51 protein-coding genes (2 of these 51 cut by a window edge) are annotated in these 57,524 nt (G+C 69.7%); 32 read left to right on the top strand and 19 right to left on the bottom strand.

Annotated features, from left to right (window positions below; translation table 11 throughout):
- The 3 genes in view from ABZX02_RS09195 to ABZX02_RS09185 are tightly spaced (at most 28 nt apart) and all read left to right on the top strand, a layout consistent with a single transcriptional unit that may run on beyond the window.
- Positions 1 to 532, top strand: partial view of a YafY family protein gene (locus tag ABZX02_RS09195; RefSeq protein ID WP_355296394.1) — the 3' portion only. Its footprint begins 458 nt before the window's first position; 532 of the gene's 990 nt are visible here — the last part of the coding sequence; its start codon lies off the left edge, out of view; the stop codon is at positions 530 to 532.
- A 28-nt stretch (positions 533 to 560) separates the two neighbouring features.
- Entirely contained in the window at positions 561 to 1,475 is a 915-nt protein-coding gene (locus tag ABZX02_RS09190) for a hypothetical protein (RefSeq protein WP_355296392.1), read from the top strand.
- Positions 1,476 to 1,480: 5 nt separating this feature from the next.
- Positions 1,481 to 2,215, top strand: a complete 735-nt coding sequence (locus tag ABZX02_RS09185; RefSeq protein WP_355296390.1) for a M15 family metallopeptidase — start codon at positions 1,481 to 1,483, stop codon at positions 2,213 to 2,215.
- Positions 2,216 to 2,219: 4 nt separating this feature from the next.
- Here ABZX02_RS09185 and ABZX02_RS09180 read toward each other — a convergent pair whose 3' ends face one another.
- On the bottom strand, positions 2,220 to 3,395 hold the full coding sequence (locus tag ABZX02_RS09180; RefSeq protein WP_355296388.1) for an FAD-dependent oxidoreductase: 1,176 nt from the start codon (positions 3,393 to 3,395) through the stop codon (positions 2,220 to 2,222).
- Positions 3,396 to 3,455: 60 nt separating this feature from the next.
- On the opposite strand from ABZX02_RS09180, the gene ABZX02_RS09175 reads away from it, so the two are divergent.
- Positions 3,456 to 3,944: a MarR family transcriptional regulator gene (locus tag ABZX02_RS09175; protein WP_355296386.1), complete on the top strand. Its 489-nt coding sequence runs from the start codon at positions 3,456 to 3,458 to the stop codon at positions 3,942 to 3,944.
- Here ABZX02_RS09175 and ABZX02_RS09170 read toward each other — a convergent pair.
- Complete coding sequence (locus ABZX02_RS09170; protein WP_355296384.1) at positions 3,941 to 4,378, bottom strand: Lrp/AsnC family transcriptional regulator; 438 nt, start codon at positions 4,376 to 4,378, stop codon at positions 3,941 to 3,943. The genes ABZX02_RS09175 and ABZX02_RS09170 overlap by 4 nt on opposite strands.
- A gap of 103 nt (positions 4,379 to 4,481) precedes the next feature.
- Between ABZX02_RS09170 and ABZX02_RS09165 the strand changes: the two genes are divergently transcribed.
- Positions 4,482 to 5,735, top strand: coding sequence for an ArgE/DapE family deacylase (locus tag ABZX02_RS09165; protein ID WP_355296382.1), 1,254 nt, complete (start codon positions 4,482 to 4,484; stop codon positions 5,733 to 5,735).
- A 237-nt stretch (positions 5,736 to 5,972) separates the two neighbouring features.
- Complete coding sequence (locus ABZX02_RS09160; RefSeq protein ID WP_355296381.1) at positions 5,973 to 7,043, top strand: HNH endonuclease signature motif containing protein; 1,071 nt, start codon at positions 5,973 to 5,975, stop codon at positions 7,041 to 7,043.
- Between the two features lie 98 nt (positions 7,044 to 7,141).
- Here the strand turns inward: ABZX02_RS09160 and ABZX02_RS09155 are convergent, their stop codons facing one another.
- Complete coding sequence (locus ABZX02_RS09155; RefSeq protein WP_355296379.1) at positions 7,142 to 8,449, bottom strand: ATP-binding protein; 1,308 nt, start codon at positions 8,447 to 8,449, stop codon at positions 7,142 to 7,144.
- Between the two features lie 710 nt (positions 8,450 to 9,159).
- Here ABZX02_RS09155 and ABZX02_RS09150 point away from each other — a divergent pair.
- The 4 genes from ABZX02_RS09150 to ABZX02_RS09135 all read left to right on the top strand — a co-directional run bounded on the left by ABZX02_RS09150 (position 9,160) and on the right by ABZX02_RS09135 (position 13,805).
- Positions 9,160 to 10,761, top strand: a complete 1,602-nt coding sequence (locus ABZX02_RS09150) for a transposase family protein (protein WP_355296378.1) — start codon at positions 9,160 to 9,162, stop codon at positions 10,759 to 10,761.
- A complete protein-coding gene (locus ABZX02_RS09145; RefSeq protein WP_355296376.1) occupies positions 10,754 to 11,533 on the top strand; it encodes an ATP-binding protein in 780 nt (259 codons plus the stop codon). Before ABZX02_RS09150 ends, ABZX02_RS09145 begins: the two co-directional genes overlap by 8 nt.
- Positions 11,534 to 11,622: 89 nt before the next feature.
- The gene (locus ABZX02_RS09140; RefSeq protein ID WP_355296375.1) at positions 11,623 to 12,969 is read left to right on the top strand and encodes a hypothetical protein; all 1,347 of its coding nucleotides are present in this window, start codon (positions 11,623 to 11,625) and stop codon (positions 12,967 to 12,969) included.
- Between the two features lie 89 nt (positions 12,970 to 13,058).
- The gene (locus tag ABZX02_RS09135; protein WP_355296374.1) at positions 13,059 to 13,805 is read left to right on the top strand and encodes a hypothetical protein; all 747 of its coding nucleotides are present in this window, start codon (positions 13,059 to 13,061) and stop codon (positions 13,803 to 13,805) included.
- A 199-nt stretch (positions 13,806 to 14,004) separates the two neighbouring features.
- Here the strand turns inward: ABZX02_RS09135 and ABZX02_RS09130 are convergent, their stop codons facing one another.
- Complete coding sequence (locus tag ABZX02_RS09130) at positions 14,005 to 14,955, bottom strand: tyrosine-type recombinase/integrase (protein WP_355296372.1); 951 nt, start codon at positions 14,953 to 14,955, stop codon at positions 14,005 to 14,007.
- Between the two features lie 165 nt (positions 14,956 to 15,120).
- Positions 15,121 to 18,741, bottom strand: a complete 3,621-nt coding sequence (locus ABZX02_RS09125) for a hypothetical protein (protein ID WP_355296371.1) — start codon at positions 18,739 to 18,741, stop codon at positions 15,121 to 15,123.
- A gap of 508 nt (positions 18,742 to 19,249) precedes the next feature.
- Between ABZX02_RS09125 and ABZX02_RS09120 the strand changes: the two genes are divergently transcribed.
- From ABZX02_RS09120 to ABZX02_RS09110, 3 genes are all read left to right on the top strand, one after another.
- Entirely contained in the window at positions 19,250 to 20,008 is a 759-nt protein-coding gene (locus tag ABZX02_RS09120; protein WP_355296369.1) for a YfbU family protein, read from the top strand.
- A gap of 111 nt (positions 20,009 to 20,119) precedes the next feature.
- Positions 20,120 to 20,707, top strand: coding sequence for a hypothetical protein (locus tag ABZX02_RS09115; protein ID WP_355296367.1), 588 nt, complete (start codon positions 20,120 to 20,122; stop codon positions 20,705 to 20,707).
- Positions 20,708 to 21,682: 975 nt separating this feature from the next.
- Positions 21,683 to 22,825 carry a hypothetical protein gene (locus tag ABZX02_RS09110; RefSeq protein WP_355296366.1) on the top strand — a complete coding sequence of 381 codons (1,143 nt, stop codon included), beginning with the start codon at positions 21,683 to 21,685 and terminating at the stop codon, positions 22,823 to 22,825.
- Here ABZX02_RS09110 and def read toward each other — a convergent pair.
- On the bottom strand, positions 22,765 to 23,337 hold the full coding sequence (gene def / locus ABZX02_RS09105; protein WP_355296365.1) for a peptide deformylase: 573 nt from the start codon (positions 23,335 to 23,337) through the stop codon (positions 22,765 to 22,767). The genes ABZX02_RS09110 and def overlap by 61 nt on opposite strands.
- Before the next feature lie 47 nt (positions 23,338 to 23,384).
- Here def and ABZX02_RS09100 point away from each other — a divergent pair, with 47 nt between their 5' ends.
- The 4 genes from ABZX02_RS09100 to ABZX02_RS09085 all read left to right on the top strand — a co-directional run bounded on the left by ABZX02_RS09100 (position 23,385) and on the right by ABZX02_RS09085 (position 26,307).
- A complete protein-coding gene (locus tag ABZX02_RS09100; protein WP_355296363.1) occupies positions 23,385 to 23,789 on the top strand; it encodes a helix-turn-helix domain-containing protein in 405 nt (134 codons plus the stop codon).
- Between the two features lie 6 nt (positions 23,790 to 23,795).
- Positions 23,796 to 24,584, top strand: a complete 789-nt coding sequence (locus tag ABZX02_RS09095) for a pentapeptide repeat-containing protein (RefSeq protein ID WP_355296361.1) — start codon at positions 23,796 to 23,798, stop codon at positions 24,582 to 24,584.
- 80 nt (positions 24,585 to 24,664) lie between these two features.
- Complete coding sequence (locus tag ABZX02_RS09090; RefSeq protein ID WP_355296359.1) at positions 24,665 to 25,756, top strand: agmatine deiminase family protein; 1,092 nt, start codon at positions 24,665 to 24,667, stop codon at positions 25,754 to 25,756.
- Positions 25,753 to 26,307 (top strand): TetR family transcriptional regulator C-terminal domain-containing protein, encoded by a 555-nt coding sequence (locus tag ABZX02_RS09085; RefSeq protein ID WP_355296358.1) that lies wholly within the window; start codon positions 25,753 to 25,755, stop codon positions 26,305 to 26,307. The genes ABZX02_RS09090 and ABZX02_RS09085 overlap by 4 nt, the downstream gene beginning before the upstream one ends.
- Here the strand turns inward: ABZX02_RS09085 and ABZX02_RS09080 are convergent.
- Both ABZX02_RS09080 and ABZX02_RS09075 read right to left on the bottom strand, forming a co-directional pair.
- A complete protein-coding gene (locus ABZX02_RS09080) occupies positions 26,304 to 27,068 on the bottom strand; it encodes an alpha/beta hydrolase (RefSeq protein WP_355296356.1) in 765 nt (254 codons plus the stop codon). The two genes, ABZX02_RS09085 and ABZX02_RS09080, sit on opposite strands and share 4 nt — an antisense overlap.
- Before the next feature lie 246 nt (positions 27,069 to 27,314).
- Positions 27,315 to 27,857, bottom strand: a complete 543-nt coding sequence (locus ABZX02_RS09075) for a helix-turn-helix domain-containing protein (RefSeq protein WP_355296354.1) — start codon at positions 27,855 to 27,857, stop codon at positions 27,315 to 27,317.
- An 85-nt stretch (positions 27,858 to 27,942) separates the two neighbouring features.
- Between ABZX02_RS09075 and ABZX02_RS09070 the strand changes: the two genes are divergently transcribed.
- A complete protein-coding gene (locus ABZX02_RS09070; RefSeq protein ID WP_355296352.1) occupies positions 27,943 to 29,154 on the top strand; it encodes an FAD-dependent monooxygenase in 1,212 nt (403 codons plus the stop codon).
- A gap of 12 nt (positions 29,155 to 29,166) precedes the next feature.
- Here the strand turns inward: ABZX02_RS09070 and ABZX02_RS09065 are convergent, their stop codons facing one another.
- Positions 29,167 to 30,822, bottom strand: coding sequence for a M14 family metallopeptidase (locus ABZX02_RS09065; RefSeq protein WP_355296350.1), 1,656 nt, complete (start codon positions 30,820 to 30,822; stop codon positions 29,167 to 29,169).
- Positions 30,823 to 30,926: 104 nt separating this feature from the next.
- On the opposite strand from ABZX02_RS09065, the gene ABZX02_RS09060 reads away from it, so the two are divergent.
- From ABZX02_RS09060 to ABZX02_RS09040, 5 genes are all read left to right on the top strand, one after another.
- Positions 30,927 to 31,649 (top strand): methyltransferase domain-containing protein, encoded by a 723-nt coding sequence (locus ABZX02_RS09060; protein ID WP_355296348.1) that lies wholly within the window; start codon positions 30,927 to 30,929, stop codon positions 31,647 to 31,649.
- The gene (locus tag ABZX02_RS09055) at positions 31,639 to 32,253 is read left to right on the top strand and encodes a DinB family protein (protein WP_355296346.1); all 615 of its coding nucleotides are present in this window, start codon (positions 31,639 to 31,641) and stop codon (positions 32,251 to 32,253) included. Before ABZX02_RS09060 ends, ABZX02_RS09055 begins: the two co-directional genes overlap by 11 nt.
- Before the next feature lie 5 nt (positions 32,254 to 32,258).
- Positions 32,259 to 32,837, top strand: coding sequence for a DinB family protein (locus ABZX02_RS09050; protein WP_355296345.1), 579 nt, complete (start codon positions 32,259 to 32,261; stop codon positions 32,835 to 32,837).
- 328 nt (positions 32,838 to 33,165) lie between these two features.
- Positions 33,166 to 33,741 (top strand): pyridoxamine 5'-phosphate oxidase family protein, encoded by a 576-nt coding sequence (locus ABZX02_RS09045; RefSeq protein ID WP_355296343.1) that lies wholly within the window; start codon positions 33,166 to 33,168, stop codon positions 33,739 to 33,741.
- Between the two features lie 61 nt (positions 33,742 to 33,802).
- Positions 33,803 to 34,303 (top strand): pyridoxamine 5'-phosphate oxidase family protein, encoded by a 501-nt coding sequence (locus tag ABZX02_RS09040; RefSeq protein WP_355296734.1) that lies wholly within the window; start codon positions 33,803 to 33,805, stop codon positions 34,301 to 34,303.
- Here ABZX02_RS09040 and ABZX02_RS09035 read toward each other — a convergent pair.
- A complete protein-coding gene (locus tag ABZX02_RS09035) occupies positions 34,280 to 35,566 on the bottom strand; it encodes a M20/M25/M40 family metallo-hydrolase (protein ID WP_355296341.1) in 1,287 nt (428 codons plus the stop codon). The genes ABZX02_RS09040 and ABZX02_RS09035 overlap by 24 nt on opposite strands.
- Before the next feature lie 70 nt (positions 35,567 to 35,636).
- Here ABZX02_RS09035 and ABZX02_RS09030 point away from each other — a divergent pair, with 70 nt between their 5' ends.
- Complete coding sequence (locus ABZX02_RS09030; protein ID WP_355296339.1) at positions 35,637 to 37,076, top strand: hypothetical protein; 1,440 nt, start codon at positions 35,637 to 35,639, stop codon at positions 37,074 to 37,076.
- A 1-nt stretch (position 37,077) separates the two neighbouring features.
- Here the strand turns inward: ABZX02_RS09030 and ABZX02_RS09025 are convergent, their stop codons facing one another.
- Positions 37,078 to 37,905 carry a M55 family metallopeptidase gene (locus ABZX02_RS09025; protein ID WP_355296337.1) on the bottom strand — a complete coding sequence of 276 codons (828 nt, stop codon included), beginning with the start codon at positions 37,903 to 37,905 and terminating at the stop codon, positions 37,078 to 37,080.
- Between the two features lie 44 nt (positions 37,906 to 37,949).
- Between ABZX02_RS09025 and ABZX02_RS09020 the strand changes: the two genes are divergently transcribed.
- Genes ABZX02_RS09020 through ABZX02_RS09005 form a run of 4 tightly spaced genes read left to right on the top strand, consistent with a single transcriptional unit; the run spans position 37,950 to position 43,038 of the window.
- Positions 37,950 to 39,704 (top strand): ABC transporter substrate-binding protein, encoded by a 1,755-nt coding sequence (locus ABZX02_RS09020; RefSeq protein ID WP_355296335.1) that lies wholly within the window; start codon positions 37,950 to 37,952, stop codon positions 39,702 to 39,704.
- A complete protein-coding gene (locus ABZX02_RS09015) occupies positions 39,705 to 40,655 on the top strand; it encodes an ABC transporter permease (protein WP_355296333.1) in 951 nt (316 codons plus the stop codon). It abuts the gene before it with no gap.
- Positions 40,652 to 41,509 carry an ABC transporter permease gene (locus ABZX02_RS09010; protein WP_355296331.1) on the top strand — a complete coding sequence of 286 codons (858 nt, stop codon included), beginning with the start codon at positions 40,652 to 40,654 and terminating at the stop codon, positions 41,507 to 41,509. Before ABZX02_RS09015 ends, ABZX02_RS09010 begins: the two co-directional genes overlap by 4 nt.
- 5 nt (positions 41,510 to 41,514) lie before the next feature.
- Complete coding sequence (locus ABZX02_RS09005; protein WP_355296330.1) at positions 41,515 to 43,038, top strand: ABC transporter ATP-binding protein; 1,524 nt, start codon at positions 41,515 to 41,517, stop codon at positions 43,036 to 43,038.
- Between the two features lie 685 nt (positions 43,039 to 43,723).
- Here the strand turns inward: ABZX02_RS09005 and ABZX02_RS09000 are convergent.
- The gene (locus ABZX02_RS09000) at positions 43,724 to 46,447 is read right to left on the bottom strand and encodes a BTAD domain-containing putative transcriptional regulator (protein ID WP_355296328.1); all 2,724 of its coding nucleotides are present in this window, start codon (positions 46,445 to 46,447) and stop codon (positions 43,724 to 43,726) included.
- A gap of 164 nt (positions 46,448 to 46,611) precedes the next feature.
- Between ABZX02_RS09000 and ABZX02_RS08995 the strand changes: the two genes are divergently transcribed.
- Positions 46,612 to 48,729: a choice-of-anchor P family protein gene (locus ABZX02_RS08995; RefSeq protein ID WP_355296326.1), complete on the top strand. Its 2,118-nt coding sequence runs from the start codon at positions 46,612 to 46,614 to the stop codon at positions 48,727 to 48,729.
- A gap of 49 nt (positions 48,730 to 48,778) precedes the next feature.
- Here the strand turns inward: ABZX02_RS08995 and ABZX02_RS08990 are convergent, their stop codons facing one another.
- The gene (locus ABZX02_RS08990; RefSeq protein ID WP_355296324.1) at positions 48,779 to 49,156 is read right to left on the bottom strand and encodes a cupin domain-containing protein; all 378 of its coding nucleotides are present in this window, start codon (positions 49,154 to 49,156) and stop codon (positions 48,779 to 48,781) included.
- 53 nt (positions 49,157 to 49,209) lie between these two features.
- On the opposite strand from ABZX02_RS08990, the gene ABZX02_RS08985 reads away from it, so the two are divergent.
- On the top strand, positions 49,210 to 50,181 hold the full coding sequence (locus ABZX02_RS08985; protein ID WP_355296323.1) for a helix-turn-helix domain-containing protein: 972 nt from the start codon (positions 49,210 to 49,212) through the stop codon (positions 50,179 to 50,181).
- Here ABZX02_RS08985 and ABZX02_RS08980 read toward each other — a convergent pair.
- The 5 genes from ABZX02_RS08980 to ABZX02_RS08960 all read right to left on the bottom strand — a co-directional run bounded on the left by ABZX02_RS08980 (position 50,159) and on the right by ABZX02_RS08960 (position 55,280).
- Positions 50,159 to 50,998 (bottom strand): GrpB family protein, encoded by an 840-nt coding sequence (locus ABZX02_RS08980; RefSeq protein WP_355296321.1) that lies wholly within the window; start codon positions 50,996 to 50,998, stop codon positions 50,159 to 50,161. The two genes, ABZX02_RS08985 and ABZX02_RS08980, sit on opposite strands and share 23 nt — an antisense overlap.
- Before the next feature lie 33 nt (positions 50,999 to 51,031).
- Entirely contained in the window at positions 51,032 to 51,916 is an 885-nt protein-coding gene (ligD, locus tag ABZX02_RS08975) for a non-homologous end-joining DNA ligase (RefSeq protein WP_355296319.1), read from the bottom strand.
- Complete coding sequence (gene ligD, locus ABZX02_RS08970; protein ID WP_355296317.1) at positions 51,906 to 53,348, bottom strand: non-homologous end-joining DNA ligase; 1,443 nt, start codon at positions 53,346 to 53,348, stop codon at positions 51,906 to 51,908. The genes ligD (ABZX02_RS08975) and ligD (ABZX02_RS08970) overlap by 11 nt, the downstream gene beginning before the upstream one ends.
- On the bottom strand, positions 53,349 to 54,173 hold the full coding sequence (locus ABZX02_RS08965) for a Ku protein (protein WP_355296316.1): 825 nt from the start codon (positions 54,171 to 54,173) through the stop codon (positions 53,349 to 53,351).
- Between the two features lie 129 nt (positions 54,174 to 54,302).
- Positions 54,303 to 55,280: a tyrosine-type recombinase/integrase gene (locus ABZX02_RS08960; protein ID WP_355296314.1), complete on the bottom strand. Its 978-nt coding sequence runs from the start codon at positions 55,278 to 55,280 to the stop codon at positions 54,303 to 54,305.
- A gap of 764 nt (positions 55,281 to 56,044) precedes the next feature.
- On the opposite strand from ABZX02_RS08960, the gene ABZX02_RS08955 reads away from it, so the two are divergent.
- Complete coding sequence (locus ABZX02_RS08955; RefSeq protein ID WP_355296312.1) at positions 56,045 to 56,539, top strand: DinB family protein; 495 nt, start codon at positions 56,045 to 56,047, stop codon at positions 56,537 to 56,539.
- A gap of 67 nt (positions 56,540 to 56,606) precedes the next feature.
- Positions 56,607 to 57,404: an LLM class flavin-dependent oxidoreductase gene (locus ABZX02_RS08950; RefSeq protein ID WP_355296310.1), complete on the top strand. Its 798-nt coding sequence runs from the start codon at positions 56,607 to 56,609 to the stop codon at positions 57,402 to 57,404.
- On the opposite strand, the gene ABZX02_RS08945 is transcribed toward ABZX02_RS08950, so the two are convergent.
- On the bottom strand, positions 57,393 to 57,524 hold the 3' end of the coding sequence (locus tag ABZX02_RS08945; protein ID WP_355296308.1) for a TetR/AcrR family transcriptional regulator. 429 nt of this gene lie beyond the right edge of the window; the window shows 132 of its 561 coding nt (coding positions 430–561); its start codon lies off the right edge, out of view — the gene reads right to left on this strand; it ends in the stop codon at positions 57,393 to 57,395. The genes ABZX02_RS08950 and ABZX02_RS08945 overlap by 12 nt on opposite strands.

Genomic DNA, 57,524 nt, shown 5'->3' with positions numbered 1-57,524 from the left:
CATCCGGTACACCGCCGGTGACGGACGCCGGAGTGAGCGGACGCTGCACCCGTACGGGCTCGTCGCCCACTCCGGGCGCTGGTACGTGACCGGCGTCGATCCCGCGCTCGGCGAGGACCGGACGTTCCGGCTGGACCGGATCGCGGCGGCGCGGACGCTGCCCGGCTCGTTCTCGCCGCCTGCCGACGTTGATGCTGCCGAGCGGGTGCTGGCCGGGCTCGCCACCGCTCCGCACCGGTACGAGGTCGAGCTGCGGATCCGGGGGACGGTGGAGCAGGTCCGGGTTCGGTTGCCGGCAAGTGTCGCCGTGGTGGAGCCGGAGGGTGAGTGGGTGCGGGTGTCGTTGCGGGTGGAGCGGCTCGACTGGCTGCCCGGGGTGCTCGCGTCGCTCGACCTGCCGTTCGTGGTGGAGCGGCCGGACGAGTTGCGGGGGCTGGTGGCGGCGCTGGCCGAGCGGCTGCTGGAGTCGGCGCGGGCCGGGGCGAATTCTGTTGCCGGTGGCGGTGCCGCCGATCTACCGTCACCGCCATGATCGACAGAATCGAGTTCCTCGTCCGCGCATGAGCGGATCGCTGTACGACCACGCCCTCGCGCTGCACGCGCAGTTCCCCGACGGGCCGCTGCCCGGGGGCGGGGCTCCCTACCCGGACCAGGAACGGCACGTCCGGCGGCACGCGCCGAGTGATCGGCGGGTCAGGGGTAGGGAAGTCGCCGCCGCACTCGACGACCACTTCGCGTCCCCGACCTCCCTGGTCGAGGACTTCGCGGACACGCTCGCGACCCTGGACGTCCCGATCCACTACAACGAGCACATCGCCGCGGCTGCTCTGCGTGCGGACAGCGACCGCGTCCGGCGCGTCGGCCGCGAGCTCGTGCGGCACGGCCACGACCGAAGTGCCGTCGTCGTCGGACTTGCGTTGCTCGCGACGGACAACGACGACCGCGACATCCCGCTGATCCGCACGATCGGCCTGCTCTCGTACTACTTCGCGCCGTTGGCGGCCAAGGCTCTGGAGCGCCGCAGTGGCGGTGCCGAGGCGTTGACCTGGCTCGGCGACCGCTGCGCCGGATGGGGTCGCGTCTACGTCGTCGAGGCGTTGTGCGACATGATGTCCGCGCGCTCGTGGTTGCTCAGGCACGCCTGCGACGGCGACTACCTCAACGGCTACTTCGCCTACAGGGTCGCCACAGCCGCACACCTCCACGCGGCCCTGAACTGCGAGGACGTCGACGAACAACTGATCGACCACACCGGACTGCTGCTGAACGTCCTCACCGACTCCGGAGGCATGGCCCTCGGCCTGTGGGACTACCCGGCCGCCGCCCCGGTGGTCGAGGCCTACACCCGGCACGTCACGCGCCTGCCGGCCACCGAAGCCAGGACGCGGCACCGGACCCACCTGGCCGAGGCGTTGCGGAAGCGCCCGCTGCCCGGTGTGGACACTTCAGCCACCGTCACCGCACTGCTTGGATGAACTCCATGCGAGCCCTGCTGCTGTCCGTGCTCCTGACCCTGTCCATCGCCGCCCCCGCCCACGCCACCACCGGCTTCGTCGTGCTGAGCGACGTCGACCCGACGATCCGGCACGACATCCGCTACTACACGGCCCACAACTTCGTCGGCACGAGGATCGACGGCTACCGCGCGCCGCTGTGCATCCTCACCAAGCAGGCCGCGAAGGCGTTGCGGACGGTGCAGCGCGAGATGCTCAAACGTCGCTACACGCTCAAGGTCTACGACTGCTACCGCCCGCAGCGCGCCGTCGACCACTTCGTGCGGTGGGCCCGCGACCTCGCCGACCAGCGGATGAAGCCCGAGTTCTACCCGCGCGTCGACAAGACCCGGCTGTTCGCGGACGGCTACATCGCGGAGAAGTCCGGGCACAGCCGCGGGTCCACGCTCGACGTGACGATCGTGAAGCTGCCGCCGCGCTACCAGCGGCCGTACGTGCCGGGGGAGCCGCTCAAAGACTGCGCCGCGCCCGACCGGTTCCCCGACAACACCGTCGACATGGCCACCGGCTACGACTGCTTCGACACCCTCTCGCACACCGACGACCCGCGTGTGACCGGTGCGGCGCGGGAGAACCGGCAGCTGCTCAAGGCGGCGATGGCGCGGGCCGGGTTCCGCAACCTGCCCGAGGAGTGGTGGCACTTCACGCTCAACGACGAGCCGTACCCGGACACCTACTTCGACTTCCCCGTGGCGCGCTGACAGGTCAGACGTGCGCCTCCACGGGCGGTAGCGGCCTCGTCGTGTCCGCGACCTGTGTGAACCTCGCCGTCAGCGGAGCCAGCGGGCGCGAGGTGATGACCTTGTCCGCCACTTTCCGCAGCGCCAGCCCGAACCGGGTGCGGGGGTAGGCGACCCGCACGATCCAGCTCGGGAGATCCTGCACGTCCTGGACCAGCGGCCGCATCCACTTCTCGTACGCCGCGAGTCCGCCGGCGGTAGGCAGGGACGCGGCCAGGACGTAGCCGCTGACGAGCGCGAGCGAGGCTCCGCCGCCGCCCATCGGGGTCACGCACCAGGCGGCGTCCCCGGCGAGGCACACCCGGCCCCGGTGCCACGACGGCATGCGGATCTGGGTGAGCTGGTCGAGGTAGACGTCGTCGGAGGTGTCGAACCCGTCGAGCACGCGCCGGCTCTCCCACCCCGCGTCGGCGAACTGCTCGCGCAGCTTCGCCAGGGCGTCCGCGCGGTCGAGCCCGGTGAGGTCGGCGGAGTGGGCCTGGGCGAGCATCGCTCGGGTCGTGCCGTGGTTGTCGGGACGGAGGTGGACCTGCCGTCCCCTGGTGGTCGTGTACCAGCGCCAGCGGCTGTCGTCCGACGCCGTGCGCGGGATCGTGCCGAAGGCCATGGCGATGCCGAGGTCGCGTCGGTCGACCTGGTCGCCGAAGAGCAGGTCGCGGGTGGCCGAGCGGACGCCTTCGGCGATGACCAGCAGGTCCGCGTGCAGGACGCGTCCGGACGTGGTGGTGACGGTGACCGCGTCGGCGTCCTCGGCGACGTCGGTGATCGTGTCGCCGTAGGTGATCTCGACGCCGTCCGGCAGGTTCTCGAGGATCGTGCGGGCGAAGTCGCCGCGCAGCACCTCGAACTCGGCGGTGGCGCTGTCCGGTCCGTTCGACGGGAGCTCGGCGCGCACCCGTCCGTCCGACTCGACGAACACGGTGCCCGTCTCGGTGGTGTTCTGCGCCTTCACGGCCTCGGTGAGGCCCATCCGCGCGAGCACCTCCCGCGCTACGCCGCGGACGTCGACGTTCTGCCCGCCGTCGCGGAAGGTCCCGGACCGTTCGAGCACCGTCACCTCCCACCCCGTGCGCCGCAGCCAGAACGCGGCCGAGAGGCCCGCGATGCTTGCACCGGAGATCACCGCGTGTCGTGCAGCCATCTGCAACTCCCCATCAGTGGTAGCTTTGCTGCAAAGCTACTTTGAGGCAAAGGCACCTGCATGACAGACGACCCGCTGACCGCCGAGTGGACATCGACGCAGGTCGCGGTGATGCACCGGCTGCGCGACTGGGTGCTCGACTTCGCCGAGCTCAACCAGCACCTCGCCGCGTGGATGGGGCTGCCCGGCGCCGACGTCAACGCGCTGGGGCAGATCATCTGGGCGGCCGAGGCGGGCACCCCGCTGTCCCCGGCGCGGCTGGCCCGGCAGATCGGCATGACCACCGGCGCGACCACGATCCTGCTGAACCGGCTGGAGGCCGCCGGGCACGTCGAACGCACCCGCGAGAGCACCGACCGCCGTCGCGTCACCCTGCGGCCCACGCCGGCCGCGCGCGATCGCGCCCGCGAGTTCCTCGGCGTCGCCGGCACCGAGATCGCCCACGTCCTGCGCACGACTCCGCCCGCCGAACTCGAGGTCGTCGGCGCGTTCCTGACGAGGATGACCACTGCGGCCGACGAGGCGACCCAGCGCTTGACCCGCGATTAGAGGCGCGGGCGCGTCAGCAGGCGTGACAGCACGATCGCGCTCTCGGTGCGGTCCACCGGCGCGGTCGAGCGCACCCGCTGGATGGCCTGTTCGAGGTGCGGGATGTCGCGGGCCATCATGTAGAGCACGGCGTCGGCGGCGCCGGAGACCGTGCACGCCTCGATGACCTCGGGGATGTCCTCGAGCGCCTTGCTCAGCTGGGCGGGCGTCGGGTTGCCCGTGCAGTAGACCTCGACGAACGCCTCGGTGTGCCACGACAGCGCCTGCGGGTCGACCAGCGCGCTGAAGCCCCGGATCGCGCCCGTTGCGACCAGCCGGTCGAGGCGGCGTTTCGCGGCCGACGGCGACAGTCCCGCCTCCTTGCCGATCTCGGCGTAGGTGGCGCGTGCGTTGCGCAGCACGCACCGGATGATCGCTTCGTCGATGCTGTCCATGCGCAAAGATTCCACACGCGGGCCGGATCTTTGCAAAAGATGCGGGTTTGAACGCCGCTTCTGCGGATTGTTCGCGCGTGAGCCCGTACCTAGTGTCCGGCCTGTGACGATCAACGACGTGGAGGCGGCCGCGCTGGCGGCGGTGGACGAGGCAGCGATCGGCCGGCTGCTGGTGGAGCTGCTCGAGGTCCCGAGCGTGACGGGCAGCGCGGCGGAGTCCGAGCTGCAGCACGTGCTGGCCGAGAAACTGCGGCGGCTGGACCTGGACGTGGACCTGTGGTCGATGGACCTCGACGAGCTGCGGGCGCGGGAGGACTTCCCCGGCGGTGAGGCACCGCGCACGGAGGCGTGGGGCCTGGTCGGCGCCACGAAGCAAACGGACGGGCCGACGCTGGTCCTGCAGGGACACGTCGACGTCGTCCCACCCGGTGACCTGGCCCAATGGCGCGGCGACCCGTTCCGGCCACGGGTCGAGGGCGACGTCGTGCACGGCCGCGGCGCCTGCGACATGAAGGCCGGCGTGGTCGCGATCCTCGCCGCGCTGGCCGCGATCCGCTCGGTCCGGCTGCAAGGGCGGCTGGCCGTGCACTTCGTCGTCAGCGAGGAGGACGGCGGGCTCGGCGCGTTCGGCACCCTGCACCGCGGCCACACCGGTGACGCGTGCATCATCACCGAACCGACCAGCGGCGCGCTCATGGTCGCCAACGCCGGCGCGCTCACGTTCCGCATCGAGGTCCCCGGCCAGGCCACCCACGGCAGCACCCGCTACGCCGGTACCAGCGCCATCGACGCCTACCTGCCGATCCACGCGGCGCTCGCGCGGCTCGAAGCCCGCCGCAACGCCGCGCCCGACCCACTGCTGTCCGGCTACCCGATCCCGTACCCGCTGTCGGTCGGCACCCTGCAGGCAGGCGACTGGGCGAGCAGCGTGCCCGACCTGCTGGTGGCCGAGGGACGGCTCGGCGTGGCGCTGGGGGAGGACCCGGCACACGCCCGTGCCGAACTGGAGGCGTGCGTGGCCGAGGCCTGCGCCGCCGATCCGTGGCTGCGGGCGCACCCCGCCGTCGTGACGTGGTCCGGTGGGCAGTTCGCGAGCGGCCGGTTGCCGGTGGGACATCCGCTCGCGGACCTGGTGGGGCAGGCGCACGCCGACGTCACCGGGTCCGCGCGGCCCGCCGAGCGCGGGGCGCCGTACGGCAGTGATCTCCGGTTGTACGCGGGGGCGGGGATTCCGACGCTGCAGTACGGGCCGGGGGACGTGCGGCTGGCCCACGGTCCTCAGGAGCAGGTTTCCGTCGCCGAGATCGTCACGGTCACCCAGGCCCTTGTTCTGGCCGCCCTCCGCACGGTCGGCTGACCGGTGTGGCGCGCATTCGAAGTGTCACCCCGTGCGCATCGCAGGTGTCAGTGAACGATCCAGCCTGATCGTGACGTCTGAGGGCTAGAAGTCCGCCGCACTGATGACGACGACTGCTTCGAGCCTGTTGAGTGGCGCGAACCCCACGGCAAGGGTTGCTCGTGTCCGACATCACGGTAGCGCTCACTAGCCTCTGGTCCGGCTCCATATGAGGTTGCGTCACGGGGAAGGAACCGCATGACAGACGTCCGATACCGGCCGGGACAGACAAATGACATCCTCCGGCATGCCCTGCTCACGGCCTGGAACTGGAGGTGCTATTGGTGTGCTGAACCTGTCGAACACCGTTCTGCGGAGATCGATCACATCGTACCTAAGGATTCCAGCAAGATACTTCTGGCTGAGGTAAAGAAGCAGTTCGACCTACCTGACAACTACGACGTTCATGCGCCGTACAACCTCGCCCCGATCTGCGGTCGCTGCAACAAAGAGAAGAGTAACCACAACCTGACACATCTGCCGCGTATCGCAACGTTATTGAGGGCGAGCTCAGGTCATGCCCCGAAGATCGAGCATGCTGTACATGTTCTCAAGAGCCGAAGAGGGCTTGCAAGCGCATTGATGAAAGTAGCGGCGGCCGACCTTAGCGACAAGAAGACGCGTGAAGCGTTCGAAGTTGGTGCGCCAGCGATCGTTCAACGACTCGCCGGTTTGGACGCAGGCAAGGCTGACTTCCTCTTATCGCGAACGGTTGAGATCGAGGACGGCGACCGTTGTCACCAGGTCGAACTAACGCTTAATGCGCGTGGCCGCACCTCGATTACCGTATTTGAGGAAGTGGCAGGTGGAGATCTGGAGACTGTACTTCAGGAGCCGGTTAGCGAGTTAGTGGAGATCGTGGACTCGGCAGCAACTGTAGAATTCGAAGCCGCTGACGCAATGTACGGGGCGGACGTTGAACCACTGGCAGCCCACTTCGAACTAATTGTGGACAAGGTCGAGTTTATACAGATGCCGTCGCCGATGCGCCTTGAGTTTACCCTCCATGGGATGCTTACCGCGGATGGTTCGACCACGATCGCCCGCGACTCAGTACATGGAGATGGTATCGAGTATATCCAGGGTGATGCCACCGTCACCGGGCGGTTCAAGATAGTGCTGTCATGGCGGTTTGACGAATCGATAGGCTGCATCGATGTCGACGAGGTCGTGTTGGAAAGCAGGGAAATCAACGTGTCAAACGCAGGATCCCATGCTCAGTACGACCGGGATTTGTTCGGTGTCGACCCGGAGTCAGGAAATTGGTGAAGGTGAAGCCGAATAGAAATCGCGCGGCGATTGGATCGATCTGTGTTGGGAATATCTGGCATCGGCCAACAGTGTCGGGCTCGCCCGTGACTTGCGACTCACTTGGGAATACTCGAACCGCGCATGCCGAACTGCTGGCTGAGATCATCCGCGAGCTGACGGGCCACTCCACGTAGAGCGGTGACGTCGTAGTCGGCGGAGAAGGAGGCCTCCACAGCTTTCGGGTTCCGGACCCCGCGCGCTTCTTGAACGGGGTGGTACAGCGTGCTCAGCGCTCCACCACCCAACTGGTTGTCGATTGCCACCAGCGGAAAGTCCCGTGGAAGGTCGTCCCATAGCAAAGCTGCACGGGTCAGGATCGTCCCGACCCCACCAAGTCCGCGGACATGAGTCGATACCAACGCGATTGCCTCCGCGATCACGGCGTCAACGAGCCTGATGGGCACCGGCCGGATATCGGCGACCCGATCGGAGACGCGTGCACCGCGCAGAAATGCCCACAATCCCATCGCCAGAGCGACAGAGCCGTCGTGATGCAGCTCTACCAGGGCGCAATCGACCAGATCATGGGGGTCGGCCGAGTAGTGATTCGATCGGACAACCCAACGCCGCAGGCCGTTCCTCGGGTTGATGATCGCACCGTTTGGCAGCAGCTCGTTCAGCACCGGCACCCGGCCTTGCGGCTTTCCGAACATCTCGGAGACCAGCTCCAGTGCGTTCAGCATCGTCGCGGTCACCTGCTCGCGTTCTGGATGACTGCTCAACAGGGGCACCGGCGCGACCGGCCGAGCCGCCACCGCCACCCAGACCCCCTTCAGTAGATCGATCTCTGGGGCCAGGTCGTCGATCAACGCGCTCAGCGCCGCCCGATCATCGGCCCGCCGGGAGAAGCGATCACGGTAGGCGCGCTCGAGCTGGTTCTCCGACATCCAGTTCGTGTCTGTTTCATAGCGAAACGGAACGCCCATTGCGTTCGTATCACCGATTACATGGGGCGCGTCCGGACTCGGAGGCACGTACACGGCGATCAAGCCGGGGGCACCGTCCTCGCCGTCGAGCGCCTCGATCAGCAGGCCGTCGACCAATGGCCGCACATACCTGTTGGCGAATGACCGCAGGGTCTGCCGATCCCGCTCACCATTCGACACGCCGGTGAGCTCGACAGCCCGCTCGTTCTCCTCGCGGACCCCATAGACGATCAGGCCGCCACGGGTGTTGGCCATCGCCGCCACGTCCTTGGCGAACTCCAGGCGCTTCTTCTCGACCTCAGGCGGCAGCGCCTGCTTCCAGTCGAGGTCGTCGTACTCTGCCATCCTCGCCTCGATCGCCCGCATCACCATGGCATGAGTCAGCGGGGTTGGTGACAGACCAAGCTCAGCATGGATTCGCGACCACCTGATCGGCATCACGCAATGTTAATCGCCCAAGGACCTCGGCTTTGCACCACACCGGAGAGCGGCTCAGAAGATCTCGTTCTGAGTACTGCCACTGCGTTCGTCGCGGTCAACGGCGGGCGAGGCCCAGCGCTTGGGGAGGCCTGGACTTGTCCCGAACCGGCAGAACTGGCGGTTGGTGCTCGAGTGGCTGTGCACCCGTCGTGTAGATGCTCCGTGTGGGTGGCTTGGGTGCGACGTTGCGGTGATGTCGGTTCGACGCGCCGCGACGCGGGTTGATACTGCGATCGCCACGGTCGAGGCCGCGTTCGGTGGCGACGGCATCTCGCATGTCCGACGTGGACTGTCCGATGTCGGTGGCCGCGCGGTCTGCCGGGATGCCTGTTTGCAAGGGGTGCCCTCGGCCGGATCGAGGGTCAGGAGTGGTGGTGCTGTCTGCCTATGGTCCTGGTGACGGCGCGTCGGTGGTGGTCCGACGCGCCGGGGGCGGCGGTGCGCGGGTGCGTGCGGAGGTCCGGGCGCGGGTGGTGGATCGTCTGACCGCGTTGCGCTCAGTGGGTGCGCTGAGAGTCGGGCATGTCCGGTCGGCCGCGAACGCAGCCGGGGTCAGCGAACGCACTGTTTACAGGTGGCTGGCCTGCGCGGCACCGACCGGGCAGGGTGGTGCCGCTGGAGAGGACACGACCGGGAACACCACGGAGCGAGGTGGTCGACGCTTCCGGTTGAGCCCTGCGGATCTGGAGGCGTTCGAGGACTACAACGGCAATATCAGCGCGGTGTTCCGGGCCCGCCAAGCGGTCGTGGAGGGTCGCGACGAGGTGTTCGGGGTGCCGATCGCCGAGCATCTGCGGCAGGGATGGCGGGATGCGCGCCCGGTGGCGCTGCGTACGTTGCAGGCGGCGTTCAGGGCGCAAATGACCCCCGCGGAGCGGGCCTACTGGCGGGAGGGCAGCGAAGGTCGGCGTCGCATGCGCACTTACAGCCAGCGGCAGGTGGCGTGCCGCAACGCGGTCTGGCAGGTCGACCACACTCAGCTGGATATCGAGGTGCTGCCGCCGCACGGTCCGGTGTGTCGGCCGTGGTTGACCTCGTTCCTGGATCATCGGCACCGCGTGCTGATGGGCTGGGTGATCGCGCTGCATCCGGACCAGGGAGTGGTCGCGGCGGCCCTGCGCTCGGCGATCGTGGCCGACCCGGACGATGGCAGGCACGGCGGGCTGCCATCGGTGATCGAGCATGATCGCGCCTGGGAGTTCGGGGCGCGAGCATTGCGGGCGGCTTGCGGAACGCTGCAGATCGACCTGCGACCACGGCCTCCACGCACACCGCGCTTCGGCGGGGTCGTGGAGCGCTGGCACGGCACGATCGACCGGTTGCTGCTGTGCCAGCTGCCCGGTTATACCGGCGGCGCTCGCGACGGGAAGGGACGGCTGTTCGGGCCGGTGCGTGACGACCGGTCCTGGCGTGAGCATGCCGGCCGCCCCTCACCCGATGGCGAGGATCACGTCCGCGACGACCGGGATGCCGCGGGCACCGTCGGCGACGATCAGCGGGACCGGCGGGCGGTGACGCTGCGGGCGTTCATCGCGTTGTTCGCCCGGTTCGCTGTCGCCTACAACCAGCAGCATCCGCATCCGGAGCTGGATGGGCTTACACCGCTGCAGTCCTGGCAGGCCGATCCGAGCCCTCTGAGCACCGTCGATGAGGCCCTGTTGCGCGACCTGCTGCTGCAGCGGCGCGACAGCGTCATGGTGACCTCGAAGGGGATCCGGTTCGAAAACCTGCACTATCTGGTTCCGGATCTCCAGGTGCAGGGCATGGTGGGGGAGCGGGTACAGATCCGCTACGCCCCGCACGACCGCCGGTTCGTCGAGGTCTACCAGGACGGACGGCATCTGGGCACCGCCTACCCGGCGCAGGCGCTGACCCCGGAGCAGAACGAGCGCCGCCGCCAGGCGTGGAGTGAGGAAGGCCGCCAGCTAGGGGCGCGCCGCCGCAAGGCCAACCAGCGGGCCCGTCGCAGGCTGGAGCCGCTCAACCGGGCCACCGGAGATCCACAGGACACGCTGCCCGCCGCGGTGACTGCTGCGCGGGCTCCGAGTACACCGCTGCGAGGTTCCGCGAGTTTGCTGGACCTCCGCGACCCGCTGACCCTGCTCGACGCAGCCGCCACGACGGACACCCCAGCATCTGGTCCACCGCAGGTTGCACGAACCTCCGGCGGACACCCGATCATGTCGCCCCATCGCGGCCAGGACCGGATCAGTGACTGCGGCGTCCGCGACGCCAGGTCGCCGGAGGAAGGCACGAGATCGGATGCCTGAGCACTTCCTGCGCCTGGCTGGTGCCACCACCATGCCCACCGAGGAGGTGCAGCTGGTCGAGCAGGACGTGCGGGACCTGGTCCGGTACCAGGGACTGGGTGTGGTTCACGGACGTGCTGGGGTGGGCAAGACCTTCGCGGTGCAGTGGTGTCTAGAACGGCTGGACCCAGTCACCACCGACACCGCCCGTGGCGGCCCATTGCGCGTGGTGCAGGTGGTGTTCACCCACGCTCCGACCGCGCTGGAGGTAGCCAAGGAACTGGCCCGCGCGGTCCTGGTCGACCCTCCCCGCAACGCCAACCGCTACCGGCTTCAGAACCTGGTGCTGGAACGGGTCACCGGCCGGCCGCACCTGCTGGTCGTGGACGAGGCCCAACGCCTGACCCGGCACACCATGGAAGTACTGCGCTACTTGTGGGACCACAAACCGAGCCAGCTGGCGGTGCTGCTGGTCGGCGGCGACGGCTGCCGGGAGGTCGTCGCCCGCGAACCGATGATGGAGTCGCGGGTGTTCCGCACCCGCCACCTTCAACCGCTGCCAGGACGTCGTGTGCCGGAGTTGATACGCCGCTACCACTCCCTATACCACCGCGCCGAAGCAGACCTCATCGCGCGAGTCGACGCGGAGTTCGCCCACGGCATCTGGCGCAACTGGGCGTCCTTCACCCTCACCGCGGCCGAACTGGCCGCCGAGCACGACCGCGACACCCTCGACGCCGAACTCGTCGACAACACCTACCTACGGCTCGGAGCCGCGTCCCTGCCCGGATGAACACCTGACCGTCCCGACCACAACCCAAGGCCACGGACAGAAAGCGTAGTGGGCCACCTCCGAGGTGCCCGGTGCGGAAGGAGTCGGTGATGGTGATCCTGACCGACGACCCGGCCGGGGAGGCCGGACTGGCAGTGGAGCCCCGCTGGGTTCACAACCCCGACGACAGCCCCGTGTTGCCCGAGCTGCTGAAGGGCGCTGCCGCCCGCCGCGCAGGTGTGCTGCTCGTGGCGCTGTCGCCGACCACCCGCTCACGAGTTGCTGATCTGGCCCACGACGTACTGCTGGCACTGGGCGCCCAGATTCCGGCCACAGCCGGCAACAGCCGGATGCGCACTTCGGATTTGGAATGCTTTGCACTAGCTCGGTTGTGCGGACATCGACCACGCCATGTGGTCCTAGACCGCGGCCACCGCATCGCACCCCGTCTGGTTGACGCCGTCCGCGCTTGGTGCGCCCACATTGGGGCCGCGCTCTGGCTGCTCACACCCACCCCCGGCGAGGACGCAGTCGACAGTCGACGCCACCGCGACCGACTGCTCGCCCTCGCCGACACCAGCCGCTCCGCCGAACAGCCATCAGGCGGAGCGACGTGGTTACCGGAGTTGGCCATTGCCGCGTTACCGGACACCGACTTCCCGTTGTTCCGCATCGACTGCTACCGCCGGCGACCGGACCTGTTCCTCGCGATCGACGCGGTCTTCACCACCACCTTCACGCAGGTACGCGAACACCCTCTGGTCGTTCGTGCTGGAGCCCTGCGCACCGACCAGGCCTGCCTGGACCTGGTCACCGCGGTTCTAGCCGACCAGCTGACGGTCGACCGGCCGCCAGCCCCGGTACGGCTTATCCGGCTGCGTGCGACACAGGCCGCGTTATGGCGCCACCACAACATGCTGCTGCGCTGGAGCCCCTACTCCTCGCTGCCTAACCCAGCCCGCCACCTTCCTGGGCCGCTGCTGTCGCGCCAGAGCACCGACGCGGTGACCGCGATCGCCGACCCCGCCCGCGCTGCCGTGCACGCCCTGGTCACGTTGCTGGAATCCAGCCCGTACCACCTGGCTGGACTACCGGCGGACACCTTGAGTGTCGACCCCGAACCCCGGCTGCATTTCGGTGAGGCTCATCTACACGTCCCACCGGACACCCACCCGCTGTTCCGGACCTACCACTGTTATCGCCACCACCAACGCCACCGTCATAGCACCGGCCCAGGCACCGACGACGATCGCGCCGCACTGCTCACGCATTGCGGCCGTCGCGCCTCCCCGCAGACCCTGCACGCCCTGCTTCGCGACGCGGGCACGCACTGGCACACAGACGAGGGGCTGCCGGTGACGAGCGAACTGCTCCGCGCCCCTCACGTCCGCTGGCCGGCCCGGTGGCTGGGCGCGCGTTCGCTTTTCCTGCACAGCAACCTGATCGGACGCCCATGAGTCGCCGCAAAGGCAACGACCGAACGAAGTCCGCAGCGCAAGCCCGGAGCACATCGGCACCCGAGCAGCACACCCAGTCGGCGGGCGGCGTGGCGTTGCTGCGCAAACTGGTTGGACGCGTTGCCGGCACCCCTGCTCACGACATGCTCGACCAGCTGCTGGGCCACTCGTGGCTCACATTGACGGACACCGACCTGCGCGAACGGTTGATCGATCTGCCGCTGCGGCACGTGACCCGGCTGGCCACCTGCCTGGACATCGACCACACCGACCTTATGGATCACCTGCTGCGCCAGCCCACTCCCGGACACGACCCCGCTGATACCGATCACGGCGGGCAGCATGAGGAGCAGGCTGCAGAGCACGATGACGCGTGGGAGCTGCACGGGCTGCTGCTGCACGTCGGCTCCGTTGGCGCGCGCCACACCGAGGTAGCCGAGGCACTGGGTTGGTCCCTCCAACGACTGGTTGACGCTGCCCGAGTCCTGAACGGCCTGCTGACCCCGCATCCACGCTACGAACTGGCATACCACTTCGACGGACGACTGCACTTGAGAGCCACAGGCCATCGACTTTCGCACCGGGCACGCGCGCACATCCCTGGCGACCCAGCTCGGCGACTGCCCATCAACGCTGAACACGCGGCACTGCTGCTGGCCACTGATTACCTTCACCCCCTGCCCGACGAACTACCGCGGCACCTGGTGCAGCGGTTGATCGACGCCGGTCATGCGATCGTCCATACCGACTACACCCTCGTCCTGAGCCCCGACGTCGACCTGGCTACCAGCGTCCAACCACTACCGCCTCCTGAGGACGGCGCTGGACGGTCCTGAATCTCCGCCGCGCCGGGTCGATCTCCGACGCGAGCCGAGCTCCGGCAAGGCGGATCGGGTAGGCCTGTTGCACTGCGGCATAGGCCGAGCAGGAAGTCCCCGCGCGACCAGGGGCAGCAGCTCGGGCACACCACTGGTCTGTCCATGGCCGGGTGGTCGTGTCCGTCATGCCAGTCGGATTAGCTTCGATGGCATGGCTTCAATCGTGGACGTCGACCAAGGTGCGGACGATGCGGGTGGTGCGTTGACCGAGTACTGCGCGGCGTTGTTCGCGGCCACTGGCGTCGATGTAGGCCTGGCTCGTGGTCAAGGAGGCGTGGCCGAGCAGCGCGGCGATGTCGGCGGCCGTGGCGCCGTCCTCGGCCAAGCGGGTGGCGAAGGTGTGCCGCAAGGCGTGCACTGCCGCCCCTGCAGGAACCTGGTCGTGCACACCGGCGGCGCGTAGCGCCCGGCCGATGAGGTACTGCAGTCCGCCACGGCGCAGCGGCTCGCCGCGGGTGTCGACGAACAGCGCATCGCCGGGCCTGGTCGGTCCGAATCGTTCCCGCCGGTCGGCGAGATAGTCGGCCAGCAATGTATGCAGGGAGTCATCGAGCGGGATGGTGCGGAAGGTACCGCCCTTGCCCCGGACCCCGATACGGTGGCCGCCGGGACGTCCGGCGATGTCGGACACCGTCAAGGCGAGAAGTTCGCTGCTACGTACCCCTGTGCACAGCAGCAACGCCACCGCCGCCAGGTCACGGCAAGGCCAGCCGGTGCGCGCGCCCACGATCGGCGCCGCCACGGTCGCCAGCAGCCGCTCCGGGGAGTCTTCACCGCGCAACGGCTTGGGGCGTTTCGCACTGCCCTTGGGCCGGCGGATGGCTTGCATCGGGTTGCCTTCAACCACGTTGTGCAGCAACAGGAACGCGAACCAGCCGTTCCAGGTCGACCAAGCACGCGCCACGCTGGCCGCCGAACGGGTCAGCGCGAAGCGCGCGAAGCCCGACCGGACAGCTTCCCTGGTCAGGCTCGACACCACGACCTCCGCTGGTGCGCAATCCAGTGGTGCGGCGATAAGTGTCAGCACTTCGAGCAGGTCGCTGCGGTAGGCCTTCTCCGTGTGGGGCGACAGCTTGCGGGTGCGCAGATCCTGCACGTACTGGTCCACCCAATAGCTCGCTGGTCGGCTCACGAGCCTCACCGTACTGTCCCGTCCGCCGCAGCCAGCATCAACCACGGCGACGTGGGCCGTCCTACGAGCGGATGAACCTCACAGGTGCTGATCACGGCAAACGCACGAACACCCTAATGATCAACCCCCGGAGCGGACCACTTAATCAGGTAGTCCCCGTCGATGTCGTTCTGCTTCGTCGTCCTCGCGGCGGGCTTCCTGTTCATAGCGTTCGGCGAGGCGTCTCAGGATCTTCTGGGTCCGCGGCCACCCGGTGGCAGCGAGTGCCCCTTTTCGGTAGTTGGCGGCAAGTTGCCATTCTTGGCTTCCTCCGTCGGTCATCCCACGCCAGGTAACGCCGCGATGATTCACGATTCCTGTCTCAAGACCACGCTCGATATGGTCAGCACGAAGGTCTTCGAGAAGGTCACGTACGGGGCGTGGCGGAAATAGCCCCTCTGCGTCGGGAGGTGCGTAGGCCAAGGCTTGGCCGATCATCAAATCCCCAGTAACCGGTCGCCCAGTCTCTTGGAGGGCTTCTCGCGCTCGGGTGATCCATGAATGGAGCAAGTCGGCCTCGATGAGGTCGTTGGCTCCGATGCCGGGACTTTGAGTCCAGGACTTAAGTACCCTGTAGGCGCGTTCAGCAAGACGCCGCCGGTGTTCTACCTCAGGGGAACCGTCCTCATCGTCGGGCGGTTCTTCATTGTTTGCCCTGTACACCTGACTTACCAGATCTGCGAAGAAATTGGGATCTTCCTGAAGTGCTGCATGGAGAGTTGGTACTTGTGCTTCGAAACCCAGCGCCGGGACAAGCTGCCATTCAAGGAAGGCCACCCTCGACAGGCCCAAGGTATCTTTATGTAGGGCAAGCAGGCCCAGGATCCTGCTGAAGCCATGTTCTCTCAGTCGCACGATCTCAGGATCAGGTTCTTCTCTGGCGAGAAGTGCCTCGCAGGCTTGAGCTGCGATCTCTGCCGCCTGAAGTGAGGCGACGCGCTTGGAGTACAGGACGATGAGGTTCAGCGCGGCGGCGTCGCGCCCCACTGCGGCGAGGTTGCGCGCGACGTGCTCGACTCCTGAAAAATCCGGCCCAAGACCAAAGTAGACGAATTCACACCAGTAACTGCGTGTCACTTCATCTTCCAATGCGGGCAGCTTCTCCCATGCCTTTCGAGGGTCATCCACCGCGCGGAGTACTTCCGCTTTGACCGCCGGATCTTGGGTGAGGGCGAGAAGGCGCTCGCACACAGCGGAATCATCGCCGCGCAAGCGGGCTCGTAGGTATCCGCGTGCGGCTTCTCGGCGGTGCGCTCCCTCCTGCAGCCAGGCAATCATGGCTTGATCGAAATCGGAGGTGTGGCCCGCAAGGGCGTAGCCCACGAGGTACGGGCGCGAAACACCGTCTACCAGATCTACCAACGCTTGCATTCCACCCGCCTGGACGACCGCGGCAGCTGCCGCCACACGTCGGGCTGACACCGCGGCGTCGTAGGCGGCGAAGTCGTCCCTTCTGGCGACGTCGCCCAATTCGACCATGTCGTTATCGAACAGCCACCGCTCGCGCCGGACCGCCGAGGTAGGAGTCCAGGTCTGTTCGGCCTGTTCGAGGAGGAGCAGTTCCGCTTCGGGAAGCGCCCACTGCGTATCCGCATACTCTCGGTGGTGCGCGACCTTCGCTCGGACGGCGTCCGCGACTCGGGCGCGATCCCCGTCGTCAGTTACCACTACGCCGAGCGCGGCGAGCTTGTCCACGAACGACTGTCGGTGCTGGGGCAGCAGCGCCTCGAGTTTGGTCAACAGCTCCAGATGGCGATCGATGTCATCATCAAGATCGTCAAATAACATGTCCGTAACAAATTCGATTGCGCGGCGTATATCGGCGTAGGTCATGTGGATTGGTCTCACCCAGTCCCTGAACTGAGGCTTGGCCGCAGGTGTTTGAATCTCGTGCCCAGTCGGTATCAAGGCGAGCAGCAACCGACGGGTTACCGTGGGATGCGCCCGCATCAGTTGGCGTAGCCCGTTGCGATGAGTTTGCTCGGATACCGCGGTGCAGGGATGCCAACTGCTCATCATGTCCGCGAGTGCCGTGTCTGGCCGTGTCGACCACTGCCCGCCAGGGTCGATCGCAGCCAATCGCGCGAGTAGGTCGATGACGTCCGGAAAGTGGTCCTCCGCCCATGCGATCGTCTGCAACGCCCACAGGAAATGGTTGTGCGGGGATGGAGGAGTGAACCCGACGCCGCCCGGCGCATCTTGGAACATGAGTCGGTGCAGCGGCTCGTCGTCGACTAAACCTTGGCGTAGTGCATCGATGAATTCGTCGGGAGCAGCTTCAGCAAGCAGGGGAAGAACATCGCTAAGTGAAGCCCAATGGCGGTATGAATTGTCCTCGTTTGCCTTGCTGAGCAGCTCATTAACGATGGAGCGACTGAATTCCCTGCCGGTATTTCCTCCTGTTAGCCGGACATCGTCTCCCAATGCACCGAGGAGTGCAAGTGTTTGAGCCAGGCCGATGCGCAAGGTCGATGAGAATTTCGCGCCGTGTTCACTGCCGAATACGTCCAGGCTTGCTGTTCTCAAAGCGCGTAGGTCGTCCAGGGTGATGTGCGTTCTCAGCAGAGCCCACGCGTCCTCCGGTGTAAGAACGTGCCACTGCTCACGAAATCTTCCCAAAAAGGGAACGTCGGATGCTACGGCCAGGTCGGTTGCGATCTCCTGCACGTTGCCATAGGTAAGGCCGACCGTCTGGGCAACCACGGTGCGGTCATCTACGTTCGTACCTTCCCAGCCACCCAACAGAAGTAGACGACGCTGAGTCATACCGGGTGCCTGTGCCCAGTCAGGTGTTAGTTGGACCGGATTGAGTGCCAACGCCCGCCGCAACGCGAGCAGGCTGCGACGCGCCAGCAGACCCCACGAATACGCCCGCTGATCCGGCGCCCCGGCCGCGGTCAGTTGCCGGGTAACGGCTTCGCTATCGACCGCTGGGACCTCCGGTGCGCCGATCTGGCCAGGCAGTGCCGCCATGATCACTACGTGTGGGCTACGGACGGCCACATTGGACAGCCAGGATGGATGCGGCACGACCAGCACCAGGGGCTGGTTCTGCCGCATCAGCTGGGCCAGGCTCTCGATCGAGTCCACGAACAACGTTTGTGCTCGCAGGGACTCCGCCCGGCCATCCGTCGACGACTGCAAGGCTGCGGAAACGAACGCGCGCAGATCATCGATTCGCAACCCACCGCCGACTGTGACGGCTCGGCCTGGGATCAGAGAGTCGACCAACTCGCTGGCCGCAGCCTCCCTGCCAGCGAGAACAACCTCGGCTGACAAAGGGATATGAGTTGACGGCAACCACAGCTCGTCCCACCAATCGGCCGCTGACGTCACCCCAGGGATTTGCTTGCCCAGCCGGCTCGCGAGCCATGCAGACGTGGCGGGGGCGGATTCCAGCCATGTGTGCACACTGTCAAGGTTGTATGCCCGGACCTGCTTCCACCGGCCTTCTTGACTGCGTGCGTTCCTCCACTCCCGCGCCTTCGTCCACGGCCGCAGAATGACCTGAACATAAGTCACATCCGCACACGTCTCGCCGTTCGGCCCCTGCGTTCGCTTTGCATAGTCGGCGTCGGCCTTGGCTTTGGTGGACTTTTCGACGGACAACTCCCAAACCGACGTGCCCGCCGGAACAAAGGCGGTGCCGTCAGACGCAACTGCAACACCGTCGAAACCGCCAGAAGCTGTGCCAGATCCGCCCGGCATGTCGATCTCCGTCAAGCCTGACGCAGTCTCCGTGATCAACTGTCGGATCAGCAAAGGGAGCACGGAGTCGAACTCGACCAAGTCGGCAGCTGCCCGAAGGTCATCTCGAGTGAACGGAGGCCACGTAGCCATGCGACATAGTAGCGAGCTTCGAGGACCTGAACTGCGGAGACTCACCAAGGCGCCCGTCAAGGGGATCCGGTGCGGCGCCCATGCGTTCGCCGCGCACCTCTGGACCCTTTCAAAGGTCGGTCGTCGCCAAGATATGCGCGAGCTGAGAGTGGACCGGTCGGCAAGAAATGCGCAGGCGGTCCTGGGTCGGCTTCGCAAGATCGAGGGCCAGATTGGTTGTGCTCCTGCTGTGATCAGCCGTGCCTGCGGCGTCGCGCTACATCGCGCGCCCTCGGAGGTGTCGAGGCGCACCTGGCGCGGTCAAACCTCGTATGGAATAGACCGTTGACTCGGGGCATCACGGATGTGTGTTACTGTATTACATCAAGAAAGACGGTCATACGGAGGGGTTATGGCGACACTGACGCTGCGGGTGGACGACGCCGTCCGCGACGAACTCGACCGCGCGGCGCGTGCCCGCGGCACAACGATCAGCGATCTTCTTAGGAGCGCGATCAACGACCTACTGGGATTCGAGGATGCAGGAGCACAGGATCGTGAGGACAGCGTCGTGGTGCCCAGGACGCTGGATGTCGTTCAGCGCCGAATGTTCGCGATGATGCACGAGATGCTGGGCAAGCTCGCAGACGACGAAGACGACAAGGAGTACCACCAGCGGCACGCCGAGGTCATGACCGAAGGGTTCGCCGGCGAGTACTACGCCGAGTTCGGCTTCATGTCGGCCGAACTCACCCCGGCCGAGTGCAATCGGCTCAACGACATCCTTGAGATGTTCCGGGTGCTGGAGTTCAGCCTCTCACAGCTCTCGCCGGCCGATCGTGAGCGGCTCGGCGACGACGCAGACCACGTCCTGATCTTCGACGGGTTTGACCTGCAGAAACCGGCTGAGTCGCGACTGCTGAGCTACGCCAAGCACATGGTCAAGGACGAGGACAACTGGGCCGAGTTCCGGGAGCGCCTGACGACCGGGGAGCGCGGCAACACACATTCGTCGAGGCTGGCGCGCTACCTGCGGATGCATCGCGTCTACACGGCTATCCGGGACAAGAACCTCTCCGGGCGCGGACGTCGGCGGGATGACTACCTTTTCGACGTCGACGACCTATCGTCGATGATCGAGGCGGCGTGGCATCCGGTGTCCGAGCGCTGATTCACCAGCCCGGTCCCCGCCTGGGCGTCCGAAGTGGACCGCGTAGGCCACTCCGGCTCGTGCGATAGCTCTCCGCAGAAAATGTCAGTGTCGACGGCTAGGTTCCCTGGCATGACTCCCTACCTAGGTCTCATCGGCTCGGTGGTCGCGTCGGTCGCGGCGCTGTTCATCGCCGTGGTCGGCTGGCGGAAATCCGACCAGCGTGCTCGGCAGGACAAGGAGGACGCCGCTAGCTGTGGGCGGGCGGCGCTCCTGGCAGAGCTGCTCGAACTGCATCTCGATGCCCACGCGGCGAGACACCTGGAGAAGAACGACGCCCGGATGAAGGCGATTCTGCTCCGGCTTCCTGGCCACTTGGCAACGACCCTGCGCGTGCGGCTCAAGCTGCAGCACACGATGAAGGACGTGCCGCTCGATCCACAAAGCGCCGCGCGGTTGCGGCCGACGGAGGCGCACGACGCGGGCCACAAGTGGTTGATCTTCGATCGGTCCTCCGTCCTGACGCAACGGGGATTCCAGCCCTATCCGGAGTGGGTCGAGGCCGAACTCGCCTACGACATCGCCGGCGAGTTGGGTGGCGACCAGGACGCGGTGCTTCGCGCGCTGTCTCACGACGTGCGCGACCCCAAGGACGCGGCCATCGCCATCTTGCGACGGGAGAACGAGCAGCGGAACATCGCGTCCGGCAACGCCCACTGAACGACGGCGCCGGCCGAGCAGCGCGAACCAGTTCCTCAACTTGGCCAGTATGTGTCCTGGCTCAACGACAAGTGCTCACGACGTCGTCGAGGCTCGCGGGCGCGGCCTGCAGGAGCGCCGGGTGCTCACGAAGCGATCTTCAGCGCCCGCGCCTGGTCGACGGTCAGCCGATCGCGCGTGCTGAGCGGTGCGAGCCAGCGGTCAGGTACGAGAGGCGACCCCGGTGTAGACCTTGACGGTCGAGCCGACGAGCTGGCCGTCGTCGAAGGCACCGTAGAGCGCCGGCCGCAGTCACCACCGCGGCCGGCGGGAGTCTCGTAACCCGTGTCCCCTGCTAGGCGGGCGCTCTGCCGGATGGCGTCACCGTGACGTTAGTGGCTGGTGAACCGGGATGGGCCCAGGCGCGGCACCTGCGCCGCACGTCGGTCAGATTCCAGGCTCGAACGGCAGGTCCCTGCGGTCGAGCGTGCACCCGGCGGCGGAACTCGCGCAGTGCGCCGGACAGGATCCGCTGCCCCAAGGGTGGTGTGGTCAACCACAGTCAGTGCCCAGTCTCCGACGGGCTCGCGAATCACCTCGTCGCGCGGGTTTGTTGGTGTTGTGGTGGATAACGACCCTTATCCACCACAACACCGTTACAGATGACGTCCTCGATCTCGTGGGTGCGCGGCAGGGGAGGGGCGGTCGCCAACGTGGTTGCTTGCCTGCCGCCCACAAGATCTGGATCGGTCACTGACATCCGCTCGCGCTTCCACTGACAGTTCGCGCGCGCATGCGGTGACATGCCGCTGCGTTTGTCCTGGCCGAGCGCTGACACTGCATCTGCGCGTCACAACCGGCGCCAACGGAACTCCGATCCCGTCATTTCTGGGCGCCGATAATGTTCACTTATCGGCGCCCAGCTCCTCCCTGCTCGATTGGGTAGCGTTGCGTTGGATAACGTTACTAAACACGTAATTCTGTTACGATATCCGTGTGGAGACGAGCTGTAACTTCCCCGGCTGTGAACGCCCCGTTTTCCGAGGTGGCGGGCCTGGCAGGCCCTCGGAGTACTGCGACCTGCCCGAGCACACGCGCTGGCGGGCGTGGAGGGAGCGGCAGAAGCTCGCGGAAGCCCCCGAGCAAAACCTGGAGGTCGTCACCGTGACGAATCTCCCGAGGGTCTCCGGTACCGCCAAGATCAGGGCTGAAGAGCTCCTCGACCGGTTCCGGGTGCTGTCGGAGCAGATGACGCAGACCCTCGGCCGGGCCGTCGGCGAGCTGAACGCGATGGCGGACCCGAGTGTCGCCGAGAGCCTGGTCCAGGCCGCCGAGGCCGAGGCGGCTCGCCGGGTGGCGGAGGCGCAGGCGGAGGTGGCGTCCGCGGAACGGCGCCGGCACGAGGCCGAACAGGCCCGCAAGGCCGCCGAGGAGACCACCGAGCAGGCGGTGCGGGCGGCGGAGGAAGCCGACGACGCGGTCGACACCGCCGTGACGGAACGGGATGAGGCCCGTGCGGCCGCGCGGGAGGCCGTGGAGAAGGCCGAGGCGGAGATCGCCGAGGTCCGGGTGCAGGCGGCGGCCGTGGTCGAGGAGATCCGGGCGGAGGCGGAGCAGGCCAAGGCCGATGCGGTCAAGCACGCGGAGCAGGCGCGGCGGCAGGCGGCGAAGGAGATCGAACAGGCTCGCGTCGAGGCGCAGGCGGAGATCGAGCAGGCGCGGGCGGCCGCCCGCCGTGACGTGGAGCTGGCACAGGCCGAGGCGCGGGCGGTCGTCGAGCGGGCGGAGGCCGAGGTCGTGGCCGCCGGGCAGGCCGCGGACCGGGCTCGCGGGGAGGCGGCCGAGACCGTCAGCCGTGCCGCGAAAGCCCGTGACCAGGCGGTCGTGCGAGCGGAACGCGCCGAGCAGGCCGCCGCGGACGCACGGGCCGAACTGGAGCGGTCACGTCAGGAGTTCGAGACGCGGTTCGCGCAGGTCAGGCAGGAGACCGCCGAGCAGGTCGCGGCGGTGCGGCAGACCCTGGCCGTGGTGGAGGACGCGCGCGCCCAGACCGTGATCAGGGCCGAGCGCGCGGAACGTCAGCTCGACGAGGCCGCCGAGGAGCTGCGGGCGGCACGGCGGGCGAAGACCTCGTCCTGAGAGGCGGCCATCTCGCGCAGCGCCGACTTGCGTTCGCGCTGGGTGAGGCGGTCGAGGTAGAGCCTGCCGTGCAGGTGGTCGGTCTCGTGCTGCAGACAGCGGGCGAAGTAGCCGCGGCCCTCGACGACGATCGGGGTGCCGTCCTTGTCCCGGCCGCGCACCACGGCGCGGTCGGGGCGGGCCACCACGCGGTACGGGCCCGGCACGGACAGGCAGCCCTCGGGTTCCTCGAGCAGTGTCCGCCGGTGGGCGGGGAGGTCGTCGAGCACGGGGTTGAGGACGTGGCCGGTGTGGCGGGTGCCCCACTCGTCGGTCATGTCCCAGACGAAGAGCTGCAGGTCGACGCCGACCTGGTTCGCGGCGATGGCGGCGCCCTCGGCGACGTGGTTGGTGGCGAACATGTCCTCGATCAGCCGGGTGAGCTCGGGCGTGCCGAACTCGGCGGCGGGGCGGCAGCGCCGGGTGAGGATCTCTTCGCCGACGACGGTGATGCGGCGCGGGGTGCCTGACATGCTTTGCAAAGTAGCAGCCTTTGCAAAGTTATCGGTAGGGTGTGCGCATGCCCCGACGCCCGTTGCCCGACCACCCCGTGCGCCTCGCGTTGCTGGACCTGCTGGCCGAGCACGGCACGCTGACCTCCACCCAGGCGGCCACGCGGCTCGGGCTGAGCTCGGGTCTGTGCTCGTTCCACCTGCGTCAGCTCGCCGAGCTCGGGCTGATCGAGGAGGCGCCGCACCAGGGCGGCAGGGCACGGCCGTGGCGGCTGCGCTGGGAGAGCGAGATCGAGCAGCCGCGGGACGAGGAGTTCGGCGTCGTCCTGCACGTCACGCCCGACGAGCTGGAGGAGATCGGCGCGGCGATCCGGCGGCTGTTGTTCCGCTACCGCGACCGCGGCACCCGGCCGGACGGGGCGGTGGCGGTGACCGCGGAGATCCGGTTGCGCAGCGGTGACCCAGTAGGCTGAGCCGCGATGGACGAGCTGAAAGGCGACTGCGCCAACTGCTTCGGGTTGTGCTGCGTCGCGCTCCCGTTCGCCAGGTCGGCGGACTTCGCCGCCACCAAGGACGCGGGCACGCCCTGCCGGAACCTGCTGGCCGACCACCGGTGCGGCATCCACGACCAGCTGCGGCAGAAGGGGTACCCCGGCTGCACGGTCTACGACTGCTTCGGCGCTGGTCAGCGCGTGTCGCAGACCGTGTTCGCCGGCGTCGACTGGCGCACAGCGGAGCGGCAGAAGATGTTCGCGGTGTTCCCGGTGGTGCGGCAGCTGCACGAACTGCTCTGGTACCTCGCCGAGGCCCGCCGCCTCGACCCGCACGACGACCTCGCCCGCGCGTTCGCCGAGGTCGAGGAGCACACCGTCGCCGCACCCGACGCCATCCTCGCGCTCGACGTCGCGGAGGTCCGGGCGAAGGTCAACGTCCTGCTGCTGCGCACCAGCGAACGCCTGCGTGCCAGTGCGAAGTCCTACCGGGGCGCGGACCTGATCGGGGCCCGGCTGCGCAACAAGAACCTGAGCAGCGCGGACTTCCGCGGCGCCTATCTGATCGGCGCGGACCTGACGAACTCCGACCTGTCGCGCGCGGACATGATCGGCGCGGACCTGCGGGGAGCGGACCTGTCGGGCGCCGACCTGAGCACGTGCCTGTTCCTGACCCAGCCCCAGGTCAACGCCGCGCGCGGCGACGCGCGGACCAGGTTGCCTGACGCGCTGTCGCGGCCCCCGCACTGGACGGCGCGGCCGGCTCGTCGCCGCTGACGCACCCCCTTTGGAGCGAGCAGTGCCTCTACCAGCGGTTTCGGTTTGACTGAAAATTCAGTCAGAGATACCGTGGGGTCATGAACAGGCGCAACTTCGTCCAGTCGGCGGCAGCGGCCATCAGCGGTCTGCTTGCCGGGTGCGCGAACCCGACCAGCGGCACGACCGCCGGGGACACTTCAGCCGTGAGCAGGTCGTGGGTCATGCCCGAGGAGGGCGAGCCGCACCGCCGGACGTGGATGGCGTTCGCGGCCAGCGAGCGGGTCTGGGGGCGCGACCTGCTGCCCCGGGTCCGCCGCGACCAGGCCACCATCGCGACCACGATCGCCCGTTTCGAGCCGGTGTCGATGCTGGTGCGGGCCGAGGACCAGGAGATCGCCCGGTCGTTGATGCCCGGCGTCGAGCTGGTGGTCGCGGAGCTCGACGACCTGTGGATGCGCGACACCGGACCGGTGTTCGTGCGCGGCGGCGGCGCTGTCGACTTCAACTTCAACGGCTGGGGCGGCAAGCAGGAGCACCGCCGGGACGCGAAGGTCGCGGGCGTCGTCGCGGCGCAGGCCGGTGCCGAGCGGATCCGCACGGACCTGGTGCTCGAAGGCGGCGCGCTGGAGGTCGACGGCGAGGGCACCGCGATCATCACCGAGAGCTGCGTGCTCAACAGCAACCGCAACCGGGGCTGGACGAAGACCGACGTCGAGGAGGAGCTCGCGCACCTGCTGGGCATCCGCAAGGTCATCTGGCTGCCGGGCATCGCCGGGCGCGACATCACCGACGGCCACACGGACTTCTACGCGCGCTTCGCCGGTCCCGGCGTCGTCGTGGCGGGCCTGGACAACGACCCCGACTCGTTCGACTACGACGTGACCCGCCGCCACCTGGAGATCCTGCGCTCGGCCACGGACGCCGCGGGCCGGCCGTTGCGGGTCGAGGTGCTGGAGGGCCCGGAGACCGTGCGGGTGCGCGACGACGACTTCGCGGCCGGGTACATCAACTTCTACGTGTGCAACGGCGCGGTGATCGGCCCGCAGTTCGGCGACCGCCGCACCGACGCGGCGGCCAAGGCGACGCTGGAGCGGTTGTTCCCCGGACGTACGGTGGTGCAGATCGACATCGACGGCATCGCGTCGGGCGGTGGGGGCATCCACTGCACGACGCAGCAGGAACCGAGGTGAGGACTCCCGTGTCGGAGCGCAGGACGCAGATGCTCGAGGCCGCGGTGCGGGTGATCGCGCAGGACGGCGTGCGCGGGTTGCGCGTCGAGAAGCTCGCGGCCGAGGCCGGGGTGTCCACGGCGTTGATCTACTACCACTTCAAGGACCGCGCCGGGATCCTGCGGGCGGCGTTGGCGCACGTGAACCAGCGGGCGCAGTCCTACACCGACGTGCGCTCCGGTGACCCGCGGACCCAGGTCGAGCAGATGCTGCTGGGCGAGCTGCAGGACGACCCGCGCGTGCGCGAGACGAGCGTCGCGTGGGGTGAGCTGCGGGCCAGCGCGGCGTTCGACGAGGAGCTGCGCGCGACGTTGCGCACCGCGACGCAGGCGTGGAACTCCGACGTCGAAGCCCTTGTCCGCCAGGCGAACCCGGACGTGGACGCGGTAGCGGCCGCGGAACGGCTCACCGCGCTCGTCGAGGGGTTGAGCGAGCGGTGGCACAGCGGGTCGCTGGAGTTGTCGCGGGCGCGGGAGCTGCTGTCCGGTGCGGTCGCCCGCGAGCTGGGCTAGACCGACAGGCGTTGCTGGGACACGGCGCGCGCGAAGCCCTCGACGTTGTCGATCATGATGTTATGGCCGGTGTTGGGCACGGACACGACCTGGACGCCGGCCGCGGCGAGCTCGCGGCCGCCGCTGGGCGGGGCGTCCTCGGGGTGCAGGAAGACCCGCGGGATCTCCAGTTCCAGCAGCAGCTTGCGCATCGTGGGCGAGGTACCGCGGACGAGGTCGACGGCGCTGCGGTAGAGCGCTTCGCGGCCTGCCATGCGCATGGTGGCGGCCCAGTGCGGGCCGACGTCGCGCAGCACGCGGTCGAAGCCGTGGCTGAGGAAGTCCGCCTCGCCGTAGGCGGCGATGCCGCGGCTGCCGGGGGCGCCGAGCGAGGGGGTGGCGGGGTCGACGTGGGGGTCGACGAGCACGAGTGAGCGCACCATCTCGGGATGGCGGGCGGCGAGCACGATGGCGACGGCGCCGCCCATGCTGTGGCCGATGATCTCGCAGCGGCGCAGGCCGATCTTCGCGAGTGCGACGGCGAGGGCGTCGGCGTGGCCTTCGAGCGAGTAGGCGAAGCCCGCGGGGCGGTCGCTGATGCCGAAGCCGAGCATGTCCATCATGAGGCTGCGGCGGCCCGCGAGCAGCGGGTGCGCGACGGCCTCGGCGTAGTAGGGGGCTGACGAGGCGCCCAGTCCGTGCAGGTAGACGCGTGCGGGTGTGGCACCCGGTACCTCGACCCAGCGGATCCGGACACCAGGTCTGATCTCGACGGCACGCATGTCTCTCCCGCGGCGGTAATCGGTTTCCGGACCCTACCTCGCGCTCCGGCCGGTCGAGAGCGGATTCGAGAACCTGTTCTCAACTGATCTTGGAGCCGCAGAGGTGTGGCTGAATCCTAAGGCGGTCTGGTAGCGCTCCCGCGCGGGAGCACCGCGTGATGTTCGTCCTTCCCGGCGCCGATCGACAGCGACCGAACGGCGGCTTTTGGCGGGCGTGCGCCGGTCCGGCGCGTGCCGAACCCGTCCTCATGGAGCGGCGATCCCGAGGGCGTCGCACGCGGCGGCGACGGTCCAGGCGCGCAGCTCGTCGTAGGGCGCGTCGGGGAACTGCATGGTGCAGTCCTGCATGCCGCCGAACGCGAGCACGGCGCTGACCTGCTGCCGCAGTGTCGCGTCGGGACCGACCACGACGCGGGTCAGCCGGCCGCGCCAGGCGAGCACCACGTCGATCAGGCCGAGCTCGGTGAGCGTGGTCATCTCGGTGAGCAGCAGCAGCATGTCGCGGCGGTGCCGGTAGTGAAAGTCGAAGAACCCCTCCAGCACCTCGCGCGGGGTGACGCCGGCGCGCTGCTCGATGCCGGACAGGAACCTCTCGCCGTCCTCGAGCAGCGGGGTGACGATGCTGCGGACCAGGTCCTCGCGCGAGGCGAAGTGGTAGTAGAGCGCGGGTTTGGTGATGCCGAGGCGGTCGGCGATCTCCTGCAGGCTGGTCTGCCGCACTCCTTGACGCGCGAACAGCTCCCGCGCGGTCTGCATGATCCGCTGCTTGGTGTCGGACTGTCGTGGCACGGCCGAATATTACTTAACGATCGGTAAGTCGCGGTGCTAGAGTCGCGGCCATGTACTTACCGACCGTTAAGTAAGGGGGCGTGACGTGCGGATACTCGTTTCCGGGGCGAGCATCGCGGGTCCGGTGCTGGCGTACTGGCTCACGCGGTACGGGCACGAGGTGACGGTGGTGGAACGGTCACCGGTGCTGCGCAAGACCGGCGGCCACGCGGTGGACCTGTTCAAGCCGGCGATGGAGATCTCCGAACGGATGGGCGTGCTGCCGCACGTCGAGGCGCTCGCGACCGGCACCCAGCGGATCAGCATGCTGCGCGAGGGCACGCGCAGGCCGATCCGCGGGGACGTCACGAAGATCTTCGCGGCCGCGTCCGACCGGCACGTCGAGGTCATGCGCGACGACCTGAGCGAGATCTACCACGACGCCACGCGCGCCGACGTCGAGTACGTCTTCGGTGACTCGATCACGGCGATCGGCGACGACGGCGAGGTGACGTTCGAGACCTCGGCGCCACGGCGGTTCGACCTGGTCGTCGGCGCGGACGGGCTGCACTCGAACGTGCGGAGGCTGGTGTTCGGCGAGGTCGACAAGACGTTCGTGGGCGCGTATCTCGCCGTGTTGTCGGTACCGCGCGAGGCCGGTGAGCCGGGCACCATGACCGGGCACATCGGACCGGGCCGCACCGCGGCGGTGTACGGGGCGAAGCACCTCGACGACGCGCGGGCGGTGTTCCTGTTCCGCTCCGCCGAGCTCGCCTACCACCACCGCGACGTGCCGCGGCAGAAGCAGCTGCTGCGCGAGGCGTTCGCGGGCCTGCACCCGCAGGTGGACGAGTGGATGGCGCACCTCGACGGGGACCGCGTCTTCTACTTCGACTCGATCACCCAGCTGCGGGAGGACACCTGGTCGCGGGGACGGGTGGCGCTGGTCGGCGACGCGGCCTACTGCCCCGGTCCGGCGATCGGCGGGAGCACGAGCCTCGCGGTGCTGGGGGCGTACGTGCTGGCGGGCGAGCTGGCCGCCGGGGACGACCACGAGGCGGCCTTCGCGCGCTACGAGGACGAGATGCGCGGGATCGTGCACGACAGCAGGGCGTTCGCGCTCGGGGTCGCGAAGACGCTGATCCCGGACACCCGTGCGGGCGTGTGGGCGCTGACGCGCGGGATGCAGGTGTTCTCGGCGCTGCCGTCGTGGCTGGTGCGGCCGCTGGCGAAGCTGAACTCGAAGGGCACCCGGATGCACGACGCGGTCCGGGTGCGCGACTACGGGCGTCAGGGCGCCGGAACCCCGGCGCCCTGACCCCTCAGGCCGTCAGAACTGCAGGCTCCACTTGTCGAGGAACCCGGTGTCCTGGTTGGCGTTGTCGTTGACCCGCAGCTGCCAGGTGCCGTTGGCGACCTCGCTGGAGGCGTTGACGGTGTAGGTGGTGTTGATGTTGTCCGTGCCGCCGCCGGAGCGGTTGTGCAGGACGTAGACGGTGCCGTCCGGCGCGATCAGGTCCACCTTCAGGTCGCCCTGGTAGGTGTGCTTGATGTCCACGGCGACCTTGAGGGTCGACGGGGCGTTGCCGGTCACCGCGGACACCGCGATCGGGGAGTTGACCGTGGTGTTGTCGCGGATCTGGAAGTCCGTCGCGTTCTCGAAGTACTTGCCGGGCGGCGGCGTGGTGCCGCAGTACTGCGCTTCCTTGCCGATGGCCTCGTACGGGCAGTCGGCGCGTTCGAGCAGCTGCAGGACGGCCTCCTTGTTGCGGGAGGTCTGCGCCGGGATCACCTCGTCGGGCGGGTAGAAGCCGCCACCGCCGGCGCTGCCGGGGTACATCTCGAAGGTGTAGGCGAAGATGCCCTGCGTGCCCCACAGCCAGTCGGGGATGGACCCGTCGGTGATGTAGAGGTCGCTGGACTGCTCGGGGGTGTAGTTGTTGGTCGCGGCCATCTGCTGGCCGATCGTGGCGAACGTGTCGCGCTGGTCCTGGGTCAGGCCCGGTGCGACGTCGTCGTAGGTCCAGCCCCACGGCCACAGGATGAGCTCGCTGTAGGTGTGGAAGTCGATCGACGCGCTGATCTGCTGCTTGCCGCCGACGTTGCGGCCGCGCACGAAGTCGGCCACGACCTTCACCTCGGGCGCGGACTCCGCGCTCGGCCCGCGGTAGGTGTCGGACCCGGTGCTGCCGCTGGAACCGCCGCAGCAGCCCCACTTGTAGTTCCAGTTGCGGTTGAGGTCGGTGCCGACGTTGCTGGAACCGGCGTTGGGCTGCCGGTTCTTGCGCCACGACCGGTAGCTGCCGGTCGCGATGTCGTACTCGCCGCCGTCGGGGTTGACGTCCGGGATGATCCAGATCTCGCGGGTGTCCACGAGGCCCTTGATGCGCGCGTCGGACGCGTACTGGGTCGTGAACTGGTTGATCAGGTACAGCGCCATCTCGACGGTGAGGTGCTCACGGGCGTGCTGGTGGTGCGTGAACAGCACCTCCGGCTCGTTCTCGTCGACGCCGACGTTGTCGCTGATCTTGAGGGCGACGATGTCGCGGTTCTCGTAGGACTTGCCGATGACCTGCTTGCTGATCAGGTTCGGGTACGCCGCGACCGCGTTGTTGATCGCCGTCGTCATCTCGGCGTAGTTGTGGTAGTTCGAGTCCGCCGCGGGGAAGTCGAACGGGCCGATCGCCGAGTTCGCCTCCATCCGCTTGGGCAGCTCGGTGACCTCGAAGCCCTGTGCCCGCAGGCTCTTGGCCTCGCGCTCGGTCGCGGTGACCACGACGATGCCGTGCTCCTCGACCGAGTCGATCGCCGCGCCGGACTTGGCGAGCTTGGTGCGCTGTTCAGCGGTGCGAACGTTGCTGACCTGGTAGTTCGTCGCCGTTTCCTGGGCGCCGGGGGCCGCGCCGGTGGGCACGCCTCCCATGGCGAACACGGCGCACGCGGCGACGGTGACCCCGATCAGGGGTCTGAGATGGCTCTTTCGCATGCAGGGCAACCCTTTCGTACCACGGCAGGGACATGGCTCCGCAATGTTTAGTCCGTGTGAAGGCTCACTGTCAGCCCGCCATTCGTATGGGCTTAGCTGGTGAGATGACGCGCTACGACGTTCGGGAGGCCACCTCGTACCGGGTGGCCCGGGAGATTTCGCTCGAGGGGTTGTCGTCGTGGCGGGACGCGGTGGCGCCGTACTTCGCACCGGGACGCGCGGTGGTGGACCTGGGGGCCGGGACGGGGTTGTTCACGCGGGCGTTCGGGACGTGGTTCCCGGAGGTGTCCGTGGTGGCGGTGGAACCGGCGGCGGACATGCGGGCGGCGTCGGGGCTGCCGATGCTCGCCGGGGACGCGGCGGCGATCCCGCTGCCAGACGGCTCCGCGGACGTGGTGTGGCTGTCGACGGTGATCCACCACGTGCGCGACCTCGGCGCGGCCGGGGCGGAGCTGCGGCGGGTGCTGCGGCCGGGCGGTGTGGTGGTGCTGCGGTCGCTGTTCCGGGAGCGGCACGGCGGGATCGGGTTGTTCCGGTTCTTCCCGGAGGCCGCGCGGGCGCTGTCGGGCTTCCCGACCGTGGAGGAGGTGGCCTCGGGTCTGGGGTTCGCGGTGGCGCGGCTGGAGGCGGTGCCGCAGGTGACGGCGTCGTCGTTGGCGGACAAGGCCTCGACGCTGCGGCAGGAGGCGGACACGCTGCTGCGGGCGTTGTCGGCGGAGGAGTTCGAGGCGGGCCGGGAGCGGTTGCTGCGGGCGGCCGCGCAGGAGTCCGGGCCGGTCGTGGACCACCTGGACCTGCTGGTGCTCAGAACTGTCGGTGCCGTCTGAGACGCTGCTCGGTGTGGACGAGAAGACGCTGCTGCACCGGTATCTGAACGAGGCCCGCGACGCGTTGCTGTGGAAGCTCGACGGCCTGTCGGAGTACGACGTACGCCGCCCGCTCACCCCGACGGGCACGAACCTGCTGGGGCTGGTGAAGCACGCGGCCGGGGTGGAGCTCAACTACTTCGGCCGCGTGTTCGACCGGCCGTTCCCCGACGCGCCGCTGTGGTCGACGGCGCAGGCGGCACCGGCGTCGGACATGTTCGCCGCGCCCGAGGAGTCGCGGGAGTCGGTGGTCGGCTTCTACCAGCGGGTGCGGTCGTTCGCGGACGAGACGATCGCGGCCTTACCGGTGGACGCGCCGGGCGTGGTGCCGTGGTGGTCGCCGGCGCGGCGGGCGGTGACGTTGCGGGAGGTCCTGCTGGACGTGATCGTCGAGCTGCACCGGCACGCGGGCCACGCGGACGTGGTGCGGGAGCTGGTCGACGGCGCGGTGGGCATGCAGGACGGCAACGACAACATGCCGGAGGTCGACCGGTCCTTCTGGCCCGCCCACCACGCCCGGCTGGAGGAAATCGCCGTCGCGGCGGACCGCGCTCTGCAAGGGTGACGGGCATGGCCTCCGATCCGAAAGCCGATCTGCACCGCTACCTGAAGGTGATCCGCGAGTCGTTCCTGTGGAAGCTCGACGGCCTGTCGGAGTACGACGTGCGCCGCCCGCTCACCCCGACGGGCACGAACCTGCTGGGCCTCGCCAAGCACCTGGCGGGCGTGGAGGCGGGCTACTTCGGCGACTGCCTGGGCCGCCCGTTCCCGGAGAAGATGCCGTACGACCTCGACGCCGACCCGAACTCGGACATGTTCGCCACGGCGCGGGAGTCGCGCGAGGACGTGCTGGGGTTCTACGCGCGGGCGACGGCGTTCGCCGACACGAGCATCGAGGAGTTGCCGCTGGACGCGCCGGGCGTGGTGCCGTGGTGGCCCGAGGAGCGCAAGTACGTGACGTTGCACCTGCTGCTGGTGCACGTGATCGCGGAGGTGAACCGGCACGCCGGGCACGCGGACATCCTGCGGGAGGGGCTGGACGGGGCGGCCGGGCTGCGGTCGGGCAACTCGAACCTGCCGGAGCAGGACTGGCGCGGGTACTTCGAGCGGGTGGAGGCGGAGGCGCGCGCGGCGGCCGGGATGGGGTGAGCGCGAGGCCCCAGGTGGCCGGGCTGTCGGTGGCCGGGCTGCGGAACGTCGGCCGTGCGGTCGGTGGCCGGGCAGTCGGGCGGCCGAGGTGTGCGGGTGGTTCGGGCACTACGTGGGGCGCGGTCGGTGGCCGAGGTGCGCGGCGGGCGGTTCAGGCGTCGTGCGGGTCGCCGGCGGCGGGACTCGGCGTTCGACCGGGAGCGGCACGGCGCGATCGGATTCGGCGTGCCCCACGCGCGTGCCCGTTCGCGGTCGACGGGCGCGGTGCTGGTTCAGCACCTGGGAAAGGTGGCTGACAGGTGCCGCAGGGCGATCAATACTGCTGAGCATGGGTAAGGAATACGAGCGGATCGAGCCGCGGCTGTGGGAGTTCATCGAGAACCAGAAGGTGTTCTTCGTGGCGACCGCTCCGCTCGCCGGTGACGGGCACGTCAACCTCTCGCCCAAGGGCCGGCAGGGCACGCTGCGGATCCTCGACGACCGCACGGTGGCCTACCTCGACTTCGGCGGCAGTCACGCCGAGACGATCGCGCACCTGCGGGAGAACGGCCGCATCACGCTGATGTGGTGTGCGTTCGAGGGGCCGCCGAACATCGTGCGCGTGCACGGCCGGGGTGAGCCGGTGTTCCGCGACGACCCGCGGTTCGCGGCGCTGGTGGCCGGGTTCGGCGAGGCGGACGGGCCGGCGGTGCGGGCGGTGGTCGTGGTGACGGCGGAGCTGATCAGCGACACGTGCGGGTTCGCGGTGCCGTTCATGGACTACCGCAGCGAGCGCGACCTGCACGCGGACTACTTCGGCCGCAAGAGCGACGAGGAGTTCCGCGAGTACACCAACAAGAAGCCCTACAACGTCGCGAGCATCGACGGGTTGCCCGCGATGGAGCTGCCGCTCCCGCCCCGGTAGGGGGTGTCGCGCGGGGGCGGTGTCGAGAACGGCGTGGCGGCTGCGTCCCCGGGGCATGACGATGACGCAGAGCGAGATCACCGAGGTCCTGGCCCGCCCGTACGCGCAGGAGCTGCTGGGGCGCGACATGCTGCGGATGGCGTACGTGGCCAAGGACGGCACGCCGCGCGCGATCCCGATCGCGCACTTCTGGAACGGTGCGCAGGTCGTGCTGTGCACCTCGAAGAACGCGCCGAAGCTGCACGCGCTCAAAGCGCACCCGGTGGTGGCGCTGACGATCGACACCGAGGTGCACCCGCCGAAGATCCTGCTGATCCGCGGCACGGTCGAGCTGGACGTGGTCGACGGCATCCCGCACGAGTACCTGCACATGAACGGCAGCTACGCGATGACGCCGGAGCAGCGGGTGGAGTGGGAGCGCGAGGTGCGGTCGCTCTACGACGGCATGGTGCGGATCGTGGTCACGCCGACGTGGGCGAAGCTGATCGACTTCGAGACGACGCTCCCCAGCGCGGTGCAGGAGCTGGTGGAGGCGCGGTCAGCTCGACAGGAACCGGTCTAGCACGCGCGCGCCGAACTCCAGGCCTTCGACGGGCACGCGTTCGTCGACGCCGTGTGCCATCGCGCGGTAGTCGTAGCCCTCGGGCAGGCGCAGCGGCGAGAAGCCGTAGCAGGCGATGCCCAACTGGCTGAACGCCTTGGCATCGGTGCCGCCGCCCAGGCAGTACGGGACGACGTGCGCGGCGGGGTCCTCGTCGCGCAGGGCGTCGGCCATGGCGGTGAACCACGGGGTGTCGATCGGGGCCTCGACGGGCGGCTGGTGCTCGAGGAACTCCCGCGTCACCCCGTCGCCCAGCAGCGAGTCGATGGTCGCGACGAGCTCGTCGACGGTGCCGGGCAGGGTGCGGACGTCGAGGTGCGCGGTGGCGGTGCCGGGGATGACGTTGACCTTGTAGCCGGCCTGCAGCATGGTCGGCGTGGTCGAGCAGCGCACGGTGTTCTCGGCGAGCTTCGCGGCGGGTCCGAGCCGGGTGAGCGTGCCGTCGACGTCGTCGAGGTCGACCTCGACGCCCAGGGCCTTGCCCGCGCCGACGAGGAACGCCTCCACCGTCGGGGTGAGCCGCACGGGGTGGCGGTGCGCCGCGATCCGCGCGAGCGTCGTGACCAGGGCGGTGACGGCGTTGGTGTCGTTGCGGCGCGAGCCGTGCCCGGCGCGGCCGGTGGCGGTGAGCCTCATGTGCGAGGTGCCGCGCTCGGCGGTGCCGATCGGGTACAGCCGCACGCCGTCGACGTCGTAGGAGAACGCGCCGGACTCGCTGATCGCGGCCTCGACCCCGGCGAAGTAGCCGGCGTGGTGTTCCACGAGCCAGTGCGCGCCGTAGGCGCCCTGGTCCTCCTCGTCGGCGACGAAGGCGAGCACGATGTCGCGGCGCGGGCGGCGGCCCTCGACGTGCCAGCGGTTGAGCACCGCGAGCGTCATCGAGGCCATGTCCTTCATGTCGACCGCGCCGCGGCCGTGCACGAACCCGTCGCGGACCTCGCCGCCGAACGGGTCGAAGCTCCACTCGGCCGGGTCGGCGGGCACGACGTCGAGGTGGGACTGGACGAGCAGGGCGGGCAGCGACGGGTCGGTGCCGGGGACGCGGGCGAGGACGTTGGTGCGCCGCGGTGCCGGTTCGAGCAGGGTGGGCGGCACCCCGTTGTCGTGCAGGAGGGCCGCGACGTGCTCGGCGGCCTCCCGCTCACCGGCGGAGTCGCCGCCACCGCGGTTGGTGGTGTCGAAGCGGATCAGCTGTGCGCACACCTGCGCGACGTCCAGCAGCATCGATCCACCGTATCCGGCGCCATCGTGTGGAATTGTCACGGGCCTGTGCCGATCGCGTGGGGGGACACCAGTGCACCTGAGGAAGGCCCTGGAAGGGCTCGCCCTGAACCCGGCGTTGCCCGAGGCCGCGGTGCGGCGCCTGATCGCCTTCGGCGGGGGTCTGGGCGAGCTCGGGCGCAGGCAGGACCTGACGCCCGCGCTGGTCGGCGAGATGATCGACACCGGCGGGCACTGGTTGCTGCACTCGCTCGCGCTCAACCCTGTCCTGCCCCACGCCGCCCGGCTGAGGCTGGCCGGTCACCCCGACGCGGCCGTGCGGGCGGCGCTCGCCCTGAGGGCCGCTCCGGACACCACCCGCGCGGTGTTCGAACTGCTGCTGGCCGATGCCGAGCCGACGACCCGCGAGCACCTCGCCCAGAACGACGGCGTGCCACCTGACCTGCGCGAACGCCTCGCGGCGGATCCGAGCGCGGTGGTCAGGGCGACGCTGGGCCGCTGGTGGCCGCACGCACCGGAGCACGTGCGACGAGCGCTGCTGACCGACGAGGACGACGACGTGCGGGCCAAGGCCTGCGCCACGTACTACGCCGCCCACCCGCATCCGACGCACCCGCCTGACCTCGTGCCCGCCCTGCTCGCCGATCCGGTCACCAGGGCCGGCGCCGTGCGGTGCGCCGACCTCGACGCGGAGACGGCAGAACGGCTGGCCGGGGACCCGGACTGGGAGGTGCGCGCCCAGCTGGCCCGCCACCCCCGGCTGCCGGCGCGGGTGCGCGACGTGCTCGGCGAGGACCCGTGCGCGGAGGTCCGCCTCGGCGTCTTCGCCCGCGAGGACACGCCCGACCCGGTGCGCGCCGCCATCCACGCCTGGATCGAGGCCGCCCCGCACCCGCTGGACCTCGACGGCGGCCTGGACGACGAGGCGCTGGAGCTGGCTCTCGTCCGCAGCGTCGCGGGCATCGAGCTGCACACGATGCGGCTGGACTGGGTGATGGCCGACCCGCTGCCGCACATCGGCTCGCCGTACCGGGGTTTCCGCGCGTCGGCGGCCGCCTCGCGCGAACCGCTGCCGCCGCAGGTCGTCGCCCGCCTGCTCGCCGACGACGACAGCGAGGTGCGCGCCCAGATGGCCCGGCGGGCCCCGCACCTGGTCGACGTGGAGACGGCGGAGCGCATCGAGCGGGAGTTCCGTCCCGCCAAGCAGACCCGGTGGCGGCCCGCGGACGTGCTGAGCTTCCCTCCCGAGGTGCTGCGCCGGTTCGCCACCGACCCGGATCCCCGGATGCGGTGCCTGGCCCCGCGCGACCCCGACCTGCCCGCCGCGCTCGCCGCAGGCCTGGCCGAGGACCCCGATCCGACCGTCCGCCGCGAGGTCGCCGGGCACCCCACCCTGCCGGTGGCGTCGCTGATCGCGTTGCTCGACGACGAGCGGACCGCCCGCGCGGCGGCCGCCTCGCCCTGGCTGCCGGCGGAGCAGGTCGAACGGCTGCTCGCGCTCGGCGGCCTGTGACTCAGCCGTAGACGTCCTCGACGGCCGCCGCGGCGATGTGGGTGACGACCTTGAACGCCTTCATCGCCGCGGTCATGGACGCGGCGTCGAACCCGACCCGCCGCGCCCCGAGCAGCTGCACGGTCGGCACGATGGCGGCGGCGTCGGCCAGGTGGGAGGCGTCGAACTCGATCTCGACGCGGTGGGGTGCCACGGCGCCGTCGTACCGTCCAGCGGAGGACATCGCGGCGGTGGACGCTTCTGTGATCTGTGAAGAAGTCACGGCCGGTGGCAGGCACACGGCGGCGTAGCGCGACACGCACTCCTTCACGGCCACGGTCCACGCCGAGGAGGCGTAGGTGGCGGCGTCGGAGCAGGTGAGGTCGTCACCGGTCACGAGCAGCACGGGAACGCCGTGTTCGGCGGCCAGCGCGGCGTTGAGGCGGCCCTCGGAGGCGGGGACGCCGTCGAGCCAGACGCCGGTGATCGAGTTCTCCAGGTAGGTGTGCGCGAGGACGCCGCGGGCGCCCGCTCCCGTGTGGTAGCCCAGGAAGACCACTCCGTCCACATCGGAGTCGACACCTTGCATCATCGACAGCGGTTTGTGCCGGCCGGTGAGCAGGCGAGCCGCGTGGTGGAGGTCCTCGAGCAGGAGGTTGCGTTGCGAGGAATGCGCCTCGTTGACGAGGACCTGGGTGGCGCCGCCCGCGACGAGTCCGGTGACGCAGGCGTTGACGTCCGCCGTGAACAGGCGCCGGAACCGTTGCCACTGCTCCGTTCCGGGGACGACGTCCCCGGTCCAGGTGACTCCGGTTGCGCCTTCCATGTCCGCCGAGATCATGATCCGCACATCTCGGTAAGTTAGCGGTGGGCTGCTGGGGAAGAGGGGTTTTCGTGCGGGTGAAGTTGTCCGCGTTGCTTGCAATAGCAACGACTGTGGGGCTTTCGGCACCTCCGGCACCGGCACAGCAGCCGGTGATCCTGAAGGTCGCGATCGTGCAGCAGATCGACTCGATGAACCCGTTCCTCGCGGTGTTCCAGTCGAGCACCGAGGTCGGCCGGCTAATGTACGACTACCTGACGGCCTACGCCGCGGCGGACCAGTCGGTGACCGAGGGCCTGGCGAACAGGTGGGAGCCCTCCGCCGACAAGCTCACGTGGACCTTCACGGTCCCGGAGGGCAAGAAGTGGTCCGACGGCGTGCCGATCACCGCGCGCGACGTCGCCTACACCTACGACCTGATGATGACCGACGAGGTCGCCCGGACCGCGAACGGCAGCTTCGTCGCGAACTTCGCCGAGGTCACCGCCCCCGACGACCGGACGGTCGTGATCCGGACGAAGGCGCCGCAGGTGACGATGACGGCGCTGGACGTGCCGATCGTGCCGCGGCACGTGTGGGAGAAGGTCGCGAGCCTCAAGGACCACACCAACGAGCAGATGCCGGTGGTGGGCTCCGGGCCGTTCGTGCTGACCGAGCACGTGCCGGGGCAGTTCATCAAGCTCAGGGCCAACAAGGGCTACTGGCGGGGCGCGCCGAAGTACGACGAGCTGCACTTCGTGTACTTCCAGAACTCCGACGCCGCGGTGCAGGCCCTGGCCAAGGGCGAGGTCGACCTGGTCAACCGGATGGCGCCGGCCCAGTTCGACTCGCTCGCGGGCAAGGAAGGCGTCACCCGCAACAAGGCGCAGGGCCGCCGCTTCACCGAGCTGATGATCAACCCCGGCGCGCAGACCCGCACCAGTGAGCCGATCGGCGACGGCAACCCGGTCCTGCGGGACGTGCGGGTGCGGCGGGCGATCGCGCGGGCCATCGACCTCGACGCGCTCGTGCAGCGGGTCAACCTCGGCTACGCGGAGAAGGGCGCCGGGCTGGTGCCGCCGATCTTCGGCAAGTACCACTGGGCGCCGTCGGCCGCCGAGCTGCGCACGTTCGACCCGGCGGCGGCGGGCGCGGCGCTCGACGCGGCCGGCCACCCGCGCGGCGCCGACGGCACCCGGTTCGGGCTGCGGCTGATCGGCCGGGCCGGACGCGCCTACGACGAGCAGGCCGCCGAGTACCTCAAGCGGTCGCTGGGCGACATCGGCATCCCGCTGGACGTGCGGCTGGTGTCGGACAACCAGCTCAACGAGTCCACCACCGCCGCGACCTACGACCTGGCGTTCTCGGGCTGGTCGACCAACATCGACCCGGACTTCGTGCTGAGCCTGCACACGTGCGCGCAGCGGCCGGGCGCGGACGGCAAGGGCGGCACGACCGACACCTACTTCTGCGACGAGACCTACGACCGGCTCTACGCCCAGCAGCTCTCGGAGTTCGACGAGGCCAGGCGCATCGAGATCGTGAAGCAGATGCAGGCCCGCTTCTACGACCAGGTGCCCGCGGTCGTGCTCGCCTACGACAACGCGCTGGAGGGCTACCGGTCCGACCACTTCGCGAGCTTCACGACCCAGCCCGCGCAGGGCGGCGTGATCATGGCGCAGAACGGCATGTGGGGCTACTACGGCGCCCAGCCGGCGGAGCAGGCCGCCGCGGCCCCGCGCGGGTGGGGCGGGCTCGCGGCGTTCGGCGCGGCGACGGCGGGCATGGTGCTGGCGGTCGTGGTCTACCTGCGCCGGCGCCGGGCCACGGCGGGGGAGCGCGAGTAGGTGCGCCTGGCCGGTCGTGTCGGTGGTGCCGCCCTGAGCCTGGTGATGGTGGCGGTGCTGGGTTTCTTCCTGTTCCGGGTGGTGCCGGGCGACCCCGTGGTCACGATGACGCGGGGCCGCCCGACCACGGAGGCGATGCAGGCGCAGCTGCGCGCGCAGTTCGGCCTGGACCGCCCGCTGCACGAGCAGTTCTGGACCTACTTCACCGGACTGCTGCGCGGTGACCTGGGCACGTCGTTCACGTTCCGGCGCCCGGTGTCGGAGGTGATCCTGGAGCGGCTGGGGCCGACGGTGCTGCTGGTGGGCACGGCGACGCTGGTCGCGGTGCTGCTGGGGCTGTGGCTCGGGGTGCGGGCGGCGTGGCGGCGGGACTCGGCGTTCGACCGGGTCACGACCGGGGTGTCGCTGACGCTGTGGGCGGTGCCGACGTTCTGGCTCGGCATGCTGCTGATGATGGTGACCGGGGACCTGTTCCCGTCGCGGGGCATGCGCGACACCGACACGGCGCCGGACTTCGTCTCGCAGGCCCTCGACGTCGGGCACCACCTGGTGCTGCCGTCGGTGACGCTGGTGGCGGTGGTGTGCGCGGAGTACGCGCTGGTGATGCGGTCGTCGTTGCTGGAGGAGATGCACGCCCCCTACCTGACGACGGCGCGGGCGAAGGGGCTGCGCGACGACCTGGTGCGGCGCCGCCACGCCGTGCCGAACGCGGTGCTGCCGGCGATCACGCTGGTGTTCCTGCGGTTCGGGCTGGTGGTGGCCGGGGCGATCACCACGGAGACGGTGTTCTCGTGGCCGGGGCTGGGGTTGTTGTTCTACGACGCGCTGACGGGGCCGGACTACTTCCTGCTGCAGGGGCTGCTGCTGGTGACGGCGGGCGCGGTCGTGGTGATGAACCTGCTGGCCGATCTGCTGCACGGGGTGCTCGATCCACGGGTGAGGGCGGTATGAGCGGCGTCGAGGTGATCCGCCGGTGGCGGGCCCGGACGGGCGGTTTCCGGCCCGCGGGCGTGGCGGGTGCCGCGGTGCTGGTGGTGGCCGCGCTGGTCGCCCTGATCGCGCCGCTGCTGATCCCGGCCGAGGCCCTCGACGTCACGCGGGTGACGGCGGCGGCGTGGCAGCCCCCGGGAGCGGAGTACTGGCTGGGCACCGACCACACCGGGCGGTCGGTGGCGGTGCTGATGGCGCAGGGGGCGGGCACGTCGTTGTTCGTCGGGCTGACGGCGGCGGTGCTCGCGGTGGGCATCGGCACGCTGGTCGGGGTGCTGAGCGGGCACTTCGGCGTGTGGCTCGCGGGAGCGTTGCTGCGGGTGACGGACTTCTTCCTGGTGCTGCCGGCGCTGGTGCTGGCGATCGCGCTGTCGACGGTGCTGCCGCGCGGGCTGGGCACGATCGTGCTGGCGATCGGGTTGACGAGCTGGCCGTCGACGGCGCGGATGGTGCGGGCGCAGACGCTGACGATCGAGGCGCGTCCGTTCGTGGAGCGGGCTCGGGCGCTGGGAGGCGGGCACGCGCACGTCGTCGGCCGGCACGTGCTGCCGTCGGTGCTGCCGCTGGTGCTGGTGAACGCGACGCTGGCGGTGGCGTCGGCGATCGTGGCGGAGTCGACGCTGGCGTTCCTGGGGCTGGGTGACCCGACGCGGATCTCGTGGGGCGCGATGCTGCACCAGGCGCAGCTGCACGGGGCGGTGCCGCAGCGGGCGTGGTGGTTCCTGCTGCCGCCGGGCCTGGCGATCGTGGCCGTGGTGCTGGCGTTCACGCTCGTGGGGCGGGCGCTCGAAGCCGTTGTGACGCCGAGGAGGTGAGCGGGGTGCTGGAGCTGAAGAACCTCACCGTCCACTACGGGCACAAGCGCGTCGTGCACGACGTGAGCCTGTCGCTGCCGGCCGGGCGGACGCTCGGGCTCGCCGGCGAGTCGGGGTCGGGCAAGTCGACGGTGGCGATGTCGGTGCTGCGGCTGCTGCCGAAGACCGCGCGCGTCGAGGGCGAGGTGCTGCTCGACGGCGAGGACGTGGCGTCGATGTCGTGGGGCCGCTTGCGGGCGGTGCGGTGGGCGTCGGCGTCGATCGTGTTCCAGGGGGCGATGCACTCGCTCAACCCGGTGCGCCGCGTCGGTGAGCAGATCGCGGAGCCGATGCGCCTGCACGGCACGCCCGGCGACGTCGCGGGCCTGCTGGAGCAGGTGGAGCTGCCCCGGGAGAAGGCGCGGGCGTACCCGCACGAGCTGTCCGGTGGGCAGCGGCAGCGGGTGATGATCGCGATGGCGCTGGCGTGCGGGCCGCGGCTGGTGATCGCGGACGAGCCGACCACGGCGCTGGACGTGGTGGTGCAGGCGCAGGTGCTGGCGCTGATGACGAGACTGGTCGCCGAGCAGGACCTGGGGCTGCTGATGATCAGCCACGACCTGTCGGTGCTCGCGCAGACGTGCGACGAGCTGGCCGTGATGCAGGCCGGTGAGCTGGTGGAACGCGGCACCACGCGGGAGGTGATCGCGAACCCGTCGCACCCGCACACCGCGGCGCTGACGGCGGCGTTCCCGGTGATCGGCGATCCGGCGCACCGCTGGACCGAGCCCGCGCCGGAACCGGAGCCGCTGCTGCAGGTGCGGGACCTGGTCGTGGACTACGGCCGCACGCGCGCGGTGGACGGGGTGGACCTCGCGGTCGGGCGGGGCGAGATCGTGGCGCTGGTCGGCCAGTCCGGCTCCGGCAAAACGACACTGGCTCGTACCATAATGGGGTTGCGGGCGCCGTCCTCCGGTCGGGTGATCTTCGACGGCGCGGAGGTGGGGCGCTCGGGCCGGGCGCTCAAGGCGTTCCGGCGGCAGGTGCAGCTGGTGCTGCAAGATCCGTCCAGCGCCCTGAACCCGCGGCACCGGGTGTACGACGCGGTCGCGGAGGGACTGCGGGTGCACGGCCTGACCGAGGACGAGGAAGCCCAGGTCACGGCCGCTGTGGAACGGGCGGAGCTGCGTCCGGCGAGCCTGTACCTCGACGCCCTGCCGCACGAGCTGTCCGGGGGGCAGCAGCAGCGGGTGGTGATCGCCGGCGCCCTGGTGCTGGGACCTCGGCTGCTGGTGGCCGACGAGCCCGTGGCGTCACTGGACGCCTCGGTGCGCGGGGAGATCGTGGCGCTGCTGCTCCGGTTGCGGTCCGAACTCGGCCTTGCTTCATTGCTCATCACGCACGACCTAGGGCTGGCGTGGCAGATCGCCGACCGGGTCGCGGTGATGCACCAGGGGAAAATCGTGGAACAAGGCCCGGTCGACCAAGTCCTCCTCACCCCCTCCCACGACTACACGCGCGCGTTGCTGCGCGCGGTGCCTCAGGTCTGAGGCGTGGTCCCGATCGAACACGCCCGGCGCCGGGCGTCGCTGACGCCTGCCGAGATCGGGCGTGGCGGCGCCGACGGCTGGGTCGATCTCGCCGCGGTGCCGCGGCTCGCGCTCTCGGCGTGGCACGACCTGGGCCGTCCGCCCGGTGTCCTGGCCGAGCTCGCCGCCGCCGAGGAGCCGGAGCACGTGCGGGAGCTGTGCCGGATCCTGGCCGCCACCTCCCGCGCCGACACCGCCGCGGTGTGGCGGTACCTGGCCGCGGACTGGGCGCGCACCGGGGAACGCTCCGACGGTCACCGCCGGTTCCTGCTGGACCGGGCGATGCGCGGCGAGGGCATGAACTGGCACGACCACGCCGCCCTGATGGGCACCGCGCGCCCGGAGGAGATCGACGCGGCGTTCGACCGCGGCGAGGACCTGGTCGGGGTGGCGGTGATCGGCCTGGTGCTGTCACACCCGGACCCGCTGGTGGTGTCGCCGCGGGTGGCACGGGCGCTGGACCACGACCGCATCGAGGTGCGCCGCCAGGGCGCCACCGCCCTCGCGCACGTCGCCCGGATGCACGGGTTCGTGTCGCGGGAGTGCCTGCAGGTGCTGCGCCGCTGGCCGGACGAGACCGCGCAGGACGACCTGTGGACGTTCGTCGCGCACCACCGGCTGCCGCCGTGGCTGTGGTGGCGGCGGTTCAGGTCACGGCCAGGGCGGCGAGTTCCGCGCGCACGGCGGTCTCGGTTACCCGGTTGCGCTGCCCCCGCGCCCGGCGCAGCGCGTCCTCGAAGTGCCGGCGCGCCTGCTCGGGTTCCCCGGCGGCACGGGCGACGCGACCGCGTTGCACGGCGATGTGGCAGCGCATCTCGTCCGGCCCGTACCAGCCGCCCGGTGTCAGCTCCCACGCCCGCTCGCACTCGGCACGCGCCGACACGACGTCACCGGTGACCAGCGCGAGCTCGGACAGGCCGAGGTGGGCGCCCGCCTGCACGACCAGCGCCCCGCAGCGGCGGGCGAGGCTGAGCGCGTCCTGGAAGTCCGCCCGCGCGCCGTCGAGGTCACCGGCCGCGACCCTGGCCTGAGCGCGGGCGCAGACGGCTTCGGCGGTGTCCTCGGTGGCGCCGAGCTCGGCGAGCAGGCGCCGGCCGCGTTCGATGTCGCGCAACGCGATGGCGGGATCGCCGTCGACCAGCGCCATCTCGCCGAGCTGGTTGAACGCCAGCGCCGCGCCCCACCGGTCACCGACGCGCGTGAACGCGGCGGCGCCGTCGAGCAGCAGGGCCCGCCCGATCGCGGGGTCGCCGTTCATGCGGGCCACGAGCCCGTCGCCGACCAGGGCGAGCGCGGCGCTCCACGGGTCGTCGCCCAGCAGCCGGTTGCGCCGGTGCCACACCGCCGAGCCGCCCTCCGGCGCGCCCAGCGCCATGCCCCACATCATCGTGGTGATCGGGTAGCGCGGCGGGCCGTCGAGCGCGTCCATCAACGCGTCGGCCTGGCGGACGCGGGCGCTCTGGTCGCCGGTCGCGACCGGCCACGCGATCAGCAGGCACAGCGCGTACTCCTGCTCACGGCCGAGCGGCGGGGTCTCGCCGCACGCGTGCAGCACGGCGTCGGCCTGCTGGGCGGCCTCGGTGCGCAGGCCGCGGAACCAGTGGTAGGTGGCGAGCGCGGCGACGAGCTCGAGCGCGAGATCCGGGTCGTGCGCGGTGGCCCAGGCGACGGCGGCGGCGAGGTTGTCGTGGTCGGCGGCCAGGCGGGCGAGCCAGGTGATCTGGTCGCGGGCGCGCAGGTGCGGTTCGGCCTCCTGCGCGCGGCGCAGGAACCAGCGGGCGTGCGCCGCGCGCAGGTCGGGGGCGTGGGTGGCGCAGAACGCGCGGATGGTGTCGAGCATGCGGTAGCGGTCGTCGACGACCTCGACCAGTGACTTGTCCACCAACGAGGTCAGGGTGTCCACCTCGGACCCGCACACGGCGGTCACCGCGTCGAGGGTCGCGCCGCCGCCGAACACGGTGAACCGCGCGGCGAGGTCGCGTTCGGCGTCGGTGAGCAGGTCCCAGCTCCACTCCACGACGGCGTGCAGGGTGCGGTGCCGCGGCGCGGCGGTGCGGCTGCCCTGCGACAGCAACCGGAACCGGTCGTCCAGGCGGGCGGCGATCTCGGCCAGCGGCAGGGACCGCACGCGGGCGGCGGCGAGCTCGATCGCGAGCGCGATGCCGTCCAGGCGCCGGCAGACCTCGGTGACCACGGCGGGGTCGGCGTGGAAGCCGGGCCGCACGGCCTGCGCGCGGTCCAGGAACAGCCGGGTGGCCGCGTCGTCGTCCAGCGCGGCGAGGGGGCTGAGCGTCTCGCCGGTGATGCCCAGCGGTTCGCGGCTGGTGGCGAGCACCCGCACGTCCGGGCAGGAGGCGAGGACCGCGCCGAGCACGCGGGCGGCGTCGTCGACCACGTGCTCGCAGTTGTCCACGACGAGCAGCACCTCGCGGGCGGCCAGCGCGGCCCGCAGCCTGTCCTCGACGTTCATCGGCCCGGCGGACAGCATCCCGGCCTCGCGCACGCCGACGCCGTCGAGCAGGGCGCGGGCGACGTCGGTGGTGGCGGAGAGGTCGACGAACGCGACCTCGCCCGGTTCGCGGTGGGCGACCTCGACGGCCAGGCGGGTCTTGCCGGTGCCGCCGGGCCCGGTCAGCGTGACCAGGCGGGCCTCGCGCAGCCACTTCGCCACCCGCCGCAGGTCCTCGTCGCGGCCGACGAAGCTGGTCAGCTGCGCGGGCACGCCCCGGTGCGGTGCCCGCGCCCGCAGCACCTCCAGGTGGGCGGCGGCCAGCGCGGGGGAGGGATCGACGCCGAGCTCGTCGGCCAGCAGCGCCCGGCCCCGTTCGAACAGCTCCAGCGCCTCGCTCTGCCGTCCGTCGCGGTGCAGCGACCGCATCAGCGCCGCCCGCAGGTCCTCGCGCAGCGGGTGCTGGGCGAGCAGGTCGCGCAGGTGCCGCTCGGTCCCGCCGGCCAGGGCGCAGTCGATGAGCAGCTCGGTCAGGGGCTGCCGCGCGGCGGGGGCGAACGGCGCGTCGACGTCGGCCAGCGCCGGTCCCCGCCACAACGCCAGCGCCTGCGCGGCCCGTCCGGCGGCCAGCAGCTCCGCGCACCGCAGGTGTTCGATGTCGGCGGGGTCGGCGACGAGCCGGTAGCCCGCGGGGTGGTGCTCGACCACCAGTCCCGGCACCGCCCTGCGCAGCCGCGAGACCTGCGACTGCAGGGCGTTGGCCGCACCGGCGGGCGGCTCGTCGTACAAGCCGCCGATCAGCTGGTCGTGGCCCACGATCCGCCCAGCGCCGAGCACGAGCATCGCCAGCAACGCCCGTTGCCGCGGCGCCGCGACCTCCACCCCGTCGACCTGCACCGGACCGAGCACCCCGAACCTCACGGACCCGATTGTTCCCGAGCCGGGCGAGCCACGAGACCGGAATCGGGCTTGCTCCGAATAGGTCGACTATCTATGCATCCCGGTGACGGGCCGTATCAGCTCCGCCACGTGCGGTCTCCTTCCGATCGGTCGGGGACGAACCGAACGAGCGGAGAAGGCACAGCATGAGACCCATGATCACGGTCGGCACCGCCCTGGTGACCACCGTGGCACTCGCGATCCCTGCGCACGCGGCCACCGGCACCCTGCCCGGCGGCACCAGCATCGGCGTGACCATCACCAGCCCGGCGACCGGCGCCGTCGTCGTACCGGGCCCGGTCACCGTCACCGGCAAGGCCTCGATCGGCATCGGCGTCGCGGACACCGCGCTGACCTACGTCCTGGACGTCTCCGGCTCCACCGGCACCGGCGTGGCCGCCGGCTGCGGCGGCGACGTCAACGGCGACGGCGCCGCCGACCGGGTCCTCGACTGCGAGATCGCCGCCGCCCTGGCCCTGCACCAGAAGGCGGCCGTGCCGAACACCGCCGTCGGCAGCGTCGGCGCCGCCGTGTTCGGCACTTCCGGCGCGACGCTGGACGTCAGCCCGGACCCCGGTGAGCAGAAGATCGTCGCGCCCGCCGCCGACGCCAACGGCAACGGCACCACCGACGTCGCCGAGGTGCTGAGAAGCGTCCGCATCGGCGGCGCCGGGCTGTTCACCGTCCGCGACGTCCCGACCGGCACCGACTTCTCCGGAGGCCTGCAGGCGGGTCTCGCCTCGGCCGTCACCGCACCGCAGCAGCGCAGGATCATGGTGTTCCTGTCCGACGGCCAGGGCAGCGGCGCCGTCGACGCGCTGCTGCAACAGGCCGTGGACGCGAACGTCAAGATCTTCACCTTCGCCGTGTCCGACGGCTCGGCCTGCGGCGCGGCGAACGCGCCCAGCTCGTTGCGCAAGATCGCCGAGACCACCGGCGGCACCTGCACCGAGGTCCCGGACGTCTCCCAGCTGCCCGACGTCGTACCCGGCGTCCTCGCCTCCAAGCTCACGGGCCTGACCCTGAAGGTCGACGGCGGCACGGACATCCCGATCACCTCCGTCACCCCCGCCCTGCCGCTCGACGGACCCGGCTCCGTCGACTACACCGTCGACACCCCCGCCCTGACCCCGGGCGACCACCAGCTCTGCGTGACCGCGCGCGGCACCGACGGCGGCGGAGCCGGTGACGTGACCGAGTGCGTCACCGTCAAGGTCAACGCCCCGCCCGTGGTCAAGCCCGGAGGCCCCTACGCCGGCCAGGAAGGCACCGACGTCGCACTCGCCGGACAGGTCACCGACCCCGACGGCCCGTCCCTGACCACCACCTGGACCGCGACCCCGCAGTCCGGTGTCGACGCGGGCGCGACCTGCTCGTTCGGCAACACCGCCGCCCAGACCACCACCGTCAAGTGCACCGATGACGGCGTGTGGCAGCTCAAGCTCACCGCGAACGACGGCCTCAACCCGCCCGTCACGCAGGCCACCACGCTCACCCTGTCCAACGTCGCCCCGCAGGCCACGATCACCGCCGACAAGACCCTCGTCACCCGCGGCACCACGGTGAACTTCACCGCCCCGTTCACCGACGTCGCCACCAACGACAAGCACACCTGCACCCTGAACTTCGACGACGGCAGCCCCGTGGTCGCCGGCACCGTCAACCAGGGCGCCGGTAGCGGCACCTGCACCGCCTCCCGCACGTTCACCGCCCTGGGCGCGCACACCGTCCTGGTGACCGTCACCGACGACGACGGAGCCGCCGCCACCGCGGTCGTCAAGGTCGTCGTCCACCTGCGCGGTGAAGCGTGGGCACTCAACGCCACCGGCCTGATCACCGTCGCCAAGACCCCGCACGCCCAGTGCCCGCCCAACGAGGACAAGACCGTCGCCACGGTCAACGTGCTGGGTCTCGCGTCGGTGAACGCCCTGCACGCCGACTGCACCCTCGACGCGAACACCGGACGCACCGAGGCGAACGCACGAGTGGAAGGAGCCACCCTGCTCGGTGGGGCGATCAAGCTCAACGCCATCGAGGCCAAGTGCGTCAGTGACGCGAACGGTGTCACCGGCTCGTCGAAGGTCGGCACGCTCAACGGCGCACCCATCGGCACCGGCCCCGCCACCGTCGGCATCCCCGGTGTCGCGACCGTGCACCTCAACGAGACCGCGACCGGACCGAACGGCCAGCTGATCCAGAACGCCGTCCGCGTCCGCACGCTGCTCGGCCAGGAGATCATCCTGTCGGCCTGCCGCCTGGGCTGACGCACTCAGTGGTGCTGGGGAGGCCCGCGCTCCTCCCCAGCACCCTCCGTCACAGCTCGTGCCCGGTCGTCGCGTCCACGTGCCCCGGCACCTCGTCGTGCCGGTCGCCGACGGTCAGCGTGCCGGACGGCTCGAACATCAGGATCCGCGCACCGTGCGGCGCCGACGGCTTGTGGAACGTCCCGCGCGGCACCGTGAACACCTCGCCCTTCGCGAGCGTGACCGTGCGATCGGGCTCGCGCAGCGCCAGGTGCAGCTCACCGTCCAGGACGAGGAAGAACTCGTCGGTGTCGTCGTGCACGTGCCACACGTGCTCACCCCGCACTTTCGCGACGCGCACGTCGTAGTCATTGACGCGGGTGACGATCCGAGGGCTCCACAGGGCGTCGAACGAGGCCAGCGCGTCGTCCAGCGAGATGGGGTTCATGCCCACCAGCCTCACCCGTGACGACACACCCCAGCGAGTGCTAGGAATCGCACATGCCGCAAGAATCCTCGCACCGCGTCGTCGTCATCGTGGACGACAACTCCAACCCCTTCGAACTCGGCTGCGCCACCGAGGTCTTCGGCCTGCACCGCCCCGAACTCGGCGGCCACCTCTACGACTTCCGCCTCTGCTCACCCACACCCGACACCGTCATGCGCGACGGCTTCTTCACCCTCACCGGCGTCACCGGCCTGCACACCGCCGACCACGCCGACACCCTCATCGTCCCCAACCGCCCGAACGTCGACACCCCACGACGCCCCGACGTCCTCGACACCATCCGCCGCGCCCACGCCCGCGGCGCACGCCTCGTCGGCTTCTGCAGCGGCGCCTTCACCCTCGCCGAAGCAGGCGTCCTCGACGGCCGCCGCGCCACCGCCCACTGGCAGTGGGCCGACGAGTTCGCCGCCCGCTTCCCGCACGTCCACCTCGAACCCGACGTGCTCTTCGTCGACGACGGCGACATCCTCACCTCCGCCGGCAGCGCCGCCGCCCTCGACCTCGGCCTGCACCTCGTCCGCCGCGACCACGGCGCCGAGACCGCCGCCTCCGTCAGCCGCCGCCTCGTCTTCGCCGCCCACCGCGACGGCGGCCAGCGCCAGTTCGTCGAACGCCCCGTACCCGACCTGCGCGACGAGTCACTCGCCCCCGTCCTCGCCTGGGCACAACACCACCTCGACACCCCGCTGACCGTCGCCGACCTCGCCACCCGCGCCGCCGTCAGCCCCGCGACCCTGCACCGCCGCTTCCAGGCCCAGCTCGGCACCACACCACTCGCCTGGCTCACCGGCGAACGCGTCACCCTCGCCTGCCGCCTCATCGAACTGGGGGAGAGGCGCTTCGACGTCGTCGCCCGCCGCACCGGCCTCGGCACCGCCGCCAACCTCCGCGCACTCATGCGCCGCCAGACCGGCCTCACCCCGTCCGACTACCGGCGCCGCTTCAGCCCAGCGCCCGCAGGGTGATCCGCCGCACCACCTGAGTCTTCGCGTTCGCGTAGTCCTGCACCCGCTCCCACGTCCGCACCGCGAGCTCCCGCTTCACCCGCTCGTACTCCCGCCGATCCTCCTCGTGCGCACGCAACCGGTCCCGGAACGCCAGCATCCGGTCCACCTCCACACAGCCGGGGGAGAACACGTGCATGTTCACGTTCGGCACCGTGCCCTTGACCAGCCGGTGCCCGTACCAGTCCGGCTCCCGCAACCGCAGGTAGTAGCCCGCCTCCACCAACGCCGGCACGTACGCGTCCTCGTCACCCGAATCCGGCACCACCAGCACGACGTCGATCAACGGCTTCGCCGCCAACCCCGGCACCGACGTCGACCCGCAGTGCTCCACCCGCACCGCCACCGGCCCCAGCGCCGCCCGGATCCTCGCCTCCTCCACCGCGAACCACGCAGGCCACGCCGGGTTGTAGTCCTCCAGCACGATCGGCGCGTTGTGCGGCGGATCCTCCGTCACGAACTCCACCTCGGCCGGCTCCTCGACCACCGCCTCCCACGCCCGCTCGAGGATCTCCACCTCCACCGCCGCCCCCGACGACGCGTACAACTCACGATCAGCCGGGTGGTCGCGCAACCAGTCCCGCAGCAACCCCGCCCGCCACACCACCGCGCACCCACGCGGATACACCCGCAACTCCACACCCGCCCGCGACAGCACCCGGCACCCGTGCCGCTCCTCCCGCGCCACCAGCCGAAACCCCTCGGCCTCCAAACCCGGCACGTACGACGCCTCGTCCGCCGGATCGTCCACGACCAGCAGTTCCCGTCCGACACTCACAGCAGACCCCCTCGTAGGCAGTCGGCCAGAATATCAACTCCCGAACAGGTCACCCACCGAACCGACCCGCTCCAGCACCTCGTCCGCCGTGAACACCAGGTCCTCCACGACCTCGCAGTCCTCGACCTCGTCCCACGTCACCGGCGTCGACACCGCCGGCCGCTCCCGAGCCCGCAACGAGTACGGCGCCACCGTCGTCTTCGCCGGGTTGTTCTGCGACCAGTCGATGAACACCTTCCCGCCACGCTGCGCCTTCGCCATCGTCGACACGATCAACGACGGCTGCTCCCGCGCCAACCGCTGCGCCACCGCCTTCGCGAACTCCGCCGTGTCCTTCGCCGGCGCGTAGGCGTACACCTGCATCCCCTTGTTGCCCGACGTCTTCACCCACGAGTCCACGCCGTCGTCGTCCAGCACCACCCGGATCAGCTCCGCCACCCGCGCACACTCCACGACCGTCGCCGGCGCCCCCGGATCCAGGTCGAACACCAGCAGATCAGGGTCCCGCTTGCCCCCACGCGGCCCCACCGTCCACTGCGGCACGTGCAACTCCAACGCCGCCAGGTTCGCCAGCCACACCAACGTCGCCAACTCGTCCACCATCACGTAGTTGACCGTCTCGTTGCCCTTCGTGCTGCCCGGCGACTCCAACCGCATCGTCCGCACCCACTCAGGACGGTGCTCCGGCGCGTTCTTCTCGAAGAACCACTTCCCGTCCACCCCGTTCGGATACCGCTTCAACGTCACCGGACGGTCCTTCAGGTGGGGGAGCAGCACCGGGGCGATCCGCGTGTAGTAGTCGATCACCTCACCCTTCGTGAACCCGAACCCCGGGTACAGCACCTTGTCCAGGTTCGTCAGCTTCACCGTCCGGTCCTCGACCCGCACCGTCACTTCCCTCGGAGCGTCACTGCTCACCCCGGCGCACCTCCTCAGGCGACTTGTCCGGCCGCAAACCACGCCACGCCGGAAACCGCATCCGCCCGTCCGGCGTCCACTGCCGGAACACCACCTCGGCCACCAGCTCCGGCTCGACCCACCTCGCGCCCTTCGACCGCTCCCGCGGCATCTCCGTCACGAACGGCGACCCCTTGCGCGCCAACGCCTCCAGCCGCGGCGTCAGCACCGCCAGCTCCGCGTCGTTGAACCCCGTGCCCACCGACCCCGCGAACGCCAGCCCGCCGTCCTGCGGAATACCCAGCAACAACGCGCCGATCACCCCCGCGCGCTTGCCCTCACCCATCCGCCAGCCACCGATCACCACCTCCTGCGCCATCAGGTCGGTGATCTTGCGCCACACCGGCGACCGCACCCCCGGCTGGTACGGCGAATCCAGCCGCTTCGCCACCACACCCTCGAGCCCCTGCTCCCGGCTCGCCGCCAGCACCGCCGCCCCGTCCTCGTCGTAGGACGGGGGAGTCAGCCAGTTCGGCCCCCGCAGCTCCAACGACCGCAACAACTCCCGCCGCTGCCGAAACGGCAAATGCACCGTCGACGTGCCATCCAGGTGCAACAGGTCGAACAACAACAACGTCACCGGGTACTGACGAGCAGCCCGCCGCGCCGCCTCCGACTTCGTCACGTGCATCCGGTTCTGCAACGCGCTGAAACTCGGCCGCCCGTTCTGCAAAGCCACGATCTCCCCGTCCAGCAACGCCTCCGTCGCCCCCAGCTGCTCACCCACACCCTGCAGCTCCGGATACGCCACCGTGATGTCGTTGCCCAGCCGCGACCACGCCTGCACCCGCCCACCCTCGACCCGCAGGACCGCCCGCACACCGTCCCACTTGAACTCGTACGCCCACGCGTCGTCATCGTCGTGGGGGAGAGGACCCGGCACCGCCAGCATCGGCTTCACCGACTCCGGCAACACCTGCCAGTCCGCACGCGCCGGCGCGTGCCGCCGCTTCACCATCCAGTTCTTCCCGTCCCGCCCCGACCGGAAGAACACGAACTGACCGTCGACCCGCTGCCCGTGCAACACCACGTCGACCTCGCGGTCCGACCACTTCACCGTCTCGTACCGGCCGCGGTCCCACAGGAACATCTCCCCGCCGCCGTACTCACCCTTCGGGATCTCCCCGGAGAACTCCGCGTACTCCAACGGGTGGTCCTCGGTGTGCACCGCCAACCGCACCACGTCCGTCGTCGGCGGCAACCCCTTCGGCACCGCCCACGACACCAGCACCCCGTCCCGCTCCAACCGCACATCCCAGTGCAGGCTCGACGCGTGGTGCTCCTGGATCACAAAAGTGTCGTCATCGCCCCGAGGAAGATCCCCAGCACCCGGCACTGGCTCCGGCGTCCTCGCCGGATCCCGCTTCCGCCGGTACTCGTCGAGCCCGGCCATCTACGCAGACGAAGCCTTCTTCTTCGGCGCCGCCTTCTTCGCAGCACCCTTCCGCCCGGCCTTCGCCTTCTCCACACTCCGCTCGAGCGCCGTCATCAGATCGATGACATCACCCTTGTCCTCGACCTCCGGCTGCTCGGGCAACTCCGCACCCTCCGCCTTCGCCGCGATCACCTTCTCCAACGCGTCCCGGTAGTCGTCGGTGAACGTGTCCGGATCGAAGTCACCCGCCATCGACTCCACCAGCGACGTCGCCATCTTCAACTCCTGCGGACGCACCTCCACGTCCTGATCCAGGAAGTCGAACTCCGCCTTGCGGATCTCGTCCGGCCACAACATCGTGTGCATCACGAGCACGTCATCACGCGCCCGGATCATCGCCAGCGTCTCCTTCTGCCGGATCGTGATCTTCACGACCGCCAGCTGACCCGTCTTGACCAGAGCATCCCTGAGCAGCACATAAGGCCGCGCCGCCGCCTTGTCCGGCTCCAGGTAATAAGTCTTCTGGAAGTAGATCGGATCGATCTCCTCCGCCGGCACGAACTCCAGCACCTCGATCGACTTGTCGGTCTTCACCGGCAACTTCTCGAAGTCCTCGTTCTCCATGATCACCATCCGGCCGTCGTCCAACTCGTAGCCCTTGGTGATCTCCGAATACTCGACCTCTTCACCGCACACCGAACAGACGCGCTTGTACTTGATGCGCCCGCCGTCCTCCCGGTGCACCTGGTTGAAACGGAAGTCGTGCTCCTCGACAGCCGTGTAGAGGCGCACGGCGATCGTCACCAACCCGAAGGAGATGGCCCCACGCCACACGGATCTCATTCTCATTGGGTACCCCTGAAATGCGGTTTTCGCACTATCAGGTCACCCACTCGGCCTAACGATCCGACAACAGGGCGACCCCCGGCTCACACGTCACCACCGAGAGTCCCGCACCACGGTCGAACACCACTAGATGTCCTTCAACGCCCGATACGTCCGATTGCTCGCCACCGCCGCCCGCCGCTCCCGCGCCGTCGCCTCGATGTAGTTCTGACTCGTCGCCAAACTCGCATGCCCCAACAACGCCATGATCTCGCTCGCCGACGCCCCATCCTCCGCCAACCGCGTCGCGAACGTGTGCCGCAACGCGTGCAGATTCGCCCCCGTCGGCACCCGGTCGTTCAACCCCGCCCACCGAAAACACGACTTCACCAGGTACTCCAACCCACCCCGCCCGATCGGCTCCCCGTGCCGATCCCGCAACAACGCGCTGTCCCGGTCAAACCGCCCCTGAGGAAACCGCCGCCGGCAACTCGCCAGGTACGCCTCCACGATCCGCTCCATCGGCGGCTCGATCGGCACACTCCGATCCCGGTTCCCCTTGCCCTTCACGTGCAACCGCCGATCACCCTCCCGCCCCACCACGCTCGCCAGCGTCAACGTCCGCATCTCCGCACTCCGCAGACCCGCCACCAACCCCAGCGCGATCACCAGCACGTCCCGCTCCGGCCACGGGTCCCGCCCCTTGCGCGCCCCCTCCGCCGCCGCCGTCAGCAACTGCTCCGGCGTGTCCTCACCCCGCAACGGCTTCGGCACCAGGGGAGGCGTCTTGGGCCGGGCCACGGCGCCCATCGGGTTGCCCGCGATCAGGTCCTCCGCCACGCAGAACGTCAGGAACTGGTTCCACGTCGACCACGCCCGCAACACCGAGCTCTTCGCGTGCGTGTCCGCGAACGACCCGAACGCCTGCCGCAGGTGCGCCCCGGTCAGATGACCGATCGTCAGGTCCTCGACGGGGCAGGAGAGCGTCTCGGCCAGGAGCGTGTTCACGCCCGAGAGATCGCGCTGGTAGGCCGCCGTGGTGTGCGGCGAGTCCTTGCGGGTCCGGCGGGCGAGGAAGAAGGCGTCCTGGGCGGCGAGCACGTGCATATGGATCTTGTACCGCACGACACCGACAATCCCGGACGCGGCAGCGGCCCCGGAGGGGAGGGGAGGAGCCGCTATTTTGTTGCTCTGTTCGGCGTACGGAGTGGGCGTGTGCTCGCGGAGCCGCAGGTCAGGGCTTGATCAGGAGGGTGGTGCCTGGCGGTCGGCGGCGTTTCGTCCTGGCTGCGGCCGCGTTCGGGTTCACCGAATTGTGCCGTGCTGGATAATGGCGATTATGCATGAAATGTCCGTTTCGCCGGGTTCTGATTCGGCTCCGGACGTCGCTGGACCAGGTGGCGTCACTTGTCGGGGATCGTGAGCGTAATGGCGCCTCGCTACGTACGTCTCTCTGACGACACGTCGGTGCCGACCGCGCTCCGGCATCGCCGTGGATCTGAGGTTGTGTGGCGTCTGCAAGCGGCCGGCCTGCCCGCCGGCGACGGCTTGCAGACGCGCCAACACGGCGTTGCGACCCCTTCTGACAACGATCTTCGCAGGTCACCGTTTCGCCGATAATCTACATTATGTCAAGTAACGGCGATCCGGGTCTGCCCCGGGACTCGTCCTGACGGCTTTCTGGGCTTGGTGCGGCCGCTGGCGCGCTGATGTGCGTTCGCCGGTTCGCTCAGACGGCTCCTCCTGGCGTTTGCCGCTCGGGCGTCGCGTCGGTTCGTTCGCGGCGGGCGTTCGTGAGTCGTGCCGGCTCGCGCGCGCTCTCCCTCTCCTCGGCCGTTCGGTCTTTCGTCACCGTGGCGTTAGGCGCGTGTCTGGCAGGCTGCGGAGTCGTGATCGACGATTTCGCCAAGGAGTACCTGCACGGGGATCTGCGTGAGTTGCGCGCGGCGGTGCTGTGGAAGCTCGAGGGTGTGTCCGAGGACGACGTGCGGCGTCCGTTGGTGGCGTCGGGGACGAACCTGCTGGGGTTGGTGAAGCACCTGGCGTTGTCGGAGTCGCGGTACTTCGGTGAGGTGTTCGGGCGGCCGTTCCCGGAGCCGATGCCGCGGTGGGACGACCTGTCGGCGCGTGGGTTGGACATGCGGGCGGACGAGTCGGAGTCGCGTGAGGAGATCGTGGGTCGTTATCGGCGGGTGTGGGCGCATTCGGACGCGACGATTTTGGCGTTGTCGGTGGATGCGCGTGGGCATGTGCCGTGGTGGCCGCGTCCGGACGTGTTGTTGTTCAACGTGCTGGTGCACGTGGTGACGGAGACGGCGCGGCACGCCGGGCATGCGGACATCCTGCGCGAGCAGCTGGACGGGGTGACGGGCGAAGGCCGGTGATGGGCGCTTCTCCCCTGCTCCCCCGCTTGTGAATGATCTTGTCGGGGGTGGTTGGCACACTCGGGTCATGCGCTATGGGATCTACGTGCCGTCGTTCGGTTCGTCGCTGGGTGATCCGTCCGTGCTGGTGTCGCTCGCGGTGGCGGCGGAGGAGGCCGGGTGGGACGGGTTCTTCCTGTGGGACCACGTGGTGCAGCCGGGTGAGCCGGTGGTGGCGGATGTGTGGGTGACGTTGGGTGCGGTGGCGGCGCGCACGTCGCGGGTGGTGCTGGGGCCTTTGGTGACGTCGTTGGGGCGGCGGCGTCCGTGGAAGGTGGCGTTGGAGGCGTCGACGCTGCAGCGGTTGTCGGGTGGGCGGTTGGTGCTGGGGGTGGGTGCGGGGGTGCCGCAGGACTTCTCCCCGTTCGGTGAGCGGGTGTCGCGTGCGGCGGCGATGTCGGAGGGGGTGGAGGTGGTGCGGGCGTTGTTGTCGGGGGTCGAGGTGGAGCACCGCGGTGAGGTGTTCGAGGTGTCCGGGGTGCGGTTCGCGCCGGTGGAGGTGCCGATCTGGGTGGGTGGGAACTGGCCTCGGTCGGTGCCGTTCCGCGGGGCGGGGCATGCGGCGGGGGTGGTGCCGGCGACGTTCGGTGCGGAGGGTCTGGTGGTGCTCTCCCCTGCTGAGGCCGCTGGGGTGAAGGCGGACTTCGTGGCGTCGGGTGGTCCGGCGGGTGGTGATGTCGTGTTGTGGGGTGGTGCGTCGTTGCCCGAGGAGGTCGCTGCGTACGAGGCGGCCGGGGTGACGTGGCTGCTGACCGATGGTGGTGCGGTGGGCTTGGAGGACCTGCGGGAGTTCGTGGTGGCGGGTCCGCCGCGGTCAGGTGTGTAGGCCGCGCAGGAGGGTGTCGAGGTAGCGGCGGGCGGTGGGGAGCCGGTCTGCGGGTCCGGCGCTGTGGACGTAGGTGGCGTAGGCGATGCCGCACATGAGTGGGACGAGGTCGGCGTCGTC

The organism is Lentzea sp. NPDC003310 (genome assembly GCF_040610935.1).
Taxonomy (GTDB): Bacteria; Actinomycetota; Actinomycetes; order Mycobacteriales; family Pseudonocardiaceae; genus Lentzea.
The sequence above is the reverse complement of the archived record's forward strand: the minus strand, read 5'-3'. Positions and strand labels throughout refer to the sequence as shown.

Coding starts and splice junctions, on each gene's coding strand:
- ABZX02_RS09190 (WP_355296392.1), top strand. CDS start 561: ATGAGCGGATCGCTGTACGACCACGCCCTCGCGCTGCACGCGCAGTTC.
- ABZX02_RS09185 (WP_355296390.1), top strand. CDS start 1,481: ATGCGAGCCCTGCTGCTGTCCGTGCTCCTGACCCTGTCCATCGCCGCC.
- ABZX02_RS09180 (WP_355296388.1), bottom strand. CDS start 3,395: ATGGCTGCACGACACGCGGTGATCTCCGGTGCAAGCATCGCGGGCCTC.
- ABZX02_RS09175 (WP_355296386.1), top strand. CDS start 3,456: ATGACAGACGACCCGCTGACCGCCGAGTGGACATCGACGCAGGTCGCG.
- ABZX02_RS09170 (WP_355296384.1), bottom strand. CDS start 4,378: ATGGACAGCATCGACGAAGCGATCATCCGGTGCGTGCTGCGCAACGCA.
- ABZX02_RS09160 (WP_355296381.1), top strand. CDS start 5,973: ATGACAGACGTCCGATACCGGCCGGGACAGACAAATGACATCCTCCGG.
- ABZX02_RS09155 (WP_355296379.1), bottom strand. CDS start 8,449: ATGCCGATCAGGTGGTCGCGAATCCATGCTGAGCTTGGTCTGTCACCA.
- ABZX02_RS09145 (WP_355296376.1), top strand. CDS start 10,754: ATGCCTGAGCACTTCCTGCGCCTGGCTGGTGCCACCACCATGCCCACC.
- ABZX02_RS09140 (WP_355296375.1), top strand. CDS start 11,623: ATGGTGATCCTGACCGACGACCCGGCCGGGGAGGCCGGACTGGCAGTG.
- ABZX02_RS09120 (WP_355296369.1), top strand. CDS start 19,250: ATGGCGACACTGACGCTGCGGGTGGACGACGCCGTCCGCGACGAACTC.
- ABZX02_RS09115 (WP_355296367.1), top strand. CDS start 20,120: ATGACTCCCTACCTAGGTCTCATCGGCTCGGTGGTCGCGTCGGTCGCG.
- def (WP_355296365.1), bottom strand. CDS start 23,337: ATGTCAGGCACCCCGCGCCGCATCACCGTCGTCGGCGAAGAGATCCTC.
- ABZX02_RS09100 (WP_355296363.1), top strand. CDS start 23,385: ATGCCCCGACGCCCGTTGCCCGACCACCCCGTGCGCCTCGCGTTGCTG.
- ABZX02_RS09095 (WP_355296361.1), top strand. CDS start 23,796: ATGGACGAGCTGAAAGGCGACTGCGCCAACTGCTTCGGGTTGTGCTGC.
- ABZX02_RS09090 (WP_355296359.1), top strand. CDS start 24,665: ATGAACAGGCGCAACTTCGTCCAGTCGGCGGCAGCGGCCATCAGCGGT.
- ABZX02_RS09080 (WP_355296356.1), bottom strand. CDS start 27,068: ATGCGTGCCGTCGAGATCAGACCTGGTGTCCGGATCCGCTGGGTCGAG.
- ABZX02_RS09065 (WP_355296350.1), bottom strand. CDS start 30,822: ATGCGAAAGAGCCATCTCAGACCCCTGATCGGGGTCACCGTCGCCGCG.
- ABZX02_RS09060 (WP_355296348.1), top strand. CDS start 30,927: ATGACGCGCTACGACGTTCGGGAGGCCACCTCGTACCGGGTGGCCCGG.
- ABZX02_RS09050 (WP_355296345.1), top strand. CDS start 32,259: ATGGCCTCCGATCCGAAAGCCGATCTGCACCGCTACCTGAAGGTGATC.
- ABZX02_RS09045 (WP_355296343.1), top strand. CDS start 33,166: ATGGGTAAGGAATACGAGCGGATCGAGCCGCGGCTGTGGGAGTTCATC.
- ABZX02_RS09040 (WP_355296734.1), top strand. CDS start 33,803: ATGACGCAGAGCGAGATCACCGAGGTCCTGGCCCGCCCGTACGCGCAG.
- ABZX02_RS09035 (WP_355296341.1), bottom strand. CDS start 35,566: ATGCTGCTGGACGTCGCGCAGGTGTGCGCACAGCTGATCCGCTTCGAC.
- ABZX02_RS09010 (WP_355296331.1), top strand. CDS start 40,652: ATGAGCGGCGTCGAGGTGATCCGCCGGTGGCGGGCCCGGACGGGCGGT.
- ABZX02_RS08995 (WP_355296326.1), top strand. CDS start 46,612: ATGAGACCCATGATCACGGTCGGCACCGCCCTGGTGACCACCGTGGCA.
- ABZX02_RS08990 (WP_355296324.1), bottom strand. CDS start 49,156: ATGAACCCCATCTCGCTGGACGACGCGCTGGCCTCGTTCGACGCCCTG.
- ABZX02_RS08985 (WP_355296323.1), top strand. CDS start 49,210: ATGCCGCAAGAATCCTCGCACCGCGTCGTCGTCATCGTGGACGACAAC.
- ligD (WP_355296317.1), bottom strand. CDS start 53,348: ATGGCCGGGCTCGACGAGTACCGGCGGAAGCGGGATCCGGCGAGGACG.
- ABZX02_RS08965 (WP_355296316.1), bottom strand. CDS start 54,173: ATGAGATCCGTGTGGCGTGGGGCCATCTCCTTCGGGTTGGTGACGATC.
- ABZX02_RS08950 (WP_355296310.1), top strand. CDS start 56,607: ATGCGCTATGGGATCTACGTGCCGTCGTTCGGTTCGTCGCTGGGTGAT.